Raw genomic sequence first — 57,671 nt, 5'->3', positions numbered from 1 at the left:
TCCAAGAGTCACAATTTTTTACGGATATGTGAGCAAAGTGAGGAATTTTTATCTTCCCTTTTTTTAAACGAAGGGGCGACTTACAGGCTGGGCAATAAAAAGGGCCACTAATTGAAGAATTGTCAAGGAGATTAATTGTTTTTCCGTCTTTATCCAAAGCTATTAACATATCAAATAGTACGAAGAATAGCTCTAAAAGTCACAAGGCAAACAAAAAAACTCGGAAAATCCGAGTCTTTATATCTTAACGGTTAAGTACAAAGTGATCCATAAAAAGAATAAAAAGAGCAAATGCTATGAATACACCTGTGATTAAGCCAACCCAAAAAATATGTTTACGTCTTTGACTGTTCATCACTGCGATAAACTCACGAATAAATGCTGGAAGACGGAAGTACAAAGGTGTTTTTCCTCCAATCCCTCCTTGCGCATTTAATCCTTGTTGAGCAGCAAAGAGAGCCGCTCGGAAAACGTGATAGTCCGAAGAGAAAAAGAGAAATTCTTCATCGGCTTTCTGTTCAATTTTTTCAATCAACTGAGATGAAAATTTTAAATTTTCAAAAGTTGTTTTTGATTGATCTTCAACCAAGGTTCGTTCTTTGGGAAAGCCCAGTTCTTCGACAGCGTATTTTTGCATCGCTAGTGCTTCCGCAAGTTGTTCATCACTACCTTGTCCCCCAGAGAAAACCATTATAGTTTTATCATTTGCAGCCTTTATTCCTGCACGGATACGGTTAGCTAAAAGGGGGCTAACAAACTGGCCATTAATCAGTCCAGAGCCTAGAACCACGTGATATTTTGAAGACTTTTTACGGAAACGACGTCCATATGTCCAGCTAGCAAAAAAGAAAACCGTGAATTGCCAGACAAGATAAAAGGCCAACACAGGATAAACGTAGCTCAAGAGCTGTAGCCAAAGCCAACCTTCAGATAAAGTAGAAACTCGAATATAGAGCCAATCGACTAGAAAAAAGACAAACATAATGGCCGGCAAAATCAAATTCGCTAAACTATGTGATTCACGCCGCCACATTTTAATCGTTAAAACCACAATCCCCACAGGTACGACAAAACTAATCATAAAAGTAGGAATCAAAAAGAGGGCAAGCTCAATAATAATTATGGCTAAAATGATATTGGAATGTGAATTATAATTAGCCGAAAAAAGAATCCCCATAATACCGTTAAACAGTACAAAAAGACTGGCTAAAAAACCAATAGTAAGTCGTCCTAAACGTAAAGTTCTCATATCCTTCAAACGATGCGACTTTGTGTAAAAAATGACGGTCGGGATTAAAGCTAAAAAACTAATCACCGAAAATGCAATAATAAGTGGTGTCTCCATGTCTTTATTTTAACATAAAAATCCGCTGATAAAAGCGGATTTCTCTCATGATAGTGTACAAATTATAGAGTTATTTTTAGAGAATAGCAAGTACTGCAAAATTTAAGGCAAATGCAATTGCGACAACCCAAATAATTGGTTTTACTTCTTTAATCTTACCTGTAAAGAGTTTTGAGAAGATATAAGTGATAAAGCCAGCAGCAATACCATATGAGATGGAGTAGCCAAGACCCATAAATACTGAAGCAAAGAAGGCTGGAATAGCTTCACTCAATTCAGACCAGTTGATTTCCTTGAATGATGACAACATCATCATACCTACAATAATCAAAATTGGAGCCGTTGCTTGCGTTGGAACAATGGCAAGTAATGGTAAGAAAAGACTTGAGATCGCAAACATCACAGCAACGACAATCGAAGTCAAGCCTGTACGTCCGCCTGCTCCAATACCAGCTGCTGATTCTACATAAACAGTTGTATTTGAAGTTCCGAAAATCGCACCGATTGGTGTAGCAATCATGTCAGCAAAGAGTGCTTTGTCCATTTTAGATGAGAAACCTTTGCTATTTGCCATATCCACAAAATCTTGATCTGTAAAGATTCCTGTGCTACGACCTGTACCAATGAACGTACCAATCGGATCAAAGATTGAGGTTAACGAGAAGGCCAAAATTGTCATCAAAACTTCAATAATTCGAGATGAATCAGAAAATAAACTACCAAAACCTTTAGGACCAAAAGCAGCACCAAAAGTTGTTCCCATCTCGTTGATTGCTGTCCCGAGATTGTTGTCTGCAAAAAGTGTAGACATATCAACTTTTGTAACACCTGTTAAAAGTGCAAGTACAGTCGTTACTGCGATTGACAAGAGAATCCCTGCTTTCCATTTACGGAGAACAAAGAACATTGTTACTAAAATACCAACTAAAGCAACAAGAACACCAGGATCATCAAATTTAACTAAGCCAGGAACAATTGTTGAATCTGCAGTGATAGTGCCGTGGTTATCCGTATAAGTACCTGGTGATGCAATAAATTCAAGAATACCAGCGTTTTTAATACCAATATAAGCGATGAAAATACCGATACCACCACCAATAGCGTGTTGTAAGCTCTCAGGAATTCCTAAAACAATTGCTTTACGAATTGAAGTAAATGTAATAATAATATTGACAATACCACAAATGAAGACCATTGCTAAAGCTTCTTGCCAAGTGTAGCCTAATGAAAGAACAACAGTATAAGCAAAGAAGGCGTTAATTCCCATACCTGGTGCAAGGGCATAAGGAACATTGGCGATTAAACCAATAGCTACCGAACCCACAATTGAAGCTAAGATAGTAGCTAAGAAAACTGCCTGAACGGGCATCCCTGTTGATCCTAAAACATCAGGATTGACAAACAAGATGTAGCTCATAGCAAAGAAGGTAGTAATACCTGCCATAATTTCACGGCCCACAGTAGTGCCGTTTTCTTCAAGTTTAAAGAACTTGTTCACGAATAAATTCTCCTTTTAATAAAAAGTTGCATGCCACATTCGTTTTTCGTGACACACGTCATAAAATGATACATGTTCAGTATAAATAAATTTTAAGTTTGAAACAAGGAATTTCGAGTCATTTAAAAAAACAAGTCCGTATATGTTCGTAAATACCGAACTAGAGACTTATAAATATTTATAAAAGTTCGTCCATTTTAATAATTGTTGTCAAAAACATAAATTTTATTTTTCATAGTGTCTTGTAGATTACTTAATTAATGAACACTCCACGTCTTATTTCTTAAAAAGCAACCTAGACCAAAAGCAGCTTTAGTGCTTTTCTGGTATAATAAAAAATAAGAAATATTTTAAAGGATTAAGTATGGAAAACAAAGATAGAAAATTGATTGCCATTGATCTTGACGGCACAACGCTTCATAGCGACGGGCGTACAATCAGTCGCTATACAAAATATATTTTTAAACGTATTGAGGAGCAAGGCCACATCATCTGCATCTCCACGGGTCGTCCTTTCCGTATGGCTGTTGATATTTATCGCGAACTCGAACTTAAAAGTCCGATGATCAACTTCAATGGTGCTTTGATTTCCAAGCCAGACAATCGTAATTGGGAGTACACCAAAGGTCATTATATTGATCGTTCATTCGTCTTTGACTTTTTACGCCATCAACAAAACTTTGATTTAGAATTTTTTGCGGTTGAATATCGCCGTAAATTTTTCCTTAATAACTTCAGGAACGTAACCCCTAAACTTTTTGGTGTCGAACAGTTCCATCCCTACAATCGTTTGCGCGCAGATCGTCTCGATGACAATCCGCATGCAGTACTCCTTTCTACACGAGTAAAAGATAAATTTCGTCTGGCCAAGCAAATCCAAGATCATTATAACGGAAAAATCAGTGTAAGTGGCTGGGGCGGTCCTAATGGCGTTTTAGAAATTGTCCTCAAAGGTGTCAGCAAAGCTTCTGGTCTCAAGCATCTTCTCCGTGTTCTCGAAATTCCAAAAGAAAACCTTATAGCATTTGGTGACGAGCATAACGACATCGAAATGTTTAAATTTGCTGAGGAAGCCTATGCTATGAAAAATGCCTCCACTCGCCTCACACCACATGCCACTGAAATTCTTCCGTGGACAAATGATGAGGACGGGGTTGCCCATAAATTAGAAGAACTCTTTTTGAAGTAGTTGCTTATCTAACCCCCAAAAAATAAAAAAACTTCATCAATTGATGAAGTTTTTTATTAATCACGACTGTTTCCCATAAATCCAAAGATTCTCAAGAGTGAGAGGAAAAGGTTGATAAAGTCAAGATAGAGTGATAACGCCATGCTAATCGCCCAGCCGTTACTTACATTACCGTTATTTTGGCGGTAAACATGCTCAATCTTTTGATTGTCCCAAGCAATCAGCCCACTGAAAACGAGGACACTGATGATTGAAGATACAAAGACAACCATTGGACTTCTTAAGAAGATGTTAATAACCCCTGCGATGATTAAACCAATCAGCATACCCATCATGGCACGCCCCATACCTGACAAATCACGTTTAGTTGTACGTCCATAGACTGAAAGACCAAAGAACATTCCAGCAGTTGATACAAAGGCTAAAGTGACATCAGAAGCTGTATAAGCTGCAATTGTGAAGCTCATCATGAAGCCCATCAAGACTGAGAAACCAATAAACATAGGCAAAGCCGTGGGTTTATTTTTCATGGCTGCATTTTGCATTGGGAAGATGAGAATCAGTGGTAAGAACCAAATGATAAGCATTGCAAAACCGGCACGATTCACCAAGTTCTGAGCTGCATCCCAGAAAATATTTATTGTTAAAAAAGATGTGAGTGCTGAAACAGCAACTCCAATTCCGACAATCCCATAAATGCGAGCAAAAAATTGATTCAGCGATACTTGACTTCTATTATTATTTATAAATGGATTTTCCATAGTATCTCCTTTTCTAATATACCTTTAAGACTATTTTACCAAAAATTTACAAGGCTGTCATCAGACTTGAGTCCTAGTTTGGCGTTCTTTCTTCATAATTTTCTTATTTTGACCAATCTATCCCTTTTTGTCCTGTTTTTTCTAAAAAGGTATTAGCTTTCGAAAATGGCTGTGAGCCAAAGAAGCCACGAGAAGCAGAAAGAGGTGAAGGATGTGCAGATTCAAGTATTAAATGCTTAGAAGAATCAATCAGCTTCGCTTTCTTACGTGCATCACCACCCCATAAGAGAAAGACTTTTGGACGATCATCATCCGAAGCAATTTTTATTATCTCATCTGTCAAAGGTTCCCAAATTTTTCCTTTATGAGCATTAGACTTCATCTCAGGGACGGTAAGTACAGCATTGAGCAATAAAACCCCTTGCTCAGCCCAATGTGTTAAATCTGAATCCTCTTTATCAAAGCCCTCGCTTTTAAGTTCTTTCCGAATATTGACAATAGAGTCTGGTCGATTCACCACGAAGGAAGCTGGATAGGAAAAACTTAGTCCCTGAGCTTTACCCGGCTGTGGATAAGGATCCTGTCCAACTAGTACAACTTTGACATCAGCTAAAGCAGTCAATTCAATCGCTCGAAATATCTTATCCTCAGGCGGGTAAACATTGCCTTGTGAATAAACGTCATTGATAAAATCAACAAGGGTTGAAAAGTATTCCTGAGGCAATCGTTCTCTTAAAGGTTCACTCCAATCCGTTTTTTTCATTGTCCTTCCTTCTCCTTCGTTTTAATTTGTGCATATTGGCGCAATACGGTTTTTAACTTTTCTGGGGCAGTTTTCCGGAAATCGCTAAGATAAATCTCACGATGATGGAATTCTTTGTGGATAAGTTCATAGCCCTCTGCAGCGGCAAATTCCTCCATCAAAGTAAAAGTTTCAGCTTCATCGTCAAAACTCCCCTTATGCATGGCTTGAATACAAAGTCCGTCTGTAATCTTTTCATATTTTACTTGAGAAAAATCTTGTTTTTTCTTTGAAGCTGTGTCTTTTTTCGCCCACTCAACAATTTCTTCAGTTACAAATTCTGGCATCCGAATCATAACTTTCCAAATCAGTTCTTCTTTACGTAGAGGCTCATTAGCCTTTGGAGCCGTCCGGCTTGTCCACAAACCCTCCAAGGGCGGCACAACAAAACGGTAAAACTGTGGAATCACCACATCTTCTCTTTTGTAGGACATTGAAATAGCATATGCTATAGGATAAAGTGAAGCAATCGCTTCTTGGAAAGCTGTACCAGCTGGTGCACCGTGACCAGAAACAGTCAAATAAAACATCTCAGGTACAGTAATTACTTCAATTTTTTTAGGAAAATAAAACTCTTTTTCAGTTTTTTTAAAATCTACTTTTATAGAATCTGTCATTGTTTGGTATCGGAAATAAGCAGAAAATTATTTCTTTTTTTCCACTTTCCTCTCCTTTCTTTGTCGCTGGCAACTCCCTGCCTAGGTCACCTATAAATTCAACGTTGTTAATAACATTATTATAACATTTATCTTACATGTTTTATTTCTATCATCAGCTTCATCCAAAGTTCTCCCATTTTTAGAGTAAAAAAAAATCCTATCAGCAGACAGGAATATTTTTTTGCAATTAAGAATTAGCCCAATTTAGCTGCCAAACGTGATTTGTCACGTGAAGCTTTGTTAGCGTGGATAAGACCTTTTGATGCAGCTTTGTCGATTGCAGAGCTTGCAGCTTTGAATGTGTCTTCGCTTGGTGCAGTTTCAAATTTTTTGATTGCAGTACGCATTGCAGATTTTTGTTGTGAGTTGCGTTCGTTAGCAACAACGTTCAATTCAGCGCGTTTGATTGCAGATTTGATATTAGCCATTATTTCCTCCAAATTTTTGTAATACCTATAAATTATACAGGATTTTTAGCTTTTTAGCAACTGTTTGTCAAAAGAAAATTGAAATATTTTTCTTTTTTCTTGTGTCAAATTGCATATCGCTATTTACATTTTAGAGAATGGTGCTATAATATGAATATGAAATTAGATGAAAATCCATGGTTGACAGATGCCGAGTTTATGAGTTATGTTGGTCACTTTCTTGAAATGCCGGAACTGAAACAGCTTGATGAAATCACACATCACTATACTTCAACACGTTTGATTCATTCAATCAAGGTAAGTTATGTGAGCTATTTAGTTTGTAAAAAGATGGGCTGGAATGCAAAATCTGCTGCCCGTGCAGGTCTCTTACATGACCTTTTCTACTACGATTGGCGCGACACTAAATTTAACAAAAGTCATGCCTATGTTCATCCTCGTATCGCTGCCCGTAATGCAGCAAAAATTACTACCCTTTCTGATCTTGAGTACGACTGCATCGTCAAACATATGTGGGGGGCTACAATAGCACCGCCACGTTATAAAGAAAGCTGGGTTGTTACCTTAGCAGACGATTATGTCGCAATGACTGAAGGCGTAGAAACTGCACGTTTCAAATGGAAAACGCGCAAATACTTTAAACGTCACCTTCCAATTTGAACTATTAACATAACAATAGTTCATGAGAAGCATCTAACCATTGGTTAGATGCTTCTTTTTTTATTTTTTAAGACATTCAAGAGGTTTAACACCTTTTTTAACCCCAAGTTGGCAGAAATGTGAAATTATAAAGCGTACTATATAAAATTTATAATGTTATTTTATCATTGTAGACTAAAAGAAGGTATAAATTCTACTTCATATTTATACTTTCTAAAATTTTCAGAAGTAAAAAAAATGATGAATGTACCACTTTGTACTATTTTTTTCCTTGTTCAAAAATTAATGACTTCAATATCACAAGGGAAAGCTATTAAATCCTTAAAAATCAGAGCAATTTTAACTTTTCTTAACCGCTACCATGTTATAATATTGATAAGCTTATCGTTCGTAATTTTTTACTCAACTTTATGGAAAGGGGCTTAATATTATGAGTCTTTCAAAAGAACAACGCGTGCATGATTTGGCCTTGTGCATACTAAATAATGTCAATATGACTGAAGGTTTGTTCTCTGCTTTAGAGAAAGCAAATGAACTATCCGTCAGCGATGCTTACCCTAAAAAATATGCTGTAGCTTATACAGTACTAACACAAAAGCTCCAAGATGAACTCACTGATTTTGATGATTTAACTTTTTGAGGCCAAAAATACAAATAAAAAAAGACTGGTTTTAAACCGTCTTTTTTTATTTAAAAATTGCAAAATCAGCTTCCGTAAGCCCAATCAATGGATCAAAATCACCAGAATTAACCAAATCCGCTGTTAAAAAAGGTTCAGTCGAATATGATGCAGAAGTAAAATTTTCTTCAGGAAAAAGCGAAATTTCCTCTGTTTGAGATTGACTAACTTTCACAGTTGTTTCACTCTTGTCATCATCCAAAGTTTGCTTTATTTCTTCTACAGGCTCTGCTTTGCCAGTAAATCGCTCCTTTAAGAAAGTTTTTCGATTGGCACTTTCTTTTTGAACAGCTTGGGCAAAGGCTTTTTGTTCTCCAATAAGAATTAGACTTTGTTTGGCTCGCGTAATTGCTGTATACAAGAGATTACGTTCCAGCATCCTTGAATAGGACGAAACCATTGGAACAACAACTGTTGAAAACTCACTCCCTTGCGACTTATGAATAGACATTGCGTAAGCTAAGGTAATTTTATACCACTCTGCGCGAGGATAGCTCACTTCTTGACCATCAAAATCCATCACGATTTCGTCTTGCTTGCTTTCTGTATGTTTTGCTGGAATAAGCTCAACAATCCTCCCTAAATCGCCATTAAAAACATTGTTTTCTGCATCATTGACTAAATGGAGAACTTTATCATCCTCTCGAAAATGAATATCCTGATAATTAAACTCTTGTCGCTCATCAAGAGGGTTAAACAATTCTTGCAACAAACCATTTAAGGTGTTTATACCAGCTACACCTTTATACATCGGTGCTAAAATCTGCAATTCAAAAGGATTATTTCCTCTTTTTTTCCACGCAGTCGCCACTTGTTTCACAAGATGAGCAACTTGTCCTGTTCCAGCTTCAAAATAAGAACGATCGGGATGACGGCTAGTAAAATCTTGTGGCAAACGGCCTTCCTTAATCTCATGAGCAAGGTCAATAATCGTCGATTCAGCTCCTTGACGGAAGATTTTATCCAAGCGAACTGAAGGAATCTCTGGAAGCTTCAGCAAGTCTGCAAAGACTTGCCCAGGACCAACTGACGGCAGCTGATCTGCATCGCCTACAAAGAGTACTTTCATGGAAGGAGGAATGGCTTGTAAAAGTTTATTTGCTAACCAGGTATCTACCATTGAAAATTCATCTACAATTAAAAGTGAACCCGCAAGATCATTACTTTCCATATCCATTGCTTCATCAGTGTTTAAACCTAAATGGCGATGAAGCGTTGCTGCTGGTAAGCCAGTAAGTTCATTCATTCGGCGACTTGCTCTTCCTGTTGGTGCTGCCAGGAGAATAGGGAAAACATCATCATGATAATGCCCAGGATCTAAATCAATGTCATGAAGCTGTGCATAAGTTTCGATAAAACCATTGATAATCGTTGTTTTACCTGTTCCTGGTCCACCGGTTAAAATGAAGAACTGACTATTTAAAGCTTGAAAAATAGCTTCTTTCTGCAGTTTATCGTAGCGAATACCGAGCTTAGTTTCCACTTGCTCAATATTTTTCAAGATTTTTTCATCTGAGAAGGTCTGAGTACTACGTCCAATAAGTTTTTTGAGGTATTCACTAATGCCTTGCTCAGCAAAATAAAGGGAATTTTCAAATATTTTAGTTTCTTCTTGTTGCATTTTACCGTCTTCAAGCAGATGGTTGATTTCTTCAGCCACAGTCTCTGGGCTAACTTCTATCTGGCGTGCTTCTTCCAAAACTTGGATCGTTTGTTGCAAAAGATCACGCGCTTCAATATAAGTATCGCCCGTAATTAAAGGGTGTGTTTTAACCACATGCATCAATCCCGCTCTAAAGCGGTCACTACTATCTGCTGCAATTCCCAATTCTTGAGCAATTTGGTCCGCTGTTTTAAAGCCAATTCCTTTGATATCTTCAACCAACTGGTAAGGATTCTTGGCGATAATATCCAAGGTTTGATCTTTGTAAAGCTCATGAATTTGAAATTGGAGCTTACTGGGGATACCATATTCTGCAAGCTTTGATAAAATCTTTTCCACACCATGATTGTCACGAAGTCTTTTAATAAAGGAATTTTTCTTTGCTAAAGGAAGGATATCGTCTAATTCTTCCGGCTTACTTAAGATACTGTCAACTGTATCATCAGGAAAAAGAGCCACGATTCTTTCTGCCGTCTTTTTACCAATCCCAGGAAATTTATCAGAAGAAAAGTATTTAATTAGTCCTGCAGCACTGGTCGGTACAGCTTTTTCATAAGTTTCAACTTGAAGCTGCTCCCCATATTTTGGATGTGTCGTAAGTTTACCATAGAAGGTATAACTGTCCCCTTCGATCAACTCCCCAATTGTTCCGGTTACAACAATTTCGTAATCTTCATAATCACTATTGGTATCATCCACTTCTACTAAAAGTACTTTATAAAAATTACTAGGATTACTAAAGAAAATCGCTTCAATTGTTCCGGTAAAATATATTTTTTCTGTCATAACACTTTATTCCAGTGCAACAGCTCAAAACGTTGACCTTTCGTTTCTAAAACAGTTACACTATTATTGGCTAAGCCACCAGCTGTACGTAACTCTTGTAGCGGAAAGCCCGCTAAATGTCGCATTCCCGCTGTCCCTGAAGCACCATGACCGACCAATAATATATTTTCAGCCTCTTGCTTTTTGAGGTCATTTGCTAAACTATCAAAACGTGCTAAAACATTAGCTACTGTTTCCGCTCCAAAATGGCGCCCATCAAAATTTTGCAATTCATTCCGAGAAGCAAACATTTCATCTGGATACTTCAAGAGTGCATTTGCGACCAACTGGCCTTCCAGCTGACCAAAATTCCATTCGGAAAGGCGAATATCTGTATTTACTGGCAAAGCAGTTAACAATTTTGCGGTTGTCACAGCACGTGGCTGCGGGCTAGAAATCACTTTATCAAATTGGACAATTTGTCCCAGTCTTTCATTTACTCGGGCTATCGCCTTATAGGATTCCGGCAAAAGAGGCGAGTCCCCTTTTTGACCTTGGAGCCTTTTTTCGAGGTTCCATTGCGTTTTACCGTGTCTTACAAAATAGATTTTCATTTTAATTCCTGAATTTCTTTAATTATTTCTTCTGGTTTTTTGTCCTTGGTTTCAATAATAATATCCGCTACTTCTTCGTAGAATTTTTCACGCTGCATAAACAATTGTTCTACGTCTTGTACGGGTTGTGTAGCCAACGGTCTTTTATTCTTTTGATCAGTAAGAATACGTTCATAGAGCGTTTCAAAATCTGCCTTGAGATAAACGACATTTTTCAGCTTTTTCAGACAGTCCCGATTTTCTACAAGTTGAACAATGCCGCCACCTGTGGCAACACTAAATCCTGAGAGCACCGCTGCCTCAAGTGTTTCTCTTTCAATTTGTCGAAATTTAGCTTCGCCATATTCCTGAAAAAATTGTATAATGGGCATTCCAATCTCTTGTTCAATGGCTTGATCAAGGTCAATAAAGTTTTCCTTATTTAGAGCCCTTGCAATCGTTGATTTCCCCGCGCCCATAAACCCAATCAACACTACTGCCATTCTCGTTCCTCCTTGCTTGGCCCAAGTAAACCTTTCAGATCGTCAAAGAAAGTTGGATAACTTGTTTTAATGGCTTGACTTCCTTCTAAAACAACTTCTCCTTCTTGGACAAGAAGCGCCGCAATTGCTGTCATCATACCAATACGATGATCACCGTGCGTATTGATGTCTTTATGAGGCGCATGAAGGTTTGTCTTCCCTCTAATCTTCATCCCATCCGCTGTAGGTGTAACATCAGCTCCCATCGCTTTTAAGATGTCCGATACAACCGAGATACGATCCGTTTCTTTGACACGAAGCTCTTCCGCATCTGCAATAACCGTTTCACCCTCAGCTTGTGTAGCTAAAAGAGCAATAATCGGCAGCTCATCAATCAACCTTGGTATCAAATCGCCCGATATCTGGGTTGCAGTCAATGTGCTATAACGAATTTTGAGTGTAGCAGCTATCGCAGTTTGGTTGGTGATTTCAACTTTTCCTCCCATAGCAGTAACAATATCAATTATTCCTGTTCGTGTGGCATTGATACCAACATTTTGCAGTTCAATATTGCTTCCTGGAATAATTAAAGCAGCAACAATCCAAAAAGCTGCTGAGGAAATATCTCCAGGCACTGTAATTTCTTGGCCTTCTAACTTTTGTCCACCTCTTATTCGGATATGCTTTCCCGATACTGTAAGTTCTCCACCAAACTGTTTAAGCATTTCTTCGGTATGATTTCGTGTCACCGCTTTTTCCACAATTTCTGATATTTGATTACTCTTTGTTTGTAGTGCGGCAAAAATCAAAGCTGATTTTACTTGTGCAGAGGCTACAGGCAGTTGATAGTTGATAGACTGCAGTTGTCTCCCTTGAATTTCTAAAGGTGGCAGACAAGCTTCTCCTTGACCAGAGATTTTTGCTCCCATTAATTTTAATGGGTGAGCAATACGATCCATTGGGCGACGCGAGAGCGAAGCATCACCAATTAATTTTGTTTCAAAGTCTAAACCAGCGAGAATCCCTGACATTAATCGCATCGATGTTCCTGAATTTCCCATATCCAAGGGCTTATTCGCTGGCTGTAAGCCTTCAAAGCCCTTACCTTGAATATAGATTATCCCCTCTTTATCTTCAATTTTAACACCCAAGTCTTGGAAAGCTTGCATTGTAGCTGTGACATCCTCAGCTCGCAAAATATGCTTTACCCTTGTTTGACCATGTGAAATCGCCCCAAACATTATGGAGCGGTGAGAAATTGATTTATCCCCAGGAACAGTAAGTTTGCCTGTGAGTGATTTTGCCTTTATTTCGAGTTTCATTGCGTTTCAAACTTTCTTCTCTACGATTTATCTTCTATTATAGCACAAGTCAAGAGCTGTAATATTGTATTGTTTTTCTTGACCTTATATCAAAAAAACCACTACGCGCAAGTGGTTTTTTAGTTTTTTGTTTTTAAATATTCTTCTTTCGTCAAGATCCAATAGTCACACAGGACAGAACGTCCCTCTTTTGCCATATATGTATAGACTTGACCCGTTTTTCGCATGCCAATCTTTTCCATTACACGTCCTGACTTTGGATTTTCTGCATCATGTTCTGCTACAATAATTTTTACATCAAGCTGGTTAAAAGCCAAATCTCTAAGGGAAGCGGCAGCCTCTGGCATTAGCCCTCTCCCCCAAAAGTTACGATTAAGCACCCAACCAAATACAGCTTGATCTCCGTCGAGCCTTAAATCAATGGTTCCAATCATTTTTTCGCTCTGCTTATCCACAATTGCCCAGCAAAATAAGCGATGTGGTATAAAATACTCCACAATACTTTCTTCGGTCATAGCTAAATCTTTATGTGCGGGAAATGAAACATAACGTACAACTTCTGGATCACTTGCATATTCAAAAAGGTCTTCTTTGTCCGCAAGTTCTACTTTTCTAAAAATTAAACGTTCTGTTTCAAAATTTTGATGTTGTGCAAGTATTACTTGTTTATTGTTCATTTTTTTTCACCTCAACGGTTGTTCCTTCGCCTAGCTCTGAGCTTATCTTAATACAAAAGTCAAGTCGATCCAAAATGAGTTTTGTTAAGTACAAGCCTAAACCCGATGCTTTATAATAGCTGCGACCGTTATAGCCTGTGAAACCATGCTCAAATATGCGTGGCAAATCTTCGGGTAAAATCCCTATTCCTGTATCACTTAAAATAATTTTATTTTCTTCGATACTAATTGTTAAACTGCCTTCATTTGTATATTTTATAGCATTATTGAGTAACTGCTCTATTGCCAAGCTAAACCATTTGCGATCTGTAGTAATTTCCCAGTCACCTGAAATAGTGACGGATAAATTTTTCTGGATGAAAAAACTGCTGTATTTTTTGAGCAGTTCTCGCAAAAGGGCAGCGACAGAAAATTTCTCAAAATGAAAATCTGTTGAAATATTGGCTATACGTTGGTATTCCAATAACATTTTTAAGTAATTATCCAAAGCGAAAGTTTGGTTTTTTAATTCGATTGGATTAATTTCTGTTTGTGCCATTAAATCGATTGCGGCCAAAGGGATTTTCATTTGATGGGACCAAACTTTGATAATATCTTCTGTTTCTTTAATGTGTTTTTCTTTTGCACGCAGGTTTTCTTCCAAATCCAAAAGCTCATGTTTCAAGTCACATAAGAGTGCTTCTCTATTCGCCCATCGAAAATATGAGGAAACCAAGTAAATCACAAATAAAATCAAAGCAAGAATAGTTGCATTGATAAGGGATTCAATCGGAAGATGCCAGAGTAAAAAGTTGCTCACAAAGATAAAGAGCATCACCAGAAACACGCCGATTTGTGCAATTTTTGTCTGCAAAAACCGCTTTATTTTACTCCAAGGCATAGCCTACACCTCGTTTCGTTACCAAATGTGCAAATCCAATTTCTGCTAGTTTTTTACGTAAACGTGTCATTTTTACATTTAAAGTATTACTGTCGATAAATTCATCTGTTTGCCAAAGTTCTTGAAGAATAGCTTCTTTGCTTACAACAGCTCCGTTAGCTCTAAAAAGAACACTCAAGATTTTGTTTTCGGAAGGTGTAAGGTCAATCTGACTTTCTCCTGATTTTACCATGTTGTCAGATAAAATAAAGCCGGCAAATTCTAATTTCTCAGGGCCAGAAAAGTTGTAAGAACGACGAAGTAATGCCTTTATTTTGGCCTGCAAGATATCCAAGGAGAAAGGTTTTGTAACAAAATCATCAGCTCCTTGATTCATGGCTGTGACTTGGTTCATATCATCACTCATCGACGAGATAAAAATAATCGGAATTTGTGAGACTTTGCGTAATTCTGTTGTCCAGTAAAAACCGTTATAAAAGGGTAAACCAATATCCATTAAGACTAAGTCCGGATCTGCTTCCAATATTTCCTGCTTGACTGCCCGAAAATTTAAAACAGAATAGACCTGAAAGTCACTTTTCAAGGCATTAGTCAACATTTTAACAATCGTTTTATCGTCTTCAACAATAAAAATTTTGGGCATTTTTTCCTCCCGAACTTGCGGATCTGTTATCACTTGTTCTTTTTTCACTATCAATTTTTTCTTTCTCCTATTATAACATATAAAAAAAATCAGATGATTCCATCTGATTTTTAGAAAAATGTTGTAAAGCCATAATAGCCTAAACCAACAATAATGAGAAGTGAAAGGATATGCAAACTAAGCGTTAAAGACTGTAAAAGTTTGATATCCTTGCAGTTCTTAATCTTTCTTTGAACAAATTGAATGATGCCCCAAACATACCAGGCACAGAAAGTAAGAACAGTAAGTGAGCCACCAAGGACCAGTAAGTAATAGGGTATTTTTTCCATTTATTTTTTCTCCACAATATTGTAATACACAAGGCTTGTTCCTTTATAGATTAACCAATAAATAAAGGCTAAAGCAGCAATGGTTCCTAAGCTAATCCAAAGAATTAACTGGCTATCCATGATTCCAAAGATACCAATAAGTTTACTAATCATAATGTAAGCAAAGCTGAAATGTACAATCGTCATTGCGATTGGCAATAAGAAAATCATGCTCACTTGTGACTTGATGGTCTTAGACACTTGCTCTTTTGATAAACCTACTTCTTGTAGAATCTTGAATGAACGTTTGTCTTGCACACCTTCTGACAACTGTTTGTAATAGATAATCAAGGCAGCACCTAAAATGAAGCTAATGCCAAGAACCAAACCGATAAAGACAAAGGCACCGATTCCAGTTCTAACTTCTTTCATCTCAGCTGAACGGAAGCTGAGCATATGATCTCCATCATTATTACCTAACGCATTTGTTAATCTTTCTTGATCTTTTTCTGCAATATCAAAGTTAACTGTCACAGATGGACTCACTTGATAAGCTTGTTCACCATCATTGTTTGCTTTATTATAAACCTCAAGAGCTTGATGTAATGCTGCATCATTTGGGAAGATAAGAAGCATTGGCGTAGTTATATTCATCATGATAGGATACTTGGTCAAATCCTGAGTGGCCATGATGTCTTTCACTTCATATTTTGTGCCAAACCAATTAAACTCCTTAATTTTTGGATAAGCACCAAAGTAATCCAGGATATTAATTTGGTTACCAGAAATATCAGCAACATTTTCATCTAAATTTTTCAACGTTTGTAAAGTTGTCATTGAAAATTGAATGGCTGTTTTTTGGTCCCCTGTCGGAGTAATGTTTAGTGTTTTTTCTCCTTCTTTTTGACCGTTACCCATTAAGTAGTCTGCACTTAAAGCTGTTGTGACATTTGATATTTTTACACCCGCTTGGTCTGCTTTTTCTTGTAAATCTTGGGCCAGCTGATTACCTGTTTTTTCTTGTGAATAAACAGTGTATTGTCCTTCTTTTGGAAAAGCACGTTCAACAGTTTGGGTTGAGCCTAAGAAGATACCGATTGTAACTACTAAAGTTACTAAAGTCATCGACAAGAGAATGGTAATATTGGCCAAGCCAACCGCATTTGCTTTCATTCGGTAAAGCATTGAGCTGATCGTAATAAAGTTTTGCGGTTTATAGTAAGAATTACGTTTTTTACGCCATTTCAAATACCAAACGGTAAAACTGATATAGAAAAAGTAAGTTCCCAAAATAACTGCTAGAACTGCAAGGAAGAAAGTTGAGAGTGCTTTAACGGGATTATCAACATTTAGTGCTAAACCATAGCCAACTATCAGTAAAACAATACCAATCAAGGCCATGAAAATGTTTGACTTAGGCTCTTTTTCACCTTTAGATGCTTCTCTTAACAAATCGAGACTTGAAGATTTCCAAATGATAAATGTTCCAATAATAAGAAGCAAAGCAAAGAAGAGCAAGAATATTGCTGCGACTGTTAGAATAGAAGCTGGTGTAATCGCTAAGTTAAAGTTACTTTCACCAATCATATTGATAAAAATCAGGAAAAGAAACTTAGAAAAAGCAATCCCAACAATTGTACCGATGATGACAGTCGCAATATAACTCATTACGAGTTCAAAGAAAGAAACAAGGGCGATTTTCTTTTTCCCTAGTCCGAGAATGTCATAAAGCCCAAATTCACGTGAGCGTTGCAACTGTAGGAAACGATAACTATAAATGAGAATAATCCCACCAAAGATAGCCAAAATCCACATCGCAAAGGACATCATTTGCCCAACTGCTGCGCCACCCTTCATTTTTTCAAGGGATGGAGATTGTGCAATTGCAGCAGTAACAAAAAGCAAGACAAACATTGTTACACTCGCTACGATGAAAGGCGCAAATGATTTCAACCCTTTTTTCAGATTTTGTGCTGCCAGTTTAAAACTAAGCATTATCGGCTACCTCCGTTTCGCTTGAGTCAGCTGAAGCTCCCAAGAATGAAGTCATTGACAAGGTAATTTCTTTTGCAAACTCTGTTGATGACTTATCGCCACGATAAAGTTGATGATAGAGCATTCCGTCTTTAATGAAGAGGACACGTTTTGCGTGACTTGCAGCTAAGCTTGAGTGAGTAACCATGATGATTGTTTGACCAGCATCATTGATATTTTCGAAAAGTTCAAGCAGACTCTCTGAGTTTTTATAGTCCAGAGCTGCTGTTGGCTCATCTGCCAAAACAAGATCCGGTTGAGAAATCAGAGCACGCGCAACAGCCACACGTTGCTTTTGCCCCCCTGATAATTCAAAAGGTTGCTTTTCTAAAAGTGTGTCGATATTCAACTTAGGTGCTAAGTTTTCCAGACGTGCTTTCATTTTCTTTACTGGTGCTTTAGAAAGTACCATGGGAAGATAAATATTATCCCTTACTGATAAAGTATCCAAGAGGTTGAAATCTTGGAAGACAAAACCGAGATGTTCACGGCGGAATGCTGAGATATCCTTGTCTTTAATGGCTGTAATATCACGTCCTGAAAGTAAAACTTGACCAGCTGTGGGTTTTTCCAAAGTTGATAAGATATTCAAGAGTGTTGTTTTACCTGAACCTGACTCACCCATAATAGCAATGTATTCACCTTCTTCGACAGAAAAATCAATGTCAGCAAGAGCCGTTGTTTCTTCTTTTGAAAAGCGTGTTTTGAAAACTTTTTTGATATGTTTAACTTCTAATAGCATTTTTTCTCCCTTGTCACCTTTAACTGATTAATTTAATTTATCTTTTGCTTTACTTGGCAAGTCATTTTTTTGAACTTCTTCCCAGTTTGTTACACCTTTTGCTTTATTATCTGTCACTTTAAGATAAGCATCTTTACGTAAATTGTGTGTAGCTGTAAAGGAAATATCTTTTCCTTCGCCATTTTTATCATAAGAAGGTAGCTTGTACTCATAAGACACCATGCGTTCGCCTGAATCGCTTTTTCCAACTTTTTCCGAACCATCTTGTGTAATTTTTACGTAACGTTCTGTACCCCCGTAGCTTGATTTGTACCAGCCATATCCTAGACCACCAATCACTGCTGCTAGAGCAAGTAAGCCAAATAATACTTTTTTCATATTGTTGCCTCTTTCCTACTAGGTTTTGTTTTTCTTAACCCTACACTTTTATTCTAACAAATTATATTTTCTGCAAACTTACACTTTTGTAATAAAAAAACTAGCCTTATTTTTGAGACTAGTTTTTATTTCATCAGAAGTTTTTTAAGCGTTCCTTATAGTTTTGAAAAGCCTCTTGTAGCTCTCTAAAACTATCGCTTGAAAACTTATCACAGATTTCTTGGGCTAGGACTGTAGCAACAACATTTTCCATTACTACTCCAGCCGCTGGAAGAGCGGTTGGATCAGAACGTTCAACGCTCGCTTTATAAGGTTCATGCGTTTCAGTATTGACAGACATGAGAGGCTTATATAGGGTCGGTATCGGTTTCATGACACCGCGAATAATAAGGTCCTCACCATTAGTCATGCCACCTTCAAAACCGCCAAGATTATTACTTTTTCGGCTGTAGCCTGTTTGCTTTTCCCAAAGGATTTCATCCATAACTTGACTTCCTTGACGTCGCCCGGCCTCAAAACCAAGACCAAATTCCACACCCTTAAAGGCATTAATAGAAACGACAGCTGCTGCGATTTTTGCATCTAATTTACGATCAAAATGTACGTAAGATCCTAAACCAGCCGGAACATTTGTAGCACGTACCTCTACAATTCCGCCTATCGTATCTCCAGCTTTCTTTATTTTATCAATATATGAACGAATTTCCTCAGCTCTTGAAATATCCACAATAGACAAATCATTTGTACCAGCTTTGGCTTTGATTTCCCTGACAGTGAGTTCTGGAAGTTGAGCAACAACATCTTTGCCTCCAAAATTAACCACATGATAAGCCAGCTCCATATCAAGCTGTTTGAGCAAAGCCTTGGCAACTGCTCCTACAGCTACTCTCATCGTTGTTTCACGAGCAGAGGAGCGCTCAAGTGTATTTCGCAAATCCTCAAATTCATACTTCATCCCCCCTACCAAGTCAGCATGTCCTGGTCGAGGTTTTGTCAATTTACGTTGTCTCTTGACGGCATCATCAACTTCTTCCGCAGCCATAATTTCCGTCCAATGTGAGAAGTCACGATTGGTTACATTAAGAGTAAGTGGACTTCCCAAAGTTTTACCATGACGCAAACCACTGGTGATTTCGACCTGATCAGATTCTATCTTCATGCGACCACCTCGTCCGTATCCTCCTTGACGGCGTTTCAATTCAACATTGATGTCAGAAGCTTGAAGGGGGAGTCCTGCTGGCAAACCTTCAATGATTGCTGTCAAACGTGGCCCATGTGATTCACCTGCTGTAAAAAAGCGCATCTTAATCCTCCATTATTTTTTGGTAAATTGGTAGTAAATCATCGATAGTTTCGAGCATTTCCTGTAATATCATATCATCTTGTTGACCATCAAAACGCTCAGCTTTCCAAACTCTACCCATCTCTAACTCTGATTTTTTTACATTTTTTAATCGGGTAACAAATTCTTCAAGATGGCTACTTCCATAAAAATCAGACTTGGTATGATCTTTAGATAGAACAAAATCCTTGGGTAATGAGAGATCCGAACTCAACTTCTGAGCGTAATCTGCTTGTCCTTTAGGCTGATCAATAATTGAAAGGTAGATGAACACGTAATCTTGCCAAATCCCTAATTGGAAATGCGGCTCCATTTTATAACCACGTTTTTGTGTGCCAATAGCAGACCACGTGTTTTCAGGTGCATTGCTTGTCCGCCGACGATGCTGTGCAATATGCAGGTAAAACTCCTGTTCAGGGAACGACTGCTTTATTCTTTCTTTTAGCTGCTCTCCTATTTCCATAAAAATCGGTTGAATTTCAGCACGCACTCCCTGCATACGCATTTCCAATCCTTCTATATCAAAGACTTCAAATGATTCTTTTCTAAACATATTTCCTCACAAAAATTTTATACAAATAATCCCTACCAACATTACTGCAACACCTGCAACTTGGATAAGACGTATCGGATAGCGATCTGAACGCCACCAACCAAACTGTTGCACCAACATTGAACCAATGATTTGTCCAAGTAATGCCATCATTATATTTAAGCCAGCCCCTATTTTTGGCACTGCTAAAACGGCGCCAAGAACAAAGAAGGCTCCCCAGATACCTCCCAATATATTCCATTTTTTTATCTTACCTAATTCAACTTTTGTAATTAAGCGACGTTCAATCACTAAAGTCACACAGACAATGGCAATCAGTCCAATGAAGAAAGACATAAATGAAGCTTGAAACGGCCGATGCAATAAGGTGCCCAAATGTCCATTAATAGCCTGTTGAACCGCAGTGAATGAACCTGATATTATCGCCCAAAGGCGCCAAAGCATAAAATTGGGCTCGGCTTCAACTTGTCCTGCTTTTTCACGTAAGCTAGGTAAAACAACGGCAATGAAAAGTCCAAGTATAGTAACAATAATCCCCAATATACGAATAGGACTCATCGGAATTTGGACCGCGTAAAACCAACCAAAGCTGTCAATAACAACTCCAGTTAAAATTTGTCCCAAAATAGGCAAGATAACAGTCTGCACAGCACCTAGTCGTGGAAAAAGAAAGACATTCGATGTAACATATACTGGACCGAGTAATCCACCAATCCATATCCAAGCAGGATGAGACTGGACAAATTCAGTAGAGGGGAACAAATCACCGGTCAAAAGTAATGAGATTGTACCTAAGAAAACAACCCCAATAATTTGAGAAATTGTTGATGCCCAAAAAGGCGAATTAACATTTTTGCGAAGATCGGCATTAATCGGGTTTTGGTTTGCTAGTAAAAAACCCGCAAAAAGTGCTATTCCAAGATAGACAAACATTATAATTTTTTAATTATTCTCTCCATTGTATTGATATTGCGACTTGTAAAAAGGTCTTTATAGACTGTTTTACCTAAGACTTTACCAAAAGCTGTTGATAGAGTCGCGTCCTTTAGCCCCTTCCAATAAAAAGTATTCACTTGGACAAGTCCTTCTTCCCTACTTGTTTTCAGAGTATTAAACTCGCTTTGAGCAATTTGAGAAAAGGTTTATTTTTAACAAGCTTTCTTATTTCTTGTTCGGTTTTTATAAAACTATGCACAGGTAAAAAAGATAGATCAGGCAAGGTTTCGCTGCTAAAAATGACATTCCCTGTAGCTAAAACAGTGAAACATCTGTAAAACCAGCTGCTTCAAACTCTTTTTTTTAGTCTGTCATTTTGAGTTTGCTACCACCCACATTTATTCCACGAAGAAATGCCCAGTATCTCATTTCAAATATTCCTTCATTTCTTGAAGGCTTATCTCATGAATTTTGGCCTGTCCAATTTCGGGAACAAGTACGGTCTTAATCATCTTACCTCGCGCTTTTTTATCATGGGTTAGGATTTCAAACAAAGCTGACTCATCCCATGGTTCATAAGTTTGAGGAAGTTGAAACTTTTGGAGTACCACTTTAATTTGAGCAGTTAGTCCTTTAGGCATCAGCCCCTTACTTTCCGCTACTTTACTTATTTGGATCATTCCAATAGCTACAGCCTCCCCATGCATGACCTGCCCATAGCCAGCATAAGCTTCCACAGCATGACCAATTGTGTGTCCAAAGTTCAAATAAAGTCGCGTTCCCTGATCAAACTCATCTTCCACAACAAGTTTCCGTTTCACATCACAGGCTGCCCGAATAAAATACTCTGCTTCTTGCAAAAGTTCATCATCATCCTGTATCTCATTTAAGCGGACCCAGAGTTGTTTATCGGCAATCAAGGCACACTTGACGATTTCACCAATTCCCTCACGAAAATCACGTTTCTCTAAGGTTTTCAATACCTCAGGATCAATCAGAACACCATCTGGTTGAGCAAAAGTTCCAATCATATTTTTAGCATAATCACTATTGATTCCTGTTTTTCCACCGATGGAACTGTCGACCTGAGCCGTTAAACTTGTTGGTATTTGGAGAAAGTGAATGCCCCTCATATATGTACTGGCGGCAAAAGCTGCTAAATCCCCAGCAACGCCTCCACCTAAAGCAATCACTCCATCGGAGCGTGTCAAACCATGTAAGGCACAAAATTCCCATAGTTTCTCTACAGTAGACAAGTTTTTACTTGCTTCACCTGCTGGAAAAGTAAAAGTAAAAACTTCAAATCCTTCAGTTCTTAACTGGGAAACTGCCTCTCTTCCATAGAGAGGTTCAACATTGTCATCGGTGACAAGTACAACTTTTTGTTGTTGCCAAAGTTGTGCAACCCATAGTCCCACTTGTGACAAGCTTCCCTTCTTAATAATGATATCATAAGGGTGCTCTGGAAGATTAACATTTAACCTCATCTTTTTCCTCCAATTCCTGTCTAATCTGCTCAACAGGCATTTTTTTTCCTGTCCATAATTCAAAAGAAGCGGCAGCTTGATGAATAAGCATACCAACTCCATTCATCGTTGTTCTACCTTGGTTTTTCGCCCATTTCATCATTGGTGTTTCACGGACCTTGTAAATCGTGTCTACCACCAGAATTCCTGGGGGCAAAAGAATTGAAGTAGGGAACGGCATTGCTTCGCCAGACATCCCTACTGGTGTTGCATTAACGAGTAAGTCTGATGTCATAATTTCTTTTTGCAATCGTGAATGATCAGCTAGGTCGTAAAGTTTTATGGTAATTTTTGTCTGATGTGACAATTTTTCCAAACGCTGTTCTAAACGTGCATAGGAGGCTGAATGTCTAGCAAAAACCGTGACTTCGTGCATTTCAAGCAAAGCAGCCTGAACAATTATGGAAATCGCAGCACCACCACCACCAATTAGCGTGATTTTTTTATGACGCGGTTTAAAATTTAACGCCCTGAAGAAACCTTGACCATCCGTATTGTAACCTATTAATTTCCCCTTCTGATTGACAATCGTGTTGACTGCTCCAATCAACTGTGCTTCTTCGGATAATTCATCAATAAATTCCACCGCTTTTTGCTTGTAAGGCATCGAAATATTCAAACCATACATGTCCAATGTTCTGACATTGTTAATTGTCTGTTCGAGAATTTTTTCATTTTCCAAATCCCAAGCCAAATAGACAGCATTTTCATTGGTCAGCTCAAAAGCGCGATTATGAATAAAAGGAGAAAGACTGTGCTTAATGGGATGTGCTAACACAGCAGCCATCCGAGTGTATCCATTTATTTCCATCGTTTACCTGTATTCCTTTTTTTTGACATAAAAAAATAGTATTAGTTTCCTAATACTATTATAACTTATTTTAAACGGCTTTGCGCCCTGCGAAATACCGTTTGGCAACGCCAATCACTGCTGGAAGTAAGGATACAGCAACGATTGCTAGCATGACGAGTTCAAAGTTTTTCTTGATGAAAGGTACTTGTCCAAAGAGGAAACCTGCACCTAAAGCGACGATAACCCAAGCAAAACCACCTAAAAAATTATAAAGCACGAATTTTTTATGCGGCATGCGGCTTGTTCCTGCTGTAAAAGGAACAACCGTACGAATGATTGGCATAAAGCGCCCGAGGAAGATAGCCCACGAACCCCATTTAGCAAAGAACTGCTCTGCTTCTTCAATATACTCTGGCTTTAAAAATTTAGATAGCGTTTTATGTTTTGGAATTACATCTCCAAATTTACGCCCAATTTCATAATTCAGAAGATTGGCCAGAAAAGCTAAACTCCCCATAATCAAAATCAGAAGAGGCATTGATAATTTATCTGGATACATGGCGGCCATCGATCCTACAAAAAAGAGAATTGAATCCCCCGGTAAGAACGGAAAAATAACCAGCCCTGTTTCAATAAAGATGATAGCTCCTAAAAGAACATAGACCCAAACGTGTGCGCCTGGTGCATTCAAAAAACCAGAAATCCAGTCATTGAAGAAGCCAAACATCGAAAGTGTTGTAAACATATTTTTATATTTTCCTTTTGTTATGCTGTTACTGCATTTTTTATTTTACACTAAAAGCTTGCCTTTATCAAATTCTCATTCATCTATTTTTTTAGACAAAATTATTATTTTTATTTATTCGGACTGATTTCCATGTCACATTTTATGACACAATTTATTTTTTTCAGCCTTGTTTTATGGTATACTGACAAGTATATAATTGTTTATATAATTAATGAAACTTAGGAGAAATAATGAAATGAAGAAATTATTCCTTACATTATCTTTAATATTCGCCACGATTACTGGAATGTCCTTTGCAACTGCTCATAATGTTAGCGCTCAGGAAACCGTACGTATCGCGAGTGATAATGCTTATGCCCCTTTTGAATTCCAAGATTCAGATAAAAATTGGGTAGGTATCGATGTCGATATCATGAAGGAAGTCGCTAAAATCAATGATTGGAAGCTTGAGATGTCTTTCCCCGGATTTGATGCCGCTCTTCAAAACTTAAAGGCTGGAAAAGCTGATGCGGTCATCGCTGGGATGACGATTACAGACGAACGTAAACAAGTTTTTGATGTTTCAGATCCATATTATACTTCAGCCATTACTTTAGCTACAACAAAGTCTTCTACACTTAAGAGCTATGATGAACTTAAAGGCAAAGCTGTTGGTGCTAAAAAAGGAACAGCTTCATATGACTGGTTGCAAAAAAACCAAGATAAATACGGCTATACAATCAAAACTTACTCTGACGGTGTTCACATGTTTGCCTCACTGGCTGCAGGAAACATCGTAGGTGCGATGGATGAAGCTCCTGTCATCTCTTATGCCATTAATCAAGGGCAAGACTTGGCAATCAATCTTCCTTCCTTCTCACTTCCTGGGGGTTACGGTTTTGCTGTAATGAAAGGTGAGAACTCTAAACTCATCGATGGTTTCAACAAAGCTTTGACTCAAATGAAAGCCAATGGCGAGTATGACAAAATCGTTCAAAAATATACTGGTGGTAAGAAAGCAACTCCTAAAAAAGATGTTTACACTATTGCCTCAGATAATAGCTTCGCCCCATTTGAATTCCAAAACACAGATAAAAAATTCACAGGTATTGATGTAGACTTGCTTAATGCTATTGCTAAGCAACAAGGCTTCAAAATCAAATGGAACCACGTTGGTTTCCAACCTGCAGTAGATGCAGTTCAAGCAGGACATGCTGATGCTATGATGGCGGGTATGTCAATCACTGATGCACGTAAAAAAGTCTTTGACTTTGGTGATGCCTATTATGATTCGAATTTGACACTTGCTGTTTCTAAGTCAAATGAAGACATCAAGAAATGGGAAGATCTAAAAGGAAAACAAGTTGGTGCCAAAAACGGGACAGCTTCTTATGACTATTTAACGAAAAACGAAAGCAAATACGGCTATACTTTAAAAACATTTACTGATGCTACTTCAATGTATTCTTCATTGAACAATGGTTCAATTCAAGCCTTTATGGACGATGAGCCTGTAGTAAAATATGCCATTAAACAAGGACAAGAATTTAAAACACCTTTTGAAGGTATCCCAACTGGTCAATACGGGTTCGCAGTGAAAAAAGGAACTAATCCTGAGCTTATCGAAATGTTCAACAATGGCCTTTCTTCACTACGTGCCAGCGGTCAATATCAAGAAATTATTGATAAATATTTAGCTTCAAAAACTGAATCCTCAACGGAATCAGAGACAGAAAGCACAATGCTTGGTATCTTGAAAAACAACTGGAAACAGTTAGGTAAAGGTCTCTGGATCACTATCCAATTGGCTTTAGTTTCCTTTGTTTTAGCAATGATTGTCGGTGTAATCTTCGGCCTTTTCTCCGCAAGTCCATCACCAGCTCTCCGTACAATTTCACGTATTTATGTCGATCTTAACCGTTCAATTCCTCTTTTGGTATTAACAATTTTCATTTTCTATGGTATCCCAAATATGTTGCAACTCCTCACAGGTCACCAAAGTCCTTTGAATGAGTTTACAGCCGGTGTTATTGCCTTAACTCTTAACGAATCAGCCTACATTGCTGAAATCGTTCGAGGCGGTATTGCTGCTGTTCCAACTGGCCAAATGGAGGCCAGCCGCTCCCTTGGTATTCCTTATGTGAAAACAATGCGAAAAGTAATCTTGCCACAAGCTGTTAAGATTACCATTCCTAGCTTGATTAACCAATTTATTATTACACTGAAAGATACAACCTTGGTATCTGTTATCGGATTGGTTGAACTCTTGCAAGCAGGTCAAATTATCGTTGCACGTAACTTCCAAGCTTTCCGTGTCTACGGTTTGATTGGTTTGATTTACATGGTTGTGCTGCTTCTCTTAATGTGGGCAGGACGTCGCATCGAACAAAAAATGAAATAAGGAGATTAAAGATATGTCTGTACAAATCGAAGTTACTGATCTTCACAAAACATATGGTAAAAACGAGGTTCTCAAAGGAATCTCTGCAAAATTTAACAAAGGAGATGTTGTTTGTATTATTGGTCCTTCAGGTTCTGGTAAATCAACATTCCTTCGTACACTAAATGGTTTAGAAGACGCAACAAGTGGCGATGTTATTATCAATGGGTACAACCTTACAGATAAAAACACTGATATTAACTTGGTTCGCCAACATGTCGGAATGGTTTTCCAACACTTCAACCTCTTTCCTAACATGACTGTTTTAGAAAATATTATGTATGCGCCCGTTGAGCTTAAAAAGCTTACAAAAACTGAAGCAAAAGAAAAAGCTCTGCGCTTGCTTGAAGCTGTTGGACTAGAAGAGAAAAAAGATACAATGCCTGAGATGCTTTCAGGTGGACAAAAACAACGTGTAGCCATTGCCCGTGCCTTGGCTATGGACCCTGATGTTATGCTCTTTGATGAGCCAACTTCAGCACTTGACCCTGAGATGGTTGGCGATGTCCTTGACCTGATGCGTCGTATCGCAGACGATGGCATGACAATGCTTATCGTAACACACGAGATGGGCTTTGCACGTAAAGTTGCTAACCGTGTCATGTTTACAGATGCTGGTGTTATCCTTGAAGATGGTAAACCAGAAGATCTCTTTGAAAACCCTCAGCATCCACGTTTACAAGACTTCTTATCTAAAGTATTGAATGCGTAAAGCCAAAAACGTTTGTCTCTTTAAAAGAAACAAACGTTTTTCTTTTTCTGCAAGATAATATAATAAAACTGAAAGGGGATATCCTTTCAGTTTTATTATTGGGTTGCGGTAATTTCAGTTGTATTTTCTGAGTTCTTCTTATTTCCTTCAGGATTTTTTAGATCAGCCAGATAATCTTCTTTTGGCTTTGCATAAATTCCTGCTTCCATATCAATCACTTGTGGCGCTTGAAGTTGCTTCGCAATACTTGGATAGTAAGGAACCTTCTCGGTAATTTGACTGAGAGAAACACGTACTTGATTACCATCTGACATATCTAAAGCGATAAAGTCTTTGGTTGCTTTAGTCGGTGTTTTTGTAACCGTCGTAATCAAACCACGTATTTCAGGCTTCAATTTCATATAGGCTGTAATAAACTTTTCGACTTCTTCATCGGAAAAGTTTTTTAGTATCGGAAGGCTCGAAAGTTTATCCTTAGCTATTTCTTGATTCTTGAGGATATGACCACTTTCTAACACTTGGTAAGTTTTACCCTTTTGTTCTACATAAGCAACTTTTTCGAACTCCGTGACTTTAGCCTCGATATTATTAGGAAAACTTACGTGCAAGTTGACAGATTTGACACGTGGAAATTGTTGAACAATACTGTTCTCAATAGCTCTTTTATTTCTGAGCACACCATAAATCCTATCCGTTGGCTTCAAACGTGAAGCCTGTACGATAGATTCAAAAGACTCATTTTTATTACCTGAAACCGTAAATGTCCCAATTTTGCTTATCGGGGACACCGCGTAAATCGAAGTTAAAAACAATAAGATTGCCAAGAATAAGACGGGCCACATCTTTTTGAACACTTCGAAACTTCCTTCAAAAAAAGAAGGTTCCGGTTCTTGTTCTTCAAAATCCTCAACAAAATCATCTGAGTATCCTTGCTCAGACTCTTCTGCTTCTACAAAAGATTCTTGTTGCTCGATTTCTTCCTGAACTTCAGGAGAATCTGCTTCACTATCTTCTTTTTTCTTAAAAAACTTCCGTTTTTTGGGTTCTTCAGACTTCTCTTGATTTTCATCTGCTTTGCGGCGCTGATATTCAAGATGTTTCTTTTGCCAAGGCGTAAGGTTTTCTTCACTCATTATTTTTTAATTTCTTTCACAAGTTGATATAGTCGATCGCTAGCATCAGGTACTCCTGCTTTTTCACTGGCTACAGACATAGCTTGGTAAAGCTCTTCGTCAGAAAAGATTTCAGAAATGCTGGCAAGCATTATATCTGCTGTAAGATCGACATCTTTAATCATCTTAGCAGCACCGATATCTACAAGAGCTTGAGCATTCTTTGTTTGGTGGTCTGCTGTGACATTTGGACTAGGTACAAAAATCGTTGGCAAACCAAGTGCAGTAATTTCAGCAATCGTTGTCGCACCTGCTCGACATAATATTAAATCTGATGACGCAAGAACTTCGAGCATATTTGAAATATATGGACGAATCGCTATATTTGCAGCATCAGCATATTTTTCAAACTCTTCATGATCTTCATCAAAGTAGATTTGTCCTGAGGCATAGACGATTTGGTAATCCGCTTCTGCAAACTTTGGTAGAGCAGCTTTTACCGCCTCATTAATTGTTTGAGCGCCTCGTGACCCTCCAAAAATAACTACCGTTTTCTTACTTTTTTGAAGTTGATATTCTGTTTCCAGAATATCGGTAGCTTTTAAAGTTGCAACTTCCTGAGCACGTGGATTACCAGCAAAAACTGTTTTGGATTCTGGGAAGAAGGGCTTGGCTGCTTCAAAGGCGACCGCAACTTTGTCCACATATTTACTCAAGAATTTATTTGTAATTCCTGGAATTGAATTTTGTTCATGAACGATAGTCGGCACATTGAGCTTAGCTGCTGCGTAAAGTACCGGTCCAGCCACATAGCCTCCTGTTCCAATAACCACATCAGGTTTAAAATCCTTAACAATTTTCTTCGCATCTGATGTAGATTTCAGGAACTTGTAGATTGTCTTAAAGTTATTTAAAGAAAGGCTACGACGAAAACCTTGTACATCCACAGTTTTAAAGGGCACGCCTGCGGCAGGCACAATCTTACTCTCCAAGCCGCGTTCTGTACCTACATAGAGGATCTCCGAGTCTGGCTCTATAGTTTTCAGATGCTTTATAAAGGCCAGCGCAGGATAGATATGACCTCCCGTTCCGCCTCCAGTTACAATAATTTTCATACTATTTCCATTCACCTTTCAATTCTTCGAAAGCTTTAATAAACATATCCCCACGTTCTTCAAAGGTCTTGTACTGATCCCAGCTGGCACAAGCAGGACTAAGTAAAATAGTGTCCCCCTCTTCCGTCTTATTAAAGATTGCTTTAAGAGCTGTTGCGACATTTTCACTGTGGAGTGTTGGAATCTGCAAGCGATCTGCAAGCTCTTGCAGCTTTGGTGCAGTCTCCCCAAAAAGAACCATACCTTTAATCCCTGTTACAGAATCCGCGAGGTCTTCAAAACCATTGCCACGGTCTAGTCCGCCAGCTAAGAGCCATAAGCGACTGTTTTCAAAACCTGACAAAGCTTTTTCTGTTGCCAGTATATTTGTGGCTTTGCTATCATTGTAGACTTTACGTCCTGCAAGTTCACCAAGATACTGCAAGCGATGTTTCACACCTGAAAAGCTTGTCAGCACTTCAATAATTGCATGATTTTTAGCACCCGAAAGCTTGGCAACAGCTATTGCTGCCAGAGCATTCTCTAAATTATGTTCCCCAGGCAAAGCTAGGTCAGCTGCATCCATGATGAATTCATCTCGGAAATAAAGTTTACCTTCCAGCGCATAAGCGCCATCAACTTTATTTTCAGTTGCAAATGGCACAACTTGAGCTGCTGTGTGCTCTGCTAGAGCACGACATTTTTCCTGATTAAAGTTGAGAATGAGGTATTGCTCGGAAGTTAAGTTTTCTTGAATCCGCCATTTGGCAGCTTCATAAGCTTCTTGAGAGCCATGGTAATCTAAATGCGATGAAAAGATATTGGTAATGAGAGCGATTTGAGGCTTGAAGTCTACAATTCCCATCAGTTGAAAACTTGAGAGTTCCATTACCAAAGTATCTTGAGCACTCGCATGGGCAGCTACTTCAGAAGCGGGAAAACCAATATTTCCTGCTAATTTTGCAGACTGACCATCCGCATTTAAAATATCTGCTATCAGCGTTGTTGTTGTTGTCTTACCATTGGTTCCAGTAATCCCAATAATTGGAGCTTCCGAAACAAGATAAGCAAGTTCAACTTCCGTAACAACTGGAATCTTTTTCTCCAATGCTTTCTTTATCATTGGGTTATCATAACGAATACCTGGATTTTTTACCATAAAATCAAAATCTTCGTCTAAAAGTTCAAGGGGATGGCTACCACAGATAACTTCAATGCCTTCTTCCAAGAGGGCTTGCGCGGCAGGGTTTTCTTCAAAAGCCTTTCCGTCATTTACAGTTACGTGTGCACCTAGAGTATGAAGCAAGCGGGCTGCAGCTTCTCCTGATTTTGCTAATCCGAGGATGAGTACTTTTTTTTCTTCAAAAGTTTTGATTTTTTTCATTGTTCCTATTCTTTCTACTTCCCTCTATTTTACCGCTATTTACCTATTTTTTCAATATAGAGTTTGTATTTGAAAGTTTTACTGTGAAAATAAGAGGTCTTTTGCAAAGAAAAAAAGAGCATAAGCTTGCTCTTTTTATTTAAGCTTTCAAGAAGCGTGAAAGGAAAGCTCGCGTCCGCTCTTCTTTCGGAGCTCCGAAGATTTCCGCTGGTCGTCCTTCTTCAGCAATAACCCCTTTATCCATGAAAATTACACGATCACTTACATCACGCGCGAATTCCATTTCATGTGTAACGATAACCATTGTTAAGCCTGTTTCAGCCAGTCCTTTCATTGTCTGTAAGACTTCGCCTACCATTTCAGGATCAAGCGCTGAAGTCGGCTCGTCAAATAATATCACATCTGGATTCATAGAAATCGCACGAGCAATCGCCACACGTTGTTTTTGTCCGCCGGAGAGTTGTGCAGGTTTGGCATTAGCAAAGCTTGCCATGCCCACTTTTTCCAGATTCTCGAGCGCAATAGTCCGAGCTTCTTCTTGGCTTTTTTTCAATACTGTAACTTGCCCAGCCATAACATTTTCGATAACATTCATATTGTTAAACAAGTTGAAGCTTTGGAAAACCATGCCCAGATGCGTGCGATATTTAGGAATATCGAAGCCTTTTGCTAAAACATTTTCACCTTTATAAATTATTTCCCCACCAGATGGCTTCTCCAATAAATTGATTGAACGAAGTAATGTCGATTTACCACTTCCAGATGAACCAATAATCGAAATAACTTCGCCTTGATTTACCGTTAAGTGAATGTCTTTTAACACTTCATTACTGCCAAATGATTTTTTTAAATGATTGATTTCTAAGATTGCTGTCATTTAAGCGTCCCCCGGTTCTTGTACTTGCATTTGATTTTGGATTGGGACGTAAGCGTCTGGTCCATCCATTTTTCTTTCTACAAAGCGTAGAATACGTGTTACTGTAAATGTTAAGACAAAGTAAATTGCACAGATGACAGCAAAGGTTTGGAAATACATAAAGTTTTGTTGCGCCACTGTTGTCCCTTGGAAAAAGAGCTCAGTTACTGAAATTACAGATAAGACTGATGTATCTTTGATATTAATGACAAATTCATTTCCTGTTGCTGGAAGAATATTTCGCAAGACTTGTGGTAAAACAACCTTGCGCATAGTTTGCCCATGCGTCATTCCGATAGCTTGCGCGGCTTCAAATTGCCCTTGATCCACAGAGAAAATACCGCCACGTACAATCTCCGACATATAAGCACCTGTATTGATGGACACAATAATTAGCGCAGCTAAGGTCCGATCCAAACTCAAGCCAAAAGCTAGAGCTGTTCCATAGTAAAGCACCATTGCTTGAACAATCATTGGTGTACCACGGAAAATTTCAATATAAGCTGAAATAAGCCAGCCAAATACTTTATGTAAAAAGGCTAAAAATTTATTACTAATTTCTGGAATAGTACGATAAACGCCAATAAGAAGACCTAAAACCGTACCAATAATCGTACCAATCAAAGAGATGAATAAGGTCATCCCTGTACCATTAAGAAACTGTTTGCCGTTATCTCTTACAATACTGATAATTTGATCATACCAAGCGCCTTGTATTTTAGCTTCTGGTTGAGCAGCAATCATTTCATCCATCAGTTCTTTTTGGTCTTGAGGTGTAAAACCTGTCAAAAAGCTATTAATTACAGGTAAGTTGGGATCATTTTTACGTAAACCTACTGCGACTGTTGTATCATCAGAGTTTGTGACAAAACCTTTTCCTTCGCCAAATTCAATCATTTTGAAGTCTGGATTTGCTTTCTCTGCTGTCACTCCTTCGGGACGTTCAGCTACATAACCATCGATGGCTCCACTTTGTAAAGCCACACGCATGCTTGAAAAATCTTTCATTGCTGTTTGCTTGTTAACACTTTCAATCTGGTCAATCATGTTATAGTGAAAAGTTCCCAGCTGAGCAGTGATTTTTGCACCAGAGAAGTCTGCTAAACTCGATGCTTGAGCAAAGGGACCGCCACTTTTGACCATCATTACAAGGTTAGATGTGTAATACGGTTCTGAAAAGGCGATTTGTTCTCTACGTTCCGCAGTTGGCGACATTCCTGCAATAATGCCATCGATTTTTCCGGATTTTAGAGCTGGCAGCAAGCCATCCCAACTTGATTTGACGATTACTAATTCTTTATTTAACTTATCAGCAAGTTTTTTTGCAACTTGTACATCGTAACCATTAGCCCATTGACCATCTACACCATCAATAGGGACAGCACCGTTGCTATCATCATATTGTGTCCAGTTAAAAGGGGCATATGCAGCTTCCATTCCGACACGGAACTGTTCTGCACTCACTTTTGAACTACCGATAAATAATACCGTAAACAACGTCGCGACAAGTAAGAATAAGTTTTTTCTTCTCATAATACTCTCTCTTTCATTTTTCCAAATAAAAAGCAACCTTTACACAGAGAGGTTGCTAAACGTTGTACGTGATTCATATTATCAGTAAGTAACGAATAGCACTCCGCAAAACTGCGACAGTTCAGCAAGTATCCCTTGCTGCCCCAACAAACTCACTTGGACGAGTGAATTCGTTTCGGCAATGTCTCCTCCGTTTTACTTCAACGCTTGTCCAGCTCAGTAAAACATCCTATTCATTGCGACCTCTATCATTTTATTTGTATATTGTATTTTAAATCTTAACCTTTTTTTAAACGAATGTCAACAATTTTCTCGAATTATCAAAAAACTCAAGAAATAAGATTAAGATTAAAAGTCTAGCAAGTACTTTTAGATACTCAGTAGGCTTTTTATATTTATTTAATCTTAGGAATTTTTAAAGTAAATTTCGATCCTTCGCCTACAATGGAAGTCACACTGACATCCCCGTCATAGTTTTCCACTATGCGTTGGATAATAGACAGACCAAGACCTGTTCCACCTATATCTCGATTTCGTGCTTTATCGGCACGGAAAAAGCGCTCAAAGACATGTTTTAAATCTTCTTGACTAATGCCATAGCCACGATCCTCAACTGTCGTAATAATGTATTTGTCATCTTCTTCTAGATGGATTTTCACTTCTTGGCGATCTTTAGGCGAGTATTTTATCGCATTATCAATCAAAATTTTTAAGCCTTGTTCATAATGGTTGGGATAAATATGAGCCAAACTACCCGGCGTCAAGTAATTCTCAACAGTTAAATTTAAATCAGGATGAATAAGGAGAAAGTTTTTCTTAAGAAAATTAGAAACTTCTGTTGGATCACAGATCAGATCTTCATCTTGAAAATCAATGCTTTCAAGACGGGCCAATGCAAGCATCTCCTCTAACATCGTTCTCATCGTGCTAACTTCTTCTATACTGGCCTGTAAAGACTCCTCAAGCACTTCAGGATCATTTTTCCCCCATCGATTCAAGAGATTCAAATGACCATCTAAAACTGCAAGTGGCGTACGTAGCTCGTGACTGACATCAGAAACAAAACGTTTCTGCTGATCAACGTAATCGTTAAGCTTAATCATCATATCGTTATAAACAGTCGCCAGTTCTTCAATTTCATCGCCTGTTTGAATCACTACAGGTTTGAAATCCGCCTTCAAATTATTGGCACGTGTAGTAATCGCATCGTGCAAACGCTCTAGAGGCTTGATATAGCGACTTGCCATAAAATAACCGACAAACTGAGCAATAAAGAGAGCAATAATTTCTAAGATAATCAAGGCAATCAGCAGCTTTGTTCGCACGCTGTAATAATAACTCATATCATAGAAAGCCTGCACATAGCCAATCAGTTTCCCTGTTTTCTTAGAATGAACGGGTCGTTCAACCAAATAACCAGAATATTCACCAAATGTACGTACAGCATGAGTAGAATCCCCCACATCTTTCCTTAGCGGGAAACCATACGAATTGGTCGAATAAATCAAATTTTCACCGACATCAAAGACATAAAAAGACTTCCTAGAACCAATCATACTTCCAAGTGTTTCTAGCTCATTTTCTTTTCCCTGACTGGATGCTGTGTAGTCTTTGGCATAAGCCAAATAATTCGCAAGATTGTCCTCCGACAGTTTGCTTTCCGATTGGGACAAACTTTGCTCAACATTGTCCAGAGCTTTCATCATGTCCTCTTTTTCAGAATTGATGAAGGTTGTTATGGTCAGTTGATAAACTAATACTGTAAAAATAGTGAAGGTTATAAAACAAAAAATCGTATTTGCAAAGGCCCAACGTAGCATGATGCTTCGCTTACGCTCGGGCAGATTTTCTGCTTTTTTCTTCTTCGAATCAAAAAATTTTACCATGTCGCATTTTTCTATTTCTTTACATCGCCATAAAAGGAATAAATCTAGTGGCAAAACCACTAGAAATCTTCTTATATATTCCCTATATTATTTGCGGTCACGCATGACATATCCCATACCACGAACCGTTTGAATATAACTTTCGCGGCCTTCCACGTCAATTTTGTTACGCAAATAGCGGATATAAACGTCAACAACGTTTGTTTCTGTACCTTCTTCGTAACCCCATACTTCAGAAACCAAGTATTCGCGTGTTACGACATCACCCACATTTTGCATCAGGGTCAAAAGCAAATCGTATTCACGACGTGTAAGGTCAATAACTTTTTTTCCGCGATGTACAGTGCGGTTTGTTTTATCAATTACCAAATCACGGAATGAAGTATTGTCTGATTTTTCAATCGTGTGGATATGGTCTTCACGACGGAAGAGTGAACGGACACGCGCTAACAATTCTTCAATTGCGAATGGTTTTGTAATATAGTCATCCGCTCCAATATCAAGACCTGCTACACGGTCCATAGTTGAATCACGTGCAGTCATCATAATAATATGTGTATCTTTTTCACGGCGTAAGCGTCGTGCAACTTCAAAGCCATCCAGCTCTGGGAGCATTAAGTCGAGCAAAATCAAATCATAATCTTTTGACATTGCTTCTTCAAGACCTTTACGACCATTGTCTTGAACCGCAGTTTGATATCCTTCGTGTTCAAGCTCAAGTGAAACAAATCTCGCAATGTTTTTATCGTCTTCGATAATCAAAATACGTTTAGATGAATTCATAGTTTAGCCTCATTAATATCTTTTCTTTTTAATTTTATTTCCTCTATAATGAAATTATAATATAATTGTAATTTTGTTGCAAGTGTTTTATGAGATTTTTCTTAATTTTTTTCTTCGGAAAAGAAATCTGCCAATCCTGCAAAAGGTGATTTATTTTCTTTATCTGCTTCTTCTTCTTTTTGTTTCTGATAGTCTGCTTCAGACAAGACAGACCAGTTCTTGCCAGAAGGTAAACTTGTGGCTCCAGCTTTCTCATCTTCTGCTAAAATTTGCAAGGGAATTTCTAAAAGAATATTATCAGCTACCGATTCTGATAGACTAATCCAATCTGCTTCCAATGTAAATATTATGTCACTGTCCAGTAAATCTTCATTCTTTTTAAGAAACTCATCTGTGGTGAAGGCTTCATTCACAGCGATTGACATAAGATACTCTACTGGCTTCAAGCTCCGTGATGATGGTAAAGTCAAATCCACTTCAAGTGTATAATCCAAGTAATAGATGCCATCGTCATAGGCGATTTGTCCTTGAACATTTACAGGTTTTGCATCAAGGATTTCTTCTGAGCGTTGCTTAAGTTCTTGCGTTAAATCAAGCGCTTCTTCGAATTTAATTATTTTCTTTTTTGATACTTCTAAAATAGACCATTTCATATTTTATTTTTCCTTTATCTTTATAGTGAGTTTAAAAGAAGGCATATTCACGCATGCCTTTAATTTTATATGTGTATACTATCTGTTTCTATTATATGATATTTTTTTTAATTTTTATAGCCCAATGAACTAAAAGATGTTCAGAATTTGCTTACAGTTGGACTTGATTTACCATAGCAAATTAGAGCGATAATAAAAAAGCGCCGAAGCACTTTTTTATTTTCCATATTTCTTGTTGAAACGAGCGATACGTCCGTCCGCTGCTTGGAATTTTTGACGGCCAGTGTAGAATGGATGTGAGTCAGAAGAGATTTCCACACGAATCAATGGATAAGTGTTTCCGTCTTCCCATTCAACAGTTTCTTTCGAACCTTTAGTTGAACCGCTCAAGAATTTAAAACCAGTAGTTGTATCCAAGAACACAACAGGTTGGTAATTAGGATGGATGTCTTTTTTCATTTTGCAAAATTTCCTTTCTGCCTTGGACTGTTTGCCAGACCAAAGTTTGTTAGACCTTAATATTCTAACAGATTTGTTGCTGAAATTCAAGCTTTTTTGTTATTTAAAATACTATTTTTCTTTTTTCAAATAACCGAACATCAAACCAGAAACAAGAGCACCAATCAAAACAAAGAGAAGGTATAAAAGTGGGCCATTTGTTAGAGCTAAGACGAAGATACCCCCGTGTGGTGCCATCAATTTAAGACCTGCCGCACCAACGAGTCCACCTGCTAAGGCTGAACCAACAACAAATGAAGGAATAGCACGTGCTGGGTCAGCAGCACCAAATGGGATGGAACCTTCTGTAATAAATGAAAGTCCCATAACAATATTTGTTAAACCTGATTGACGTTCTTCTTTTGTAAATTTATTTTTGAAGAAGAGGACGGCAACTGTAGTTGCAAGAGGTGGAACCATACCACCAGCCATAACTGCTGCCATAACGACTGAGCCACCAGTAGCAACACTTGCGGCCAATGTTCCTGTACCGAAGATATAAGCAGCTTTGTTAATTGGTCCACCAAGGTCAACTGCCATCATACCACCAACGATAATACCAAGAACTAAAGCTGATGCTCCATTAAGGCTGTTCAAGAAGTTTGAAAGGCCTGTATTGATTGCTGCCATCGGAATATTGATGAAAAGCATGAGCAATCCTGTGATGAATGTCCCTAAAAGTGGGAAAATCAAGATTGCTTTAATCCCATCTAACGATTTAGGCAAGACAGTCAAGAGCTTACGCAAGAGGATAATGACACCACCAGCAATGAAACCACCAACTAAAGCGCCAAGGAAACCTGATGGAATCATTGTAGCCGGATCAAGTTTGCCAAAGGCAAGACCAGAGGCAGCCATTGAACCCGCAACGAAACCTGCAACTAAACCAGGTTTATCTGCAATTGAGTTGGCGATAAAACCAGCTAGGACTGGAAGCATGAAAGCAAAGGCTGCGCCCCCGATATTTTTAAAGTAAGCCGCAATCGGATGATAAGAACCAAGGTTGGCCAATTGATCTTTAGGAACACCCATTGATTGGTCTATCAAGAAGGCAAGAGCAATCAAGATACCACCACCAACAACGAATGGTAACATTGCAGATACACCACCCATAAGGTGTTTGTAGAAGGCTTTACCAATACCGCCAGAGCTTTCTTCTTTTGCCTCATCAGCGGCATCAGCTTCAAATTTTGGTGCATTACCAGAAACTGCCTTATTAATGAGTTCTTCGGGTTGACGAATAGCGGCAGCGACAGGAACTTGCACCATCGGTTTCCCTGCAAAACGGTTCATTTCCACTTTCTTATCCGCTGCAACGATGATACCGTCAGCTTTTTGAATATCTTCAGCAGTCAGCTTGTGGTCAATCCCACGCGCCCCATTTGTTTCAACTTTAATAGCGATGCCCATTTCAGCAGCTTGTTTTTTAAGTGCTTCTTCAGCCATATAAGTATGTGCAATACCTGTCGTACATGCTGTTACGGCTAAAACATAATGCTCGCTATCAGTGACTTGCTCAATTTCTTCTGTATCTTCAGAGAAAAGCTCTAAGACTTGACGCGGATATTTTGCTTCTTTTACTTTGTCTGTAAATCCAGCTTGCAAGAGGAACTTAGAAAGTTGTGCTAAAGCTTCCAAGTGTGTGTCATTTGCGCCTTCTGGTGCTGCAATCATGAAGAAAAGATTGACAGGTTGTCCGTCTAGGGCTGCATAATCCACACCTGCATTTGATTTTGCAAATAGGACAACAGCTTCATTGACAGCTTTATTCTTGCTGTGTGGCATGGCAATACCATCGCCCAAACCAGTTGAAGTTTGCGCTTCACGAGCCATAATTCCAGCTTTAAATGTATCAAAATCACTGACGTAACCTTCTGCGACTAACTTGTTTACCATTTCATCCACAGCAGCTTCTTTAGTCGTTGCTTGAAGGTCCAAAATCATGACTTCTGTTTTGAGTAAATCTTTGATTTCCATAATCATCCTCTTTTCTAATCTTCGTTTATTTTTTCGATTGTTACTTTTTCAAAGCATTCTTTTAAGAAGCTTTCACTCGGCATATCTTCTGAGAAGACCTTAGCTGTACCACAGGCAACACCTTGTTTAAAGGCAGCTAAAGTATCCTGACTGCGGCTCCACTCGGCCAGGAAACCTGCAACTGTTGAATCTCCTGCACCGATAGAGTTTTTCAACTCTCCTTTGATTGGAGCGGCAAAATAAGTTTCCTTACCTGTGAAGAGTAAAGCACCATCACCTGCCATAGAAATCATGACATTTTGTGCTCCTTCTGCCAAAAGTTTTTGACCATAAGGGATAATATCTTCTTTGGATTTAAACTTAACAGAATAGATTTCTTCCAATTCTTCACGATTAGGTTTGATGACGAGTGGCTCATATTTCAATGTTTTCAGCAACTTTTGTCCGTCAACATCAATAGCAAACTGTGCGCCTCTGGCTTTTACTTTCTCAATCAAAACTTCATAGAAGTCTTCCCCTAAAGCTTTAGGGATAGTACCAGCAAAAACGACAATGTCATCACTTTGTAGATCGTCAAATTTACTTAGGAAGGCCTGAATTTCAGCATCTGATAAGTCTGGTCCAGCAGCATCAAAGGAGGTTTCCTCTTGCGCATTGACTTTGATTTTTGTATTAATGCGTGTTGTTCCTGCAATTGGAGTAAAATCGGACTGACTTCCGATATTTTCAAGATAATCTTGAATGAATTTCCCAGGGAAACCACCAAGAAAACCAAGAGCCGTATTTTCTACCTTTAAAAGGGACATCATGCGACTTTCAACAATTCCTTTACCACCAGGAAGCATACGCGTTTCTGTCGCTCGGTTGACTTGTCCAAGTTTAGCCTGATCAAAATCCATGAAATAATCTAATGCTGGATTTAGTGTTACTGTGTATATCATAATTTCTCCGTTATAAGTTTTATTTGGTCACTTTCTGCAAACTTAACAAAGCTTGTTTGACCGATTTTACTACTGTCCAGGAGGAGATAGCTTGTCCGGCTTTGACGAATGGCCTGTGACTTAATCGCTGCTTCTTCACTGTCCGGTGTCATAGCCCCCAGCTCTTCATCAAAAGCATTAGCTCCGATAAATGCAAGATTAAAACGGTAAGTACTAAGTTGAGCGATGGCCGAACTGCCAATGATGGCATCAGTTTGACGTTTCACTCGACCACCAAGCAAATAAACGATGAGGTTTTCACTGGTTAATTTTGGTAAATGGCTAATCGAATTAGTCACGATAGTGACACGCTTGCCCGACTGATTAAGCAAATGGCAAAGTGGCGCAACTGTAGTTCCAGCATCCAAGTAAATAATGTCGCCTTCTTTTATCTTTTCAAAAGCTATAGTTGCGATTTTTTCTTTTTCTTGAACGTTTTTGGAAGATTTCTCAAAGATAGATAACTCTTCTGAAAGATCTTGTTGGAGTTCTGCGCCTCCATGAACACGACGTAAGGCATTTTCTTCTTCAAGCTCATTGAGATCTCTCCTTAAAGTCGAGACAGAAGCTTGAGTTATTGTTGAAAGTTCTTCTAAAGTCGCTGTTCTTTGCTCTTTGAGCAAGCTCATTATTTTTTCCTTGCGTTCCGTCGCGAGCATATGACCCTCCTCCTGAATTCGTTTACATTTATATTATACACCATTTTCTTTCAAAGTCAATCAAAAACTTCCAAAAACTACAAAAAAAGAAAAAAATTTATATAGATTTCCTTCATGTACTATCCTTATTTATATAGATTTCCTTCATGTACTATCCTTAAATAAAAAAAGAGCCAGGAATTACGCTTCCTTTGCTCTTTAGAGAACCTAGCCTGTTTGCATTTTTTGCTGTTCTATGTCAGTAACTTTTTTACTTGGCTTTTCTAAAAACCTTTGCATCTTATCTTCATCAAAACCGATTTGAAGTTGTTTTTCATCCAACATAAGTGGAACTTTCAATAGAGTAGCATTTTCTTCTAACAGCTCCATAAAATCTTCTAACTTCAAGTCATTGAAATTAAGGTTCAAACGTGTGTAAGCCCGTGTTTCTGTTGCGATAATCTCTTCAACTCCATGTTCAGTTAAAGAAACAATTCGGAGAATTTCCTCAGTCGAAACCAGTTCTTTGAGAAGATCAACTTCGACAAACTTGACTTTATGGGCATAGAGCCAGCTCTCTACTGCTTTCGTCTCCTGATTAGAGGAGATGGTATAAATCTTAAGCATGCCGACCTCCTTTCTATCACGTCCAGGTTCTCTTTCTTATTTTTATTATCTTATTTTATGAGATTGAAAACAAATGAAACGGTTTTCAGAAAAAATAAAAAAGCCGAGCATCAATATCTCGAACTTTTTTATTTTATGAACTACGGTTTTATTTAACTTCTTCAAAGTCACCATCAACAGTATTGTCATCTTTAGGACCTTCTTCTGATCCAGCTTCTTGTCCTTCTGCTGCTGCTTGTTCAGCGCTGGCTTGTTCGTAAAGTTTTACTGCGAGATTTTGCGCAATTTCGCTAAGTGCTTCTGATTTAGCTTTGATATCGGCAATATCTTCACCTTCAAGAGCTTTCTTCAACTCTTCTTTAGCATCTTCTGCTTTTTTAACTTCTGCTTCGTCAACTTTACCTTCAAGTTCTTTGATTGTTTTTTCAGTTTGGAAAACAAGAGCATCCGCTTCGTTACGTGTGTCTACTTCTTCTTTACGTTTTGCGTCAGCATCAGCATTTGCTTCAGCATCTTTCATCATTTTATCGATTTCTTCGTCAGAAAGACCTGAGTTAGATTTGATAACGATTGTTTGTTCTTTTTGCGTACCCAAATCTTTTGCTTTAACAGATACGATACCGTTTTTGTCGATGTCGAATGTGACTTCGATTTGTGGCACACCACGTGGTGCGGCAGGGATATCTGTCAATTGGAAGCGACCCAATGATTTGTTATCTGCTGCCATTGGACGTTCACCTTGAAGGACGTGGATATCTACTGCTGGTTGGTTATCTGCTGCAGTTGAGAAGACTTGTGATTTAGATGTTGGAATTGTTGTATTACGTTCGATAAGTTTTGTAAATACAGAACCCATTGTTTCAATACCAAGTGAAAGTGGAGTTACGTCAAGAAGGACAACGTCTTTAACGTCACCAGTGATGACACCACCTTGGATTGCTGCACCCATAGCAACAACTTCGTCTGGGTTAACAGATTTGTTTGGTGTTTTACCTGTTTCTTTTTGAACAAGATCAACAACTGCTGGGATACGAGTTGAACCACCAACAAGAAGAACTTCATCGATATCAGAAGTTGAAAGACCAGCATCAGAAAGGGCTTGACGTACAGGTTCGCGTGTTGCTTCAACCAATGAAGCAGTCAATTCGTCAAATTTAGCACGTGTAAGTGTCATTTCCAAGTGAAGTGGGCCAGCAGCGCCAGCTGTGATGAACGGCAATGAAATTTGAGTAGAAGTTACACCTGAAAGGTCTTTTTTCGCTTTTTCAGCTGCATCTTTCAAACGTTGAAGGGCCATTTTATCTTGTGAAAGGTCAATGCCGTTTTCTTTCTTGAATTCTGCGACCATGTAATCAATGATAGCTTGGTCAAAGTCATCACCACCAAGTTTGTTGTTACCTGCTGTTGACAATACATCGAAGACACCATCACCTAGTTCAAGGATTGAAACGTCAAATGTACCACCACCAAGGTCAAAGACAAGAATTTTTTCATCTTTGTCTTGTTTGTCCATACCGTAAGCAAGAGCTGCTGCTGTTGGTTCGTTAACGATACGTTCTACTTCAAGACCAGCGATTTTACCAGCATCTTTTGTTGCTTGACGTTGTGCATCGTTGAAGTATGCTGGGACTGTAATAACTGCTTTTTCAACTTTTTCGCCCAAGTATGCTTCAGCTGTTGCTTTCAAGTTTTGAAGAATCATTGCTGAAATTTCTTGAGGTGTGTACTCTTTACCACCGGCAGAAACTTTTTCACTTGTACCCATTTTAGATTTGATTGAGATGATTGTATCTGGGTTTGTTACGGCTTGGCGTTTTGCAGCATCACCAACTTGAATTTCACCATTTTTAAAAGCGACAACAGATGGTGTTGTACGATTTCCTTCTGGATTTGGAATAATTTTTGCTTCAGTTCCTTCGAGAACTGCTACTGCTGAGTTTGTTGTACCAAGGTCAATACCAATAATTTTAGACATATGCTTTACCTCTTTTTTTATTTTATTGTTTTTATCTATTCTTATAGTTTAAGGACATTTCGGTCACTTCTTGTTTCTTATTGTGCAACAACGACCATTGCTGGACGAAGGATACGATCATGGATTTGGTAGCCTTTTTGGAAGACTTGAACGACATGATCTGCAGGATGCTCATCATCAGCTGGGACAGTTTGCACAGCCATATGGAAGTTTGGATCAAAGGCTCCGTCTGCTTTGACTTCTGTAACGCCTTCTTCTTTAAGTGCGTTGATCAAGCTTTCTCGCGTCATTTCTAAACCTTTTTTGACATCTTCTGTTAATCCTTCAACAGCAAGTGCACGCTCCAAGTTATCTAAGCTTGGCAAAATCTTTTTCGCCAAATCTTGTGAGCGATATTTCAAGATACTAGAACGTTCTTCGTTGGCACGGCGTTGAATATTTTGGATTTCTGCGCTAATACGGAGAAATTTATTTTCCCATTCTTCAGCCTTTGCTACAGCTGCATCAAGCTCAGAAACTTCTTCTTCGACGATATCTTCAAGTGCTTCTTCAGTAAGCTCTTCGACAACTTCTTCTTCCTGATCTTTTTTCTTTAATTCTTCTTTATTTTCTTCAGCCATATTGTTTCCTTTTCTTTTAAATAATTTCATATATTAACTTATCTCATAATGGTTACCATCAAGGTAACGATAATAGTCCATGAGTTTCATACTTAAGACTTTCGCAAGTAAGTCCAGTGTACTCAAGGTTTTCTGATAATCTTGTTCTACAGGACCAATGACTGTCAGCGTTCCTAAACCACGATATGGAATAACAAACTTTTGACTGATCAACGTTAGGTTAGCAAAATAAGACATATTGTCAATGACAACCGAACGCATCTCATCTGTACTTGTTAATTCTCGTATTTCTTGAGCCATACGTGTATCATCGCTTAAAATTTTATAAAGCTCAGAAAGATTGTCTGTGGCAAAATCAAAGACATATTCACGTCCGCTACTTGTCAAATGTTCTGTGAACAAATCTGCAAAGACGGATTCAAAGAGCTCCAAGACATCACCAGTTGTTTTAAAGTAACGCTGTACTATCTGTGGGATATCCGTCCTCAACGCATAATGCACATCAAGAACTTTCTTACCCACTAAACGTTCTTTAATCAACCGTGTAAAGACTTGCAAGTCATGTTCACTCATACTTTTGGGGAGTACAAACTGATTTGTCCGAAGTTCGCCTGTCGCTAAGGTCATCACTGTCAACATCGAGTGATTATCTAAAGTGACAAGTTCAAAGGACTGTAAGACTTGCTCTTTCTGAGGAACATTAAGTACGAAAGAAGTTAAGCCGGTCAATCTTGAGAGAACTTCACTTGCTCTTTCAAATAAATCCGATAAGCGATAAAACTCACCATCAAAGGATTTCATAATTTGAAAAAGATCATTTTGTGTAAATTCTTCCAAGCGCAATACATTTTCTACAAAGTATTTGTAACCTGAAATACTAGGAACACGCCCACTTGATGTATGTTCTTTTTGAATGAGTCCAAGATTTTCCAAGGCTTTCATATCATTTCTGATTGTCGCACTTGATGCTTTAATCTGTTCCAATAAAGCTTTAGAACCAACGGGCGTGTGCTCTTTAGCGTAAAGTGAGACAATCAAATCCAAAATCTGTTGTTGCCGTTCTGTAATCATCTTTGTCTCCTTTCTTCGCTTTTAGCACTTACCACCCTCAAGTGCTAACAATATTATTATAACCCTTATCTCCTATCTTGTCAAGCAAAAAAACCAAAAATTAGCACTCTTTTTTATAGAGTGCTAATTTTTGTTTTTTTAAATAAATCCTACTTCTTTAGCAATGAAACGGATGCTAAAGAGACTAACAAGCATGACAGCTAGTGGAAATAATAGCGCTAGATTTTGCTGATGCATGAGATATTGATAGCCCCAATCAACAATTACCAGCACAGCCGCTATCTCTAAAATCCATAATCCCACATTGAAAAAGCGGAGTATGAGTAAGATGAGAAGGAAAACCAAGAGTATTTCTATTATATTTTGCCATTGGGCTACTGGAGCCAGAGTTTTATTGATAAATCCCGTTATTGTGCGGCTTGTATTTTGAAAAACCGTCGTAAAGGTATTGGGTGATGCTAAAAGCCGTTGTGCAATAATCATTAAAGTATAGAGAAATAAGGCAATATTAGCATATAAAATCAAGTAGGCTTTATTCAACATTGTTGTGTGACTCCTTTTAACGCCCTTTATTTTACTGGGGCAATAACTTCAAATATTCTTCAAGTGTAAGGTTGTGTTTTGTCATATATTTGGCATTATCCACACCTACATAACGAAAATGCCAATCCTCATAATCCACACCAGTGGATGCTTTTCCGCCTTCCGGGAAACGTAGTACAAAACCGTACTCAGGTGCAATTTTCTTCACTTGTGCGACTACATCTTCAGGGCTTTGGTTCAAAGCATCTACTGTCGACATATCAACAGCTAAGCCTGTTTGGTGCTCTGAGCTACCTGCAGGCTGTGAATAAGTCTTAACATTAGTTTCAGCTTGCTCACGAGATATAGGTTGCCCTGTGTTATTGACTGATCCTGCAGCACCAACCATTTCATTTTCCACATAAGTATTGAAGAGTTGTTCTTGATAAGCCACTGAGCGATATGCCGAAATCAAGTGTTCTGAGGGATCAATAGCTTGCGCTGCTGCTAAAAATTTTACAAGAGCATCTGCGATACGTTGATCAACCTGCACAGTGCCAACAGTTGTAAGCTCTGGGGAGAGTTCCTCTTTTGGATTTTCCCTGTTTACCAGAACAAGATTCCAGTCAGAACGATGAGCTTCCGGTAAATCAGTTGCCTTACTTTCAGCTGGCGAACTTGAAGGTGAAGTTTGTCTTGGCTCAGCCGTTTTTTTCGTGACTTGTGTCTTGAGTTTACTTACAGCAAATACACATAGTCCAATGAAGACCAAGAGAATAATGAAACTTCCAATTACTCTACTTTTTTTGAGTTTTCTTTTTTTAGTTCTTCTTTGCATTTTTTATGATTTCTGCTCCAAGTTTGCGATACTCCATTGATCCGATATCTCCTACTTCAAATTTTCCATTTTCAAAAGTCAGATGTGTCACGGAACCATTATCCAAATTATGCGGACGTTCTTTATCTGGACGAAGCATTTTGATATAGCTTGCAATCGTCATCCCATGACTAACTATGACGATATTTTTCGCTCCCGCTGCTTCTGCTTCAGTTGCCATATCAGAAAAGCCATTCATAATACGTCCAGAGAGTTCTTCCCAAGTTTCCGCCCATCCTGCAGTATCGACTTCATAAATAGCACGCGCTAGTTCTTCATCTGAAGGGAACTTCCCTGTCTCTTGCATACCTTTTTCAGCAAAGATAATAGGAAGAACCCCATCAAAGAGTTCGCCATCATATCCCCCATCAAAAGAACCAAAACACCATTCACGAATACGCTTGTCCATCTTATAAGGAATATCTTTATTCTCGGAGTATTCCAAGATAAAGCCCATCGTTTGTATTGTTCTGCCAGAGTCAGAAGAATAAGCTCGATCAAACTTCAACCCTTTAGCTTTGAAGCCTAGCCCTAGTTCCATAGCACCACGTTCACCTTCAGCAGTGAGCGGTGTGTCCGACCAACCTTGGGCTCTGCCGATTGTATTAAACATTGTTTTTCCGTGTCTTACTAAATAAACCTCAACCATGAACTCACCTTATCTTCTATTATATATCTTTAATTATACTTTATTTCAAAGCAATTGAACAGAGAAAAAAACCTCTTCTTATATAAGAGATTTTCTATCTATAGGCTATTTTTAGCTAAATTTTTTGATTTTTTCTTGAATCTCACGTGCTGAGTCTTTCAATTTATCCGCTTCTTCTTTGCTGATGCTTTCGATAAATCCAGGATAAGCTTGTGCACCATCGCGTCCAACAAGTGCTGGCGTTGACAAATACGCATCAAGTTCAGCATCGTAATGCGAGCAGACCACAACTGCTTTGGCATCAGATAAAATGAGATTCATTAGACTCACTGAAGCTGCAGCAATAGCAAAGTTCGTATAGCCCTTTCCTTCATATACGACAAAACCGCCATGGCGTGCTGAATCTTCGATTTTTTCAAGGTCAAAATTGTTTGTCACTGCTGTTTTTTTAAATGGTACGCCACCAATATTTACTGTTGACCACGCTGCAAATTGTGAATCACCATGTTCACCAAGCATATAGCCGCTCACACTTCTCGCATCTACACCTGCTTCTTCAGCAATATAACGGTGCAAACGAGCCGAATCTAAATATGTTCCTGTTCCAAAAACTTGGTTTTTGGGAAGGTTAAGAGCTTGTGAATAAAGCTGTGCAATCACGTCATTAGGGTTGGTTACGATTAAGAAAACACCATTAAAGCCTGAAGCATTAATTTCATCTGCCACTGCTTTGACCATGGGTGTATTAATTTTCAACTCTTGGAAACGATCTTGGGCATCAAGAGCTTTGATATGGCCCAAAGCAGAAATAACGACTTCTGCATCAGAAAGGTCTGGATAATCGCCTACAGTAATCTTTGTATGACTATTGAGTAGGCTAGCTGCATCAAGCATGTCAAAAGCTTCCGCTTTAGATTTTGCAGTATTTTTATCAATAAGGACTAATTCATCAACATAGCCTGCTTGAACAATCATTTGAGCAATCATTGCTCCGACATTCCCTAACCCAATTATACCTACTTTACGCATCTGAATCTCCTTTAAATTTTAGAGGATTTCTCCTCATTGTTTGTTTCATTGTATCAAAAAAAATCCCTTTTTTCAGAGATTTTTTCTTTTATTTACCAAAGATTTGTTTTAGCCAACTGGCTTTCTTGAGGATTCCGAGAAGGAGTACAGAGGTCCCTATTCCTGTAACTACTCCTCCTGTCCCAGCTGCATGCACAGCTATGGCATGTTTACGCGTTACAGCATCCTTATCCGCATCATCAAGTGAATTGATAGAGGTATGTTGTGACATCAGTGGGATATTTGCTTCCCCCCAGGTATAAAGAAGTTCTCCTTTGGTAGAAACTTGAGTAGTTGTATTCTTATTTTCTATTTCTTGTGGCTTTATAGTTTCTGCTGGGGTAACTTCTGTTGTATCCTTTTTATCTTGATTATGTGCTTCCAGATTTTTAAGAGGTTGATCTCTTTCTGTATCCGACTCCGGGTTCTGTACCTCTACTTTTTCTGGTGTTGTGAGTGAAATTGAAGGTAAACTATTATCCGGCTGCTCTGGTACAATTGGAGGTGCTGTAGGTGTAATCGGCACAGGTTCGCCTACAGGTACCAAAGGAAGAGTATTATCCGGAATTATGGGGACTGTTGGTGTGATAGGAACAGGTTCACCTATGGTTACTGGCGGAAGTGTAATATCTGGTGTTTCTGGAACGATCGGAGGCATTGTCGGCGTAATAGGCTGAGGGTTTTCAGGTGTTGTCGATCCACCGCCTGTATTTGCTTCCTCGGTTAACGAATTATTGGCACTTTTGTCCTGCAGTTCTTCGGCTTGGACACGTGAAACTGATGCAGAATAAGCTTGGCTCGGGTTCAGAATGATTGTTTGCCCTAATACTATGGTGGTTGCTAAAATTATACAATATCTTTTCTTTCTCATTCGCTTTTTGCCTCCTTTCTCATTATTTCTACTATACACCTTGTTTGAACGTATGCTGGGTTGCTATCGCTTCTTGCGCTCGACGGATACTTGGCTCAGCCATTAAACTTTGCTCAACACGAGAATTTTTTATTTCTAGCTCTAATAGTTCAACTGCTTCATGCAAAGTTTGAACATCTTCTACACTTAAGACCTCAATAATATAGTTCAAGCTCTTGACATTCAGATACTTTTCAGGGAGTTCAGTACTTATTAATGTCTCAGATCCCAACAATTCCTCTAGACTATCAATCAGACATTGACTTTTTTGATTGTATTTAGGAAAAAGTTGCTTAACAAGAGCTTTTCGCCCAATGGGAAGTGTATTACTTCCAAATATCTTTTTGAAAATATCATTTAGAAAAATTCCCAGAGCCCATAAGGCAAAGCTCAACATAAACGTGATTAAGAAGGTTTCTAAAGCGGAACGATCCAGTTGCCCATGACCATGTATAAAAGAAAAATCGTTTATAATATAAAAAGCTAAGATAAGGACAGGAAAGCTGAACGCAAGTAAAGCCGAGCGGTAATTAATTTTGTACTGAATTTCTTGACGAAATTCGATCTTTATAACTTCAAGTTGATGGAGTTTGTCTTCTATTGTTTCGACTATTTCCATCAGTTCTTGGCAATGATCCAATGCCACACTTTCCTCCTTTCCCATAATTCCCTCTCTCTTCTCAATACTACATTTCTAAATTGTTCCAAAAATCCATCATCCGTAACTATTTATTCATCAAACAGTAAAAAAGACTTATTATTTACATTTTAACATTTTAATTTGCTGTTTTTTGTTACATTTATATTAAATAACAAAAAAACATCCTAAGGATGTTTTTTATTCTTTTATTAATTGTGTTTCGATACATTCAATCGGTTAATCGCGCGATGAAGTGCAACTTCGGCACGTTTAGCTTCATCAGTCTTATGTGCCGCTTTAGCTTCTTCAAGCTCTTTTTCAGCACGAAGTTTTGCACGTTCGGCACGTGGAACATCGATATCACGATTACGCTCAGCAGAGTCTGCGATCACTGTAATCATACTATCCTTCACTTCAATAATACCGCCATTAACAGCAATATAATCAACGTGCTTCACATCATCAGGACGGCGCACCTTAAGTTCACTGATTTGTAAACCAGCGATTGTGGAAATCATGTTGGGTAAAATCCCCATATCTCCACCAATCGTATGCGCAAGAATGTAGGTTGCATGGTGATCATAAACGACACCCGCAGGAGTGATGACTTGAATAGCCATGACATTTTCACTCATTTCAGCAACCTCCTATCTTAATAACCCATTTTTTTAGCTTTTTCAAGAACGTCTTCGATTGGACCTACACCACGGAAAGCATCTTCTGGGATTGAATCGTATTTACCGTCAAGAATCGCTTTGAAATCTTCAACAGTTTTTTCAATTGGTACATATGATCCTGGTACACCAGTAAATGTTTCGGCAACGTTAAAGTTTTGTGAGAGGAAGAATTGGATACGACGTGCACGGTTAACCAATACTTTTTCATCATCAGACAATTCATCCATACCAAGAATAGCAATGATATCTTGTAATTCTTTATAACGTTGGAGCACACGTTGTACTTCCATAGCTACTGCATAGTGTTCTTCACCAACAATTTCAGGTGTAAGCGCACGTGATGAAGAAGCCAATGGATCAACGGCTGGGTAGATACCCATTTGTGTCAAACGACGTTCCAAGTTTGTTGTTGCATCCAAGTGAGCGAAGGCTGTTGCTGGCGCAGGGTCAGTATAGTCATCGGCTGGGACATAAATCGCTTGGATAGAAGTTACAGAACCTTGTTTTGTTGAAGTGATACGTTCTTGAAGTTGACCCATTTCGGTTGCAAGCGTAGGTTGGTAACCAACGGCTGATGGCATACGTCCTAAGAGGGCAGATACTTCTGAACCGGCTTGGGTGAAACGGAAGATATTATCAATGAAAAGTAAAACGTCTTGTTTTTCTACATCACGGAAATATTCAGCAATTGTCAAACCAGTAAGAGCAACACGCATACGTGCTCCAGGTGGCTCATTCATTTGACCGAAGACCATGGCTGTTTTTTCAATAACGCCTGATTCTTTCATTTCCCAGTAAAGGTCATTTCCTTCACGAGTACGTTCCCCAACACCAGTAAATACGGAAATACCACCGTGTTCTTGGGCAATGTTGTGAATCAATTCTTGGATAAGAACGGTTTTACCAACTCCGGCACCCCCGAACAAGCCAATCTTACCACCTTTAAGGTATGGGGCAAGTAAGTCAATAACTTTAATCCCTGTAACAAGAATTTCATTTGCTGTTGAAAGTTCATCAAAAGATGGCGCTTTTTTATGGATAGGACTGCGTTCTGCATTTTCAGCAAACGCTTCGCCACCATCGATAGCATCTCCAAGTACATTGAAGACACGTCCAAGTGTTTCTTGACCGACAGGTACGCTGATTGCTTTACCTGTATCGAGAACTTCAAGTCCACGTGTTAAGCCATCAGTTGATTCCATAGCGATGGTACGTACGGCACCATCACCAAGTTCCAACGCCACTTCAAGGACGATTTTAGTTTTAACGCCGTCTACATCTTTATAAACGATGAGTGCGTTATTAATCTCAGGAAGAGTCGCGCCTGACGCAAATTCAACGTCGACAACGGGACCAATGACCTGAGTAATTTTACCAGAACTCAATATTTTTCCTCCTAGTTTATTTTTCTGTCTTTAATTCTTTAAGAAAGGTTACCACATGCTTAAAGCGCTGAGGCTCCTGCAACAATTTCCGTAATTTCTTGTGTAATTGCTGCTTGACGCGCGCGGTTATATTGTATTGTCAGATCGTTAATCACTGTTTTAGCATTATCTGTAGCTGTACGCATTGCGGACATACCAGCAGCATGTTCAGCTGTTTTAGCATCAACAATCGCACCATAGATCATGCTTTCAGCATATTGAGGTAAAAGTTGATTTAAAATAGCTTCGCGGCTTGGTTCCAGTTCGAAACTCACCAATGATACTGGTGCTTCATCTTCTGGTTCCTCTGATTCATCAAATGTAATCGGAAGCATTTTTTGCATGCGTGCTTCACTTGTCAATGAATTGATATGGTGATTGTAGCAAACATAGAGTTGATCAAACTCTTCATTTTGATAGCGAGATACAGCTTGACGTACAATTTCACGAACTTCTTCAAAACTTGGTTGGTCAGTCAAACCACGTAATTCGTAAGATAATTCTACGTTACGAGAGCGGAAAAAATCTGCTCCTGTCCCACCTAAAGCAAGAATACAATATTCTTCTGGTCCCTGGTGTTTTTCACGTAATTTATTCATGACTGACTTCAAGATATTAGAGTTGTAACCTCCTACAAGGCCACGATCCGAAGTGATAACTAAATATCCTGTTTTCTTAACGGGACGTTTAGTCATCATCGGATTTTTAGAAGGGCCACGATCTGCAGCAACCAAGTCGGTTGTCACTTGACGCACCTTATCTGCATAAACCTGATAAGTTTTCGCAATCTTTTCTGATTTTTGCAATTTCGCTGCAGATACCATTTGCATGGCACCAGTGATATGACTTGTTTTTTCGGTTGAAGCAATTTTTGATTTAATTTCGCTAAGTGAAGCGCCCATAATGAACCTCCTTATTTAACGTAATTTGTAGTTTTCTTGAAGGCTTTGATTGCATCGTCAAGTTTTGCTTCATCTGGCAAATCTTTAGTATCTGTGATGACTTGTAAAAGTTCAGCATAGTTGACATCGAAGAAATCAAACATTTTTTCTTCAAAATCGAGAATATCTTCTACGGGAACATCATCAAGATGGCCATGTGTCAATGCATAAAGAATAAGAACTTGTTTTTCAACAGCCAATGGTTTGTGTAACGGCTGTTTCAAGACTTCAACTGTACGACGACCACGGTTCAATTTAGCTTGTGTTGCTTCATCAAGGTCAGAACCGAATTGTGTAAATGCTTCAAGTTCACGGAATGATGCCAAGTCCAAACGGAGTGTTCCGGCAACTTTTTTCATTGCCTTGATTTGAGCGGCACCACCAACACGTGATACAGAAGATCCGGCATCGATGGCTGGACGAATACCTGAATAGAAAAGGTCGTTTTCGAGGAAGATTTGTCCATCTGTGATTGAGATAACGTTTGTAGCGATGTAGGCAGAGATATCTCCGGCTTGTGTCTCAATGAAAGGCAAGGCTGTCATTGAACCACCACCTAAGTCATCGCTCAATTGTGCCGCACGTTCCAAAAGACGTGAGTGGAGGTAGAATACATCCCCTGGGTAAGCTTCACGACCTGGTGGACGACGGAGCAAGAGTGAAAGTTCACGGTAAGCCACGGCTTGTTTAGATAAATCATCATAAACAACCAGAACGTGTTTACCATTGTACATGAATTCCTCACCCATAGCTGCACCCGCATAAGGTGCAATATAAAGTAATGGTGAAGGTTGTGATGCTGAAGCTGTTACAACGATTGTATAATCCATTGCTCCAAGTTTACGGAGTGCTTCAACTTGTGTACGAACTGTCGATTCTTTTTGACCAATGGCAACGTAAATACAGATAATGTCTTTACCTTTTTGGTTAAGAATTGCATCGATAGCTACAGATGTTTTACCTGTTTGACGGTCACCGATGATCAACTCACGTTGACCACGACCGATTGGTACAAGTGCATCAATAGCTTTAAGTCCAGTTTGGAGTGGTTCTGAAACAGATTTACGTTGCATAACACCTGAAGCTGGAGCCTCAACAGGACGTGTTTTACCTGTATTGATATCGCCTAAGCCATCAACGGGTTGTCCAAGTGCATTTACAACACGGCCGATGAGTTCTTCACCGACTTGAATTTCCATGATTTTACCTGTACGTTTTACTGTATCTCCTTCGCGGATGCTAAGGAAATCACCAAGTACGATAATACCAACGTCTGTACTGTCTAAGTTTTGCGCCATACCATATACGCCGTTGTCAAACTCGACAAGCTCACCGCTCATCGCATTTTCAAGGCCGTAAGCACGGGCGATACCGTCACCAACATAAGTGACGACACCAGTTTCAGCAACTTCAAAATCTGGTGTAAAATTTTCAATTTGTTGTTTAATCAGTGAGCTGATTTCATTCGCTTTGATTGCCAAATGTATTTTGCTCCTTTCTGAGTTTTCATGTTAAATGGCTGAGAATTTTTTCTCAAAGGAGATTCTTAGAGAATCTCTTTGGCAATTTTTGCCAATTGTGATTTGACAGAAGCATCAATGATTTTTCCACGTGAATTTACAATAAATCCACCGACAATCTTTTCATCTACTGTGTTCACGATTGTTACTTCGTTCAAATCAAATTTCGATTTAGCGAGAGCAACAAATTTTTCGATTTGTGTTTCGGTTAATTTCACGCTTGAAATGACCTCTACATCAGCAATTCTAAACATATCATCTGCTGTATTTTTAATTTCAGCAAGAATTTCTGCTAAATCAGCTAATCGTCCGTTTGCACGAACAGTATCAAGGAAATTTTTCATCAGTGGTGATGAATTTTCTTTGATACTGTCAATAACTTCTGATTTTGCTGCTGTAGAATATACTTCCGTTCCGAAGAAAGAAGCAAGATCATCTTCTTTAAAAAGTTGTGTCAGTTCGTTAACCTCAGAAAGAATAACTTCTAATTGAGATTGTTCCTCTGCAACTTCAAGCAAGGCTTTACTGTATTTTTGAGAATTGACTGTTGTCATTTTCAACCAACCCCCTATTCGCCAAGCTTAGCAATATAGCTGTCAATAAGTTCTGATTGTGCTTGTGAATCCAAAGATTGACCGATGAGTTTTTCAGCAATTTGTACTGAAATATCAGCAACATCCCCTTTAACTGAACTGAGCGCTTCTTTGCGTTCTTGTTCAATATCTTCTTGGGCACGTTTTTTCACATTCGCAGCTTCTTCATTGGCTGTTGCCAAGATATTTGCACGATTTTGTTTAGCTGTATCATTGGCAGTTTGGATAATGTTGGCAGCTTCTTCTTTAGAACCTGCAAGTTCATTTTCACGTTGCGCTAATAATGTTTCTGCTTCTTTTTTTGACAGTTCTGCAGTTGTAATATCGTTGTTGATTTTATTTGCACGTTCTTCAAAGATACCTGTAATAGCACCCCACGCAAATTTACGAACCAAGATCAGCAAGATGATGAATGCACCGCTGACAACGATAATATTACCAAGAACTGTATTCGGAGCAGTTTCTAATAATGTAGTAAGCATTTCTACTCCTTTCCTAGTGTTCTGCTAAAATTTTGTGGCTAATGTAAAGATTTGTCAAAAGAACAAATACATAAGCCTGAAGAGATGAAATAAAGATTGAGAATGCTATCCAAGCCATTGCTAAAATCCATGTCACAGGAAGAATAAACCAACCAGAATCGATCATTCCAGCAATAATCCCTAGAAGAACTTCTCCGGCAAAGATATTACCGTAAAGACGAAGTCCCATAGAAAGGGCATTTGTAAACTCTTCCATGATAGTCATCGGAAGCATTGCTTTAGGTTCTTTCCAAAAGGCATTTTTAATATAGCCTTTAAAGCCAAACTGTTTCACACCAAGGGTATTGGCGAGTACAATGACTAAGACTGCTAAAGTCAAGTCAACTGTTGAGTTTGCTGTTGGAGAGCGCCATAAGCTGATGTCACCCGGTGCAGTGATTTTAGTAACTAGCCCAATAATATTCGAAATCAAAAGGAAAGAAAAGAGTGTAAAACTCATGAGGGCATACTTTGGTGACTCTTTAGCACCTAGATTTTCACGTCCGATGCCGTTAATAAAGTCAACTACCCACTCAAGGACGTTTTGCTTACCTGTAGGCTTCAGTTGCATATTGCGACTTGCCCAATAAATCAGACCAAAGACAATTAAAACGGTCAAAGCTGTCATATATAGAATGACACCGTCAAAAGTTACTGGTCCAACATTAAAAGTCCATGTTGATTCCATAGCTAATCTTCCTTTCTAAATAATTGTTGAGTATAAAAGTTAAATCAACGATTTTTAGAACAAGAAAGCCATAGCTAAGGCGATGAAGAATGTACCTTCGGCAAAGGCAACACCAAGGAACATACTTCCGCGGAGTTTGCCTTCCATTTCTGGTTGGCGTGCAACAGCATTAATAAATGCTGAAACAATAAGTCCATCACCGATAGCGGCACCAAGTGCACTAATACCAATAGCTACTGCTTTAAGAGCTTCAATTGAGATTGTTGTCATTTAATGACCTCTTTCTATGTGCGATTTTTCGCAAATTTTTATTACTATGAAATTATAGTCCTATTCAATCCGTTTGTCAAAACTTAACCTAAGATTATCAAACATTTTTCTATAAATCGTTCGGCCTTTTTTGAGCAAACGTTTTCTTTAGGATTTATTTAAGTTTCAAGGTTTTATATTTTTATTTTAAGCTGTTTAACTTAGACGTTCTTCTTCCTTATAATCAATAGGAAGCCATTTTAAAACGGTCTCGATTTGTTTGGTCCAATAGTACCATTCATGTGTACCCGGCGATTTTTCATAACGAAGGTCAAAGCCTTTTTCCTCAAGAAGTTGAGCCGCTCTATTATTTCCAGAGATAAGATAATCTTGTTCCCCACACCAACTGTAAAGCTTGGGCTTTTCACCTTCATGATGTTCTGCAAGATAGAGAATGCTGTTTTCACTATCATTAAAGTGATCAAGGTCACCAAAAATTCCGGTCCAATAAGCTTCATTCTCAGCACTTTGTTCTTTTAGGTCAGTCATATCTAACGCTCCTGATAAACTTGCTGCATAACTGAAGTTTTTCGTAGCCAAAGCCAGCTTGAATGCGCCATAACCTCCCATCGACAAACCTGCGATAAAATTCTTTTCTCTCTTGCTGCTCAAGTTAGGAAAGAAATTATGTACCACTTGTGGCAATTCCTTTGCAATTGCATCAAAATATCTCATACCATAATTAGTATTAGTATAGAAGCCCAAATCAGTTGAAGGCATGACAATGGCAAGTTGAGAATGACGAATCAAACGATCAATCCCCGTTCTTATAAGCCATGAATCTTCATTTCCAGACATCCCATGCAATAGATAAAGCACTGGAATATCTTTTCCATCTTTTACACCTGTTTTACTAGCTTCTGGATAAATCACATTAAACTTACGATTCATCCCCAGTACTTCGGAGTAATATTCAATATTTATAATAGCCATTTTTCCTCCCATCCCGTTTACTTTTATGATTCAAGTAAACGTTTCCTACTATTATAACATAAGAATTATTACATATCGCCTTATTCTCATTGCTATTCAATCAAAAAGCAACGCT

Annotated in this window: 60 protein-coding genes and 1 riboswitch (1 of these 61 running past the window's edge); of the genes, 5 read left to right on the top strand and 55 right to left on the bottom strand. The window is 38.6% G+C overall.

The genetic code is table 11. The features are described from left to right. From P3G65_RS03480 to P3G65_RS03470, 3 genes are all read right to left on the bottom strand, one after another. Positions 1-169: the start of a competence protein CoiA gene (locus P3G65_RS03480; RefSeq protein ID WP_284071329.1), read on the bottom strand. It extends 836 nt beyond the left edge of the window; only the first 169 of its 1,005 coding nucleotides appear in the window; the start codon lies at positions 167-169; its stop codon lies off the left edge, out of view. Positions 170-244: 75 nt separating this feature from the next. Further along, entirely contained in the window at positions 245-1,345 is a 1,101-nt protein-coding gene (locus tag P3G65_RS03475) for a YdcF family protein (RefSeq protein ID WP_019292047.1), read from the bottom strand. Positions 1,346-1,421: 76 nt separating this feature from the next. Continuing rightward, a complete protein-coding gene (locus P3G65_RS03470; RefSeq protein ID WP_019292048.1) occupies positions 1,422-2,843 on the bottom strand; it encodes an NCS2 family permease in 1,422 nt (473 codons plus the stop codon). A gap of 364 nt (positions 2,844-3,207) precedes the next feature. Between P3G65_RS03470 and P3G65_RS03465 the strand changes: the two genes are divergently transcribed. Beyond that, entirely contained in the window at positions 3,208-4,032 is an 825-nt protein-coding gene (locus tag P3G65_RS03465; protein WP_019292049.1) for a Cof-type HAD-IIB family hydrolase, read from the top strand. Between the two features lie 56 nt (positions 4,033-4,088). On the opposite strand, the gene P3G65_RS03460 is transcribed toward P3G65_RS03465, so the two are convergent. The 4 genes from P3G65_RS03460 to rpsT form a co-directional block, all read right to left on the bottom strand. Continuing rightward, positions 4,089-4,793, bottom strand: coding sequence for a Bax inhibitor-1/YccA family protein (locus tag P3G65_RS03460; protein WP_004258993.1), 705 nt, complete (start codon positions 4,791-4,793; stop codon positions 4,089-4,091). 103 nt (positions 4,794-4,896) lie between these two features. After that, the gene (locus P3G65_RS03455; protein WP_019292050.1) at positions 4,897-5,556 is read right to left on the bottom strand and encodes a uracil-DNA glycosylase; all 660 of its coding nucleotides are present in this window, start codon (positions 5,554-5,556) and stop codon (positions 4,897-4,899) included. Beyond that, a complete protein-coding gene (locus tag P3G65_RS03450) occupies positions 5,553-6,212 on the bottom strand; it encodes a GyrI-like domain-containing protein (protein ID WP_019292051.1) in 660 nt (219 codons plus the stop codon). Before P3G65_RS03450 ends, P3G65_RS03455 begins: the two co-directional genes overlap by 4 nt. Positions 6,213-6,448: 236 nt before the next feature. Continuing rightward, positions 6,449-6,682 carry a 30S ribosomal protein S20 gene (gene rpsT, locus P3G65_RS03445; RefSeq protein ID WP_004259004.1) on the bottom strand — a complete coding sequence of 78 codons (234 nt, stop codon included), beginning with the start codon at positions 6,680-6,682 and terminating at the stop codon, positions 6,449-6,451. Between the two features lie 150 nt (positions 6,683-6,832). Here rpsT and P3G65_RS03440 point away from each other — a divergent pair, with 150 nt between their 5' ends. After that, positions 6,833-7,342: an HD domain-containing protein gene (locus P3G65_RS03440; RefSeq protein ID WP_017368896.1), complete on the top strand. Its 510-nt coding sequence runs from the start codon at positions 6,833-6,835 to the stop codon at positions 7,340-7,342. A 430-nt stretch (positions 7,343-7,772) separates the two neighbouring features. Beyond that, positions 7,773-7,982: a hypothetical protein gene (locus P3G65_RS03435; RefSeq protein WP_019292052.1), complete on the top strand. Its 210-nt coding sequence runs from the start codon at positions 7,773-7,775 to the stop codon at positions 7,980-7,982. 46 nt (positions 7,983-8,028) lie between these two features. On the opposite strand, the gene P3G65_RS03430 is transcribed toward P3G65_RS03435, so the two are convergent. The 17 genes from P3G65_RS03430 to P3G65_RS03350 all read right to left on the bottom strand — a co-directional run bounded on the left by P3G65_RS03430 (position 8,029) and on the right by P3G65_RS03350 (position 24,403). After that, complete coding sequence (locus tag P3G65_RS03430) at positions 8,029-10,470, bottom strand: ATP-dependent RecD-like DNA helicase (protein ID WP_019292053.1); 2,442 nt, start codon at positions 10,468-10,470, stop codon at positions 8,029-8,031. Then, complete coding sequence (locus P3G65_RS03425) at positions 10,467-11,063, bottom strand: histidine phosphatase family protein (protein ID WP_019292054.1); 597 nt, start codon at positions 11,061-11,063, stop codon at positions 10,467-10,469. Before P3G65_RS03425 ends, P3G65_RS03430 begins: the two co-directional genes overlap by 4 nt. Beyond that, positions 11,060-11,545, bottom strand: coding sequence for a shikimate kinase (locus P3G65_RS03420; RefSeq protein ID WP_019292055.1), 486 nt, complete (start codon positions 11,543-11,545; stop codon positions 11,060-11,062). The genes P3G65_RS03425 and P3G65_RS03420 overlap by 4 nt, the downstream gene beginning before the upstream one ends. Beyond that, positions 11,536-12,846, bottom strand: a complete 1,311-nt coding sequence (gene aroA, locus P3G65_RS03415) for a 3-phosphoshikimate 1-carboxyvinyltransferase (RefSeq protein ID WP_019292056.1) — start codon at positions 12,844-12,846, stop codon at positions 11,536-11,538. Before aroA ends, P3G65_RS03420 begins: the two co-directional genes overlap by 10 nt. A gap of 119 nt (positions 12,847-12,965) precedes the next feature. Beyond that, entirely contained in the window at positions 12,966-13,523 is a 558-nt protein-coding gene (locus tag P3G65_RS03410; RefSeq protein WP_019292057.1) for a GNAT family N-acetyltransferase, read from the bottom strand. Further along, complete coding sequence (locus P3G65_RS03405) at positions 13,513-14,403, bottom strand: HAMP domain-containing sensor histidine kinase (RefSeq protein WP_019292058.1); 891 nt, start codon at positions 14,401-14,403, stop codon at positions 13,513-13,515. The genes P3G65_RS03410 and P3G65_RS03405 overlap by 11 nt, the downstream gene beginning before the upstream one ends. Next, positions 14,390-15,046 carry a response regulator transcription factor gene (locus tag P3G65_RS03400; protein ID WP_029343491.1) on the bottom strand — a complete coding sequence of 219 codons (657 nt, stop codon included), beginning with the start codon at positions 15,044-15,046 and terminating at the stop codon, positions 14,390-14,392. Before P3G65_RS03400 ends, P3G65_RS03405 begins: the two co-directional genes overlap by 14 nt. A gap of 110 nt (positions 15,047-15,156) precedes the next feature. Then, positions 15,157-15,375 (bottom strand): hypothetical protein, encoded by a 219-nt coding sequence (locus P3G65_RS03395; protein ID WP_019292060.1) that lies wholly within the window; start codon positions 15,373-15,375, stop codon positions 15,157-15,159. Further along, on the bottom strand, positions 15,376-17,349 hold the full coding sequence (locus P3G65_RS03390; protein WP_040086578.1) for an FtsX-like permease family protein: 1,974 nt from the start codon (positions 17,347-17,349) through the stop codon (positions 15,376-15,378). Then, positions 17,342-18,130, bottom strand: a complete 789-nt coding sequence (locus P3G65_RS03385; RefSeq protein ID WP_019292062.1) for an ABC transporter ATP-binding protein — start codon at positions 18,128-18,130, stop codon at positions 17,342-17,344. The genes P3G65_RS03390 and P3G65_RS03385 overlap by 8 nt, the downstream gene beginning before the upstream one ends. 27 nt (positions 18,131-18,157) lie before the next feature. Continuing rightward, entirely contained in the window at positions 18,158-18,508 is a 351-nt protein-coding gene (locus P3G65_RS03380) for a YxeA family protein (protein ID WP_019292063.1), read from the bottom strand. Positions 18,509-18,641: 133 nt separating this feature from the next. Further along, a complete protein-coding gene (gene aroC, locus P3G65_RS03375) occupies positions 18,642-19,811 on the bottom strand; it encodes a chorismate synthase (RefSeq protein WP_019292064.1) in 1,170 nt (389 codons plus the stop codon). A gap of 1 nt (position 19,812) precedes the next feature. Further along, positions 19,813-20,403: a DUF1054 domain-containing protein gene (locus P3G65_RS03370; protein ID WP_019335705.1), complete on the bottom strand. Its 591-nt coding sequence runs from the start codon at positions 20,401-20,403 to the stop codon at positions 19,813-19,815. 6 nt (positions 20,404-20,409) lie between these two features. Next, positions 20,410-21,336: a DMT family transporter gene (locus P3G65_RS03365; protein WP_284071328.1), complete on the bottom strand. Its 927-nt coding sequence runs from the start codon at positions 21,334-21,336 to the stop codon at positions 20,410-20,412. Positions 21,337-21,764: 428 nt separating this feature from the next. Then, on the bottom strand, positions 21,765-22,826 hold the full coding sequence (gene aroB / locus P3G65_RS03360; protein ID WP_019292068.1) for a 3-dehydroquinate synthase: 1,062 nt from the start codon (positions 22,824-22,826) through the stop codon (positions 21,765-21,767). Then, entirely contained in the window at positions 22,810-23,676 is an 867-nt protein-coding gene (locus P3G65_RS03355; RefSeq protein WP_019292069.1) for a shikimate dehydrogenase, read from the bottom strand. Before P3G65_RS03355 ends, aroB begins: the two co-directional genes overlap by 17 nt. A gap of 70 nt (positions 23,677-23,746) precedes the next feature. Beyond that, the gene (locus P3G65_RS03350) at positions 23,747-24,403 is read right to left on the bottom strand and encodes a VTT domain-containing protein (protein ID WP_004259068.1); all 657 of its coding nucleotides are present in this window, start codon (positions 24,401-24,403) and stop codon (positions 23,747-23,749) included. Between the two features lie 238 nt (positions 24,404-24,641). Here P3G65_RS03350 and P3G65_RS03345 point away from each other — a divergent pair, with 238 nt between their 5' ends. Further along, on the top strand, positions 24,642-26,786 hold the full coding sequence (locus P3G65_RS03345) for an amino acid ABC transporter substrate-binding protein/permease (protein WP_019292070.1): 2,145 nt from the start codon (positions 24,642-24,644) through the stop codon (positions 26,784-26,786). Positions 26,787-26,799: 13 nt separating this feature from the next. Next, positions 26,800-27,537: an amino acid ABC transporter ATP-binding protein gene (locus tag P3G65_RS03340; RefSeq protein ID WP_014024357.1), complete on the top strand. Its 738-nt coding sequence runs from the start codon at positions 26,800-26,802 to the stop codon at positions 27,535-27,537. 95 nt (positions 27,538-27,632) lie between these two features. Here P3G65_RS03340 and P3G65_RS03335 read toward each other — a convergent pair whose 3' ends face one another. The 31 genes from P3G65_RS03335 to P3G65_RS03185 all read right to left on the bottom strand — a co-directional run bounded on the left by P3G65_RS03335 (position 27,633) and on the right by P3G65_RS03185 (position 57,556). Next, the gene (locus P3G65_RS03335; protein WP_019292071.1) at positions 27,633-28,670 is read right to left on the bottom strand and encodes a cell division protein FtsQ/DivIB; all 1,038 of its coding nucleotides are present in this window, start codon (positions 28,668-28,670) and stop codon (positions 27,633-27,635) included. Then, positions 28,670-29,764 (bottom strand): undecaprenyldiphospho-muramoylpentapeptide beta-N-acetylglucosaminyltransferase, encoded by a 1,095-nt coding sequence (murG, locus tag P3G65_RS03330; protein WP_019292072.1) that lies wholly within the window; start codon positions 29,762-29,764, stop codon positions 28,670-28,672. The genes P3G65_RS03335 and murG overlap by 1 nt, the downstream gene beginning before the upstream one ends. Before the next feature lies 1 nt (position 29,765). Beyond that, a complete protein-coding gene (murD, locus tag P3G65_RS03325; protein ID WP_019292073.1) occupies positions 29,766-31,127 on the bottom strand; it encodes a UDP-N-acetylmuramoyl-L-alanine--D-glutamate ligase in 1,362 nt (453 codons plus the stop codon). Positions 31,128-31,266: 139 nt separating this feature from the next. Continuing rightward, the gene (locus tag P3G65_RS03320) at positions 31,267-32,004 is read right to left on the bottom strand and encodes an amino acid ABC transporter ATP-binding protein (protein ID WP_019292074.1); all 738 of its coding nucleotides are present in this window, start codon (positions 32,002-32,004) and stop codon (positions 31,267-31,269) included. Then, positions 32,005-33,576, bottom strand: coding sequence for an ABC transporter permease subunit (locus P3G65_RS03315; RefSeq protein WP_019292075.1), 1,572 nt, complete (start codon positions 33,574-33,576; stop codon positions 32,005-32,007). 88 nt (positions 33,577-33,664) lie between these two features. Continuing rightward, a riboswitch (Lysine riboswitch) is annotated at positions 33,665-33,832 on the bottom strand. 139 nt (positions 33,833-33,971) lie between these two features. Next, the gene (locus P3G65_RS03310) at positions 33,972-35,462 is read right to left on the bottom strand and encodes a HAMP domain-containing histidine kinase (RefSeq protein WP_019293246.1); all 1,491 of its coding nucleotides are present in this window, start codon (positions 35,460-35,462) and stop codon (positions 33,972-33,974) included. 87 nt (positions 35,463-35,549) lie between these two features. Continuing rightward, the gene (locus tag P3G65_RS03305; protein ID WP_019292077.1) at positions 35,550-36,245 is read right to left on the bottom strand and encodes a response regulator transcription factor; all 696 of its coding nucleotides are present in this window, start codon (positions 36,243-36,245) and stop codon (positions 35,550-35,552) included. A 101-nt stretch (positions 36,246-36,346) separates the two neighbouring features. Then, the gene (locus tag P3G65_RS03300) at positions 36,347-36,898 is read right to left on the bottom strand and encodes a DUF177 domain-containing protein (RefSeq protein WP_019292078.1); all 552 of its coding nucleotides are present in this window, start codon (positions 36,896-36,898) and stop codon (positions 36,347-36,349) included. Positions 36,899-37,114: 216 nt separating this feature from the next. Further along, complete coding sequence (locus P3G65_RS03295; protein WP_003135050.1) at positions 37,115-37,357, bottom strand: type B 50S ribosomal protein L31; 243 nt, start codon at positions 37,355-37,357, stop codon at positions 37,115-37,117. 111 nt (positions 37,358-37,468) lie between these two features. Then, complete coding sequence (locus P3G65_RS03290; RefSeq protein ID WP_019292079.1) at positions 37,469-39,373, bottom strand: fructose-specific PTS transporter subunit EIIC; 1,905 nt, start codon at positions 39,371-39,373, stop codon at positions 37,469-37,471. A gap of 14 nt (positions 39,374-39,387) precedes the next feature. Further along, on the bottom strand, positions 39,388-40,314 hold the full coding sequence (pfkB, locus tag P3G65_RS03285) for a 1-phosphofructokinase (RefSeq protein ID WP_019292080.1): 927 nt from the start codon (positions 40,312-40,314) through the stop codon (positions 39,388-39,390). Beyond that, positions 40,311-41,012: a DeoR/GlpR family DNA-binding transcription regulator gene (locus P3G65_RS03280; protein ID WP_019292081.1), complete on the bottom strand. Its 702-nt coding sequence runs from the start codon at positions 41,010-41,012 to the stop codon at positions 40,311-40,313. The genes pfkB and P3G65_RS03280 overlap by 4 nt, the downstream gene beginning before the upstream one ends. Positions 41,013-41,219: 207 nt before the next feature. Beyond that, a complete protein-coding gene (locus P3G65_RS03275; RefSeq protein WP_019292082.1) occupies positions 41,220-41,618 on the bottom strand; it encodes a Spx/MgsR family RNA polymerase-binding regulatory protein in 399 nt (132 codons plus the stop codon). Positions 41,619-41,766: 148 nt separating this feature from the next. Continuing rightward, positions 41,767-43,593 carry a molecular chaperone DnaK gene (dnaK, locus tag P3G65_RS03270; protein ID WP_004259123.1) on the bottom strand — a complete coding sequence of 609 codons (1,827 nt, stop codon included), beginning with the start codon at positions 43,591-43,593 and terminating at the stop codon, positions 41,767-41,769. 77 nt (positions 43,594-43,670) lie between these two features. Further along, the gene (gene grpE, locus P3G65_RS03265; RefSeq protein ID WP_255357173.1) at positions 43,671-44,243 is read right to left on the bottom strand and encodes a nucleotide exchange factor GrpE; all 573 of its coding nucleotides are present in this window, start codon (positions 44,241-44,243) and stop codon (positions 43,671-43,673) included. A gap of 3 nt (positions 44,244-44,246) precedes the next feature. Further along, positions 44,247-45,284 (bottom strand): heat-inducible transcriptional repressor HrcA, encoded by a 1,038-nt coding sequence (hrcA, locus tag P3G65_RS03260; protein ID WP_017368864.1) that lies wholly within the window; start codon positions 45,282-45,284, stop codon positions 44,247-44,249. Between the two features lie 138 nt (positions 45,285-45,422). Next, positions 45,423-45,827, bottom strand: coding sequence for a hypothetical protein (locus tag P3G65_RS03255; RefSeq protein WP_019293617.1), 405 nt, complete (start codon positions 45,825-45,827; stop codon positions 45,423-45,425). 31 nt (positions 45,828-45,858) lie between these two features. After that, complete coding sequence (locus tag P3G65_RS03250; protein WP_019292086.1) at positions 45,859-46,644, bottom strand: M15 family metallopeptidase; 786 nt, start codon at positions 46,642-46,644, stop codon at positions 45,859-45,861. Further along, positions 46,628-47,332 carry a histidine phosphatase family protein gene (locus tag P3G65_RS03245; RefSeq protein WP_019292087.1) on the bottom strand — a complete coding sequence of 235 codons (705 nt, stop codon included), beginning with the start codon at positions 47,330-47,332 and terminating at the stop codon, positions 46,628-46,630. Before P3G65_RS03245 ends, P3G65_RS03250 begins: the two co-directional genes overlap by 17 nt. 111 nt (positions 47,333-47,443) lie before the next feature. After that, entirely contained in the window at positions 47,444-48,361 is a 918-nt protein-coding gene (locus tag P3G65_RS03240; protein ID WP_019292088.1) for a saccharopine dehydrogenase NADP-binding domain-containing protein, read from the bottom strand. Between the two features lie 88 nt (positions 48,362-48,449). Continuing rightward, entirely contained in the window at positions 48,450-49,271 is an 822-nt protein-coding gene (locus tag P3G65_RS03235; protein WP_019292089.1) for a hypothetical protein, read from the bottom strand. Between the two features lie 31 nt (positions 49,272-49,302). Beyond that, positions 49,303-49,974 carry a hypothetical protein gene (locus P3G65_RS03230; RefSeq protein WP_019292090.1) on the bottom strand — a complete coding sequence of 224 codons (672 nt, stop codon included), beginning with the start codon at positions 49,972-49,974 and terminating at the stop codon, positions 49,303-49,305. 185 nt (positions 49,975-50,159) lie between these two features. After that, complete coding sequence (locus P3G65_RS03225) at positions 50,160-50,585, bottom strand: F0F1 ATP synthase subunit epsilon (RefSeq protein ID WP_019292091.1); 426 nt, start codon at positions 50,583-50,585, stop codon at positions 50,160-50,162. Between the two features lie 17 nt (positions 50,586-50,602). Further along, positions 50,603-52,012: a F0F1 ATP synthase subunit beta gene (gene atpD, locus P3G65_RS03220; RefSeq protein WP_004259151.1), complete on the bottom strand. Its 1,410-nt coding sequence runs from the start codon at positions 52,010-52,012 to the stop codon at positions 50,603-50,605. A gap of 59 nt (positions 52,013-52,071) precedes the next feature. Continuing rightward, positions 52,072-52,953 (bottom strand): F0F1 ATP synthase subunit gamma, encoded by an 882-nt coding sequence (locus P3G65_RS03215; RefSeq protein WP_019292092.1) that lies wholly within the window; start codon positions 52,951-52,953, stop codon positions 52,072-52,074. An 11-nt stretch (positions 52,954-52,964) separates the two neighbouring features. Continuing rightward, on the bottom strand, positions 52,965-54,473 hold the full coding sequence (gene atpA, locus P3G65_RS03210) for a F0F1 ATP synthase subunit alpha (protein WP_004259170.1): 1,509 nt from the start codon (positions 54,471-54,473) through the stop codon (positions 52,965-52,967). Positions 54,474-54,538: 65 nt separating this feature from the next. Next, positions 54,539-55,066, bottom strand: a complete 528-nt coding sequence (locus P3G65_RS03205) for a F0F1 ATP synthase subunit delta (RefSeq protein ID WP_019292093.1) — start codon at positions 55,064-55,066, stop codon at positions 54,539-54,541. A 14-nt stretch (positions 55,067-55,080) separates the two neighbouring features. Then, positions 55,081-55,587: a F0F1 ATP synthase subunit B gene (atpF, locus tag P3G65_RS03200; protein ID WP_004259173.1), complete on the bottom strand. Its 507-nt coding sequence runs from the start codon at positions 55,585-55,587 to the stop codon at positions 55,081-55,083. A gap of 13 nt (positions 55,588-55,600) precedes the next feature. Beyond that, complete coding sequence (gene atpB / locus P3G65_RS03195) at positions 55,601-56,314, bottom strand: F0F1 ATP synthase subunit A (protein WP_004259176.1); 714 nt, start codon at positions 56,312-56,314, stop codon at positions 55,601-55,603. Between the two features lie 54 nt (positions 56,315-56,368). Beyond that, on the bottom strand, positions 56,369-56,584 hold the full coding sequence (locus P3G65_RS03190; protein WP_003135074.1) for a F0F1 ATP synthase subunit C: 216 nt from the start codon (positions 56,582-56,584) through the stop codon (positions 56,369-56,371). A 195-nt stretch (positions 56,585-56,779) separates the two neighbouring features. Continuing rightward, positions 56,780-57,556: an alpha/beta hydrolase family protein gene (locus tag P3G65_RS03185; protein ID WP_029343492.1), complete on the bottom strand. Its 777-nt coding sequence runs from the start codon at positions 57,554-57,556 to the stop codon at positions 56,780-56,782. Positions 57,557-57,671 lie beyond the last annotated feature (115 nt).

This window comes from Lactococcus sp. bn62 (assembly GCF_029492705.2).
In the GTDB taxonomy this organism is placed as follows: Bacteria; Bacillota; Bacilli; order Lactobacillales; family Streptococcaceae; genus Lactococcus; species Lactococcus petauri.
The sequence above is the reverse complement of the archived record's forward strand: the minus strand, read 5'-3'. Positions and strand labels throughout refer to the sequence as shown.

Coding starts and splice junctions, on each gene's coding strand:
- P3G65_RS03280 (WP_019292081.1), bottom strand. CDS start 41,012: ATGCTCGCGACGGAACGCAAGGAAAAAATAATGAGCTTGCTCAAAGAG.
- P3G65_RS03320 (WP_019292074.1), bottom strand. CDS start 32,004: ATGACAGCAATCTTAGAAATCAATCATTTAAAAAAATCATTTGGCAGT.
- P3G65_RS03400 (WP_029343491.1), bottom strand. CDS start 15,046: ATGCCCAAAATTTTTATTGTTGAAGACGATAAAACGATTGTTAAAATG.
- P3G65_RS03295 (WP_003135050.1), bottom strand. CDS start 37,357: ATGAAAAAAGACATCCATCCTAATTACCAACCTGTTGTGTTCTTGGAT.
- P3G65_RS03245 (WP_019292087.1), bottom strand. CDS start 47,332: ATGGTTGAGGTTTATTTAGTAAGACACGGAAAAACAATGTTTAATACA.
- P3G65_RS03430 (WP_019292053.1), bottom strand. CDS start 10,470: ATGACAGAAAAAATATATTTTACCGGAACAATTGAAGCGATTTTCTTT.
- atpF (WP_004259173.1), bottom strand. CDS start 55,587: ATGCTTACTACATTATTAGAAACTGCTCCGAATACAGTTCTTGGTAAT.
- P3G65_RS03225 (WP_019292091.1), bottom strand. CDS start 50,585: ATGAGTGAAAATGTCATGGCTATTCAAGTCATCACTCCTGCGGGTGTC.
- P3G65_RS03365 (WP_284071328.1), bottom strand. CDS start 21,336: ATGTTTGTCTATCTTGGAATAGCACTTTTTGCGGGTTTTTTACTAGCA.
- P3G65_RS03315 (WP_019292075.1), bottom strand. CDS start 33,576: ATGAGAAGAAAAAACTTATTCTTACTTGTCGCGACGTTGTTTACGGTA.
- P3G65_RS03410 (WP_019292057.1), bottom strand. CDS start 13,523: ATGAACAATAAACAAGTAATACTTGCACAACATCAAAATTTTGAAACA.
- grpE (WP_255357173.1), bottom strand. CDS start 44,243: ATGAAATTATTTAAAAGAAAAGGAAACAATATGGCTGAAGAAAATAAA.
- aroA (WP_019292056.1), bottom strand. CDS start 12,846: ATGAAACTCGAAATAAAGGCAAAATCACTCACAGGCAAACTTACTGTT.
- aroB (WP_019292068.1), bottom strand. CDS start 22,826: ATGAGGTTAAATGTTAATCTTCCAGAGCACCCTTATGATATCATTATT.
- P3G65_RS03240 (WP_019292088.1), bottom strand. CDS start 48,361: ATGCGTAAAGTAGGTATAATTGGGTTAGGGAATGTCGGAGCAATGATT.
- P3G65_RS03300 (WP_019292078.1), bottom strand. CDS start 36,898: ATGAAATGGTCTATTTTAGAAGTATCAAAAAAGAAAATAATTAAATTC.
- P3G65_RS03395 (WP_019292060.1), bottom strand. CDS start 15,375: ATGGAAAAAATACCCTATTACTTACTGGTCCTTGGTGGCTCACTTACT.
- P3G65_RS03370 (WP_019335705.1), bottom strand. CDS start 20,403: ATGTTTAGAAAAGAATCATTTGAAGTCTTTGATATAGAAGGATTGGAA.
- P3G65_RS03215 (WP_019292092.1), bottom strand. CDS start 52,953: ATGGGCGCTTCACTTAGCGAAATTAAATCAAAAATTGCTTCAACCGAA.
- aroC (WP_019292064.1), bottom strand. CDS start 19,811: ATGCGCTTTTTTACAGCAGGTGAATCACATGGGCCACGTTTGACAGCA.
- P3G65_RS03275 (WP_019292082.1), bottom strand. CDS start 41,618: ATGCTTAAGATTTATACCATCTCCTCTAATCAGGAGACGAAAGCAGTA.
- P3G65_RS03250 (WP_019292086.1), bottom strand. CDS start 46,644: ATGCAAAGAAGAACTAAAAAAAGAAAACTCAAAAAAAGTAGAGTAATT.
- P3G65_RS03390 (WP_040086578.1), bottom strand. CDS start 17,349: ATGCTTAGTTTTAAACTGGCAGCACAAAATCTGAAAAAAGGGTTGAAA.
- P3G65_RS03185 (WP_029343492.1), bottom strand. CDS start 57,556: ATGGCTATTATAAATATTGAATATTACTCCGAAGTACTGGGGATGAAT.
- P3G65_RS03335 (WP_019292071.1), bottom strand. CDS start 28,670: ATGAGTGAAGAAAACCTTACGCCTTGGCAAAAGAAACATCTTGAATAT.
- P3G65_RS03290 (WP_019292079.1), bottom strand. CDS start 39,373: ATGGAAATCAAAGATTTACTCAAAACAGAAGTCATGATTTTGGACCTT.
- P3G65_RS03385 (WP_019292062.1), bottom strand. CDS start 18,130: ATGCTATTAGAAGTTAAACATATCAAAAAAGTTTTCAAAACACGCTTT.
- murD (WP_019292073.1), bottom strand. CDS start 31,127: ATGAAAAAAATCAAAACTTTTGAAGAAAAAAAAGTACTCATCCTCGGA.
- P3G65_RS03350 (WP_004259068.1), bottom strand. CDS start 24,403: ATGTTTACAACACTTTCGATGTTTGGCTTCTTCAATGACTGGATTTCT.
- P3G65_RS03420 (WP_019292055.1), bottom strand. CDS start 11,545: ATGGCAGTAGTGTTGATTGGGTTTATGGGCGCGGGGAAATCAACGATT.
- rpsT (WP_004259004.1), bottom strand. CDS start 6,682: ATGGCTAATATCAAATCTGCAATCAAACGCGCTGAATTGAACGTTGTT.
- P3G65_RS03230 (WP_019292090.1), bottom strand. CDS start 49,974: ATGGGAAAGGAGGAAAGTGTGGCATTGGATCATTGCCAAGAACTGATG.
- P3G65_RS03190 (WP_003135074.1), bottom strand. CDS start 56,584: ATGACAACAATCTCAATTGAAGCTCTTAAAGCAGTAGCTATTGGTATT.
- pfkB (WP_019292080.1), bottom strand. CDS start 40,314: ATGATATACACAGTAACACTAAATCCAGCATTAGATTATTTCATGGAT.
- P3G65_RS03340 (WP_014024357.1), top strand. CDS start 26,800: ATGTCTGTACAAATCGAAGTTACTGATCTTCACAAAACATATGGTAAA.
- P3G65_RS03235 (WP_019292089.1), bottom strand. CDS start 49,271: ATGAGAAAGAAAAGATATTGTATAATTTTAGCAACCACCATAGTATTA.
- P3G65_RS03255 (WP_019293617.1), bottom strand. CDS start 45,827: ATGTTGAATAAAGCCTACTTGATTTTATATGCTAATATTGCCTTATTT.
- atpB (WP_004259176.1), bottom strand. CDS start 56,314: ATGGAATCAACATGGACTTTTAATGTTGGACCAGTAACTTTTGACGGT.
- P3G65_RS03460 (WP_004258993.1), bottom strand. CDS start 4,793: ATGGAAAATCCATTTATAAATAATAATAGAAGTCAAGTATCGCTGAAT.
- P3G65_RS03380 (WP_019292063.1), bottom strand. CDS start 18,508: ATGAAAAAAGTATTATTTGGCTTACTTGCTCTAGCAGCAGTGATTGGT.
- P3G65_RS03425 (WP_019292054.1), bottom strand. CDS start 11,063: ATGAAAATCTATTTTGTAAGACACGGTAAAACGCAATGGAACCTCGAA.
- P3G65_RS03475 (WP_019292047.1), bottom strand. CDS start 1,345: ATGGAGACACCACTTATTATTGCATTTTCGGTGATTAGTTTTTTAGCT.
- hrcA (WP_017368864.1), bottom strand. CDS start 45,284: ATGATTACAGAACGGCAACAACAGATTTTGGATTTGATTGTCTCACTT.
- P3G65_RS03345 (WP_019292070.1), top strand. CDS start 24,642: ATGAAGAAATTATTCCTTACATTATCTTTAATATTCGCCACGATTACT.
- P3G65_RS03405 (WP_019292058.1), bottom strand. CDS start 14,403: ATGCCTTGGAGTAAAATAAAGCGGTTTTTGCAGACAAAAATTGCACAA.
- P3G65_RS03310 (WP_019293246.1), bottom strand. CDS start 35,462: ATGGTAAAATTTTTTGATTCGAAGAAGAAAAAAGCAGAAAATCTGCCC.
- murG (WP_019292072.1), bottom strand. CDS start 29,764: ATGAAAATTATTGTAACTGGAGGCGGAACGGGAGGTCATATCTATCCT.
- P3G65_RS03450 (WP_019292051.1), bottom strand. CDS start 6,212: ATGACAGATTCTATAAAAGTAGATTTTAAAAAAACTGAAAAAGAGTTT.
- P3G65_RS03455 (WP_019292050.1), bottom strand. CDS start 5,556: ATGAAAAAAACGGATTGGAGTGAACCTTTAAGAGAACGATTGCCTCAG.
- P3G65_RS03440 (WP_017368896.1), top strand. CDS start 6,833: ATGAATATGAAATTAGATGAAAATCCATGGTTGACAGATGCCGAGTTT.
- P3G65_RS03205 (WP_019292093.1), bottom strand. CDS start 55,066: ATGACAACAGTCAATTCTCAAAAATACAGTAAAGCCTTGCTTGAAGTT.
- P3G65_RS03465 (WP_019292049.1), top strand. CDS start 3,208: ATGGAAAACAAAGATAGAAAATTGATTGCCATTGATCTTGACGGCACA.
- dnaK (WP_004259123.1), bottom strand. CDS start 43,593: ATGTCTAAAATTATTGGTATTGACCTTGGTACAACAAACTCAGCAGTA.
- P3G65_RS03305 (WP_019292077.1), bottom strand. CDS start 36,245: ATGAATTCATCTAAACGTATTTTGATTATCGAAGACGATAAAAACATT.
- P3G65_RS03355 (WP_019292069.1), bottom strand. CDS start 23,676: ATGGAAATAAATGGATACACTCGGATGGCTGCTGTGTTAGCACATCCC.
- P3G65_RS03435 (WP_019292052.1), top strand. CDS start 7,773: ATGAGTCTTTCAAAAGAACAACGCGTGCATGATTTGGCCTTGTGCATA.